36 protein-coding genes, 1 tRNA gene and 1 other RNA gene are annotated in these 50,697 nt (G+C 68.0%); 32 read left to right on the plus strand and 6 right to left on the minus strand.

What is annotated here, in order from left to right:
- On the minus strand, window positions 1–815 hold an 815-nt coding region (locus QN350_RS06580; RefSeq protein ID WP_323516012.1), incomplete at its 3' end, for a glycoside hydrolase family 43 protein.
- 164 nt (window positions 816–979) lie between these two features.
- On the opposite strand from QN350_RS06580, the gene QN350_RS06585 reads away from it, so the two are divergent.
- The 18 genes from QN350_RS06585 (at window position 980) to QN350_RS06670 (ending at window position 26,021) form a co-directional block, all read left to right on the plus strand.
- Window positions 980–2,014, plus strand: a complete 1,035-nt coding sequence (locus QN350_RS06585) for a LacI family DNA-binding transcriptional regulator (protein ID WP_322138072.1) — start codon at window positions 980–982, stop codon at window positions 2,012–2,014.
- A 347-nt stretch (window positions 2,015–2,361) separates the two neighbouring features.
- Window positions 2,362–3,690, plus strand: a complete 1,329-nt coding sequence (locus tag QN350_RS06590) for an extracellular solute-binding protein (RefSeq protein WP_322138071.1) — start codon at window positions 2,362–2,364, stop codon at window positions 3,688–3,690.
- Window positions 3,691–3,746: 56 nt separating this feature from the next.
- Window positions 3,747–4,610, plus strand: a complete 864-nt coding sequence (locus QN350_RS06595; RefSeq protein WP_323516014.1) for a sugar ABC transporter permease — start codon at window positions 3,747–3,749, stop codon at window positions 4,608–4,610.
- A gap of 2 nt (window positions 4,611–4,612) precedes the next feature.
- Window positions 4,613–5,521 carry a carbohydrate ABC transporter permease gene (locus tag QN350_RS06600; protein WP_322138069.1) on the plus strand — a complete coding sequence of 303 codons (909 nt, stop codon included), beginning with the start codon at window positions 4,613–4,615 and terminating at the stop codon, window positions 5,519–5,521.
- Window positions 5,521–7,875, plus strand: coding sequence for an alpha-xylosidase (gene yicI / locus QN350_RS06605; protein WP_323516016.1), 2,355 nt, complete (start codon window positions 5,521–5,523; stop codon window positions 7,873–7,875). Before QN350_RS06600 ends, yicI begins: the two co-directional genes overlap by 1 nt.
- Window positions 7,872–9,317 carry a GH1 family beta-glucosidase gene (locus tag QN350_RS06610; RefSeq protein WP_322138067.1) on the plus strand — a complete coding sequence of 482 codons (1,446 nt, stop codon included), beginning with the start codon at window positions 7,872–7,874 and terminating at the stop codon, window positions 9,315–9,317. Before yicI ends, QN350_RS06610 begins: the two co-directional genes overlap by 4 nt.
- Window positions 9,318–9,604: 287 nt before the next feature.
- Window positions 9,605–10,726, plus strand: a complete 1,122-nt coding sequence (chvE, locus tag QN350_RS06615) for a multiple monosaccharide ABC transporter substrate-binding protein (RefSeq protein ID WP_322138066.1) — start codon at window positions 9,605–9,607, stop codon at window positions 10,724–10,726.
- 117 nt (window positions 10,727–10,843) lie between these two features.
- Complete coding sequence (gene mmsA, locus QN350_RS06620) at window positions 10,844–12,373, plus strand: multiple monosaccharide ABC transporter ATP-binding protein (protein WP_322138065.1); 1,530 nt, start codon at window positions 10,844–10,846, stop codon at window positions 12,371–12,373.
- A 6-nt stretch (window positions 12,374–12,379) separates the two neighbouring features.
- A complete protein-coding gene (gene mmsB, locus QN350_RS06625; RefSeq protein WP_281535950.1) occupies window positions 12,380–13,567 on the plus strand; it encodes a multiple monosaccharide ABC transporter permease in 1,188 nt (395 codons plus the stop codon).
- 54 nt (window positions 13,568–13,621) lie between these two features.
- Window positions 13,622–14,800, plus strand: coding sequence for an ROK family transcriptional regulator (locus QN350_RS06630; protein ID WP_322138064.1), 1,179 nt, complete (start codon window positions 13,622–13,624; stop codon window positions 14,798–14,800).
- 190 nt (window positions 14,801–14,990) lie between these two features.
- A complete protein-coding gene (locus QN350_RS06635; protein ID WP_322138063.1) occupies window positions 14,991–16,250 on the plus strand; it encodes a multidrug effflux MFS transporter in 1,260 nt (419 codons plus the stop codon).
- A 200-nt stretch (window positions 16,251–16,450) separates the two neighbouring features.
- Window positions 16,451–17,869, plus strand: coding sequence for an NAD(P)/FAD-dependent oxidoreductase (locus tag QN350_RS06640; RefSeq protein WP_322138062.1), 1,419 nt, complete (start codon window positions 16,451–16,453; stop codon window positions 17,867–17,869).
- 269 nt (window positions 17,870–18,138) lie between these two features.
- Complete coding sequence (locus tag QN350_RS06645; RefSeq protein WP_322138061.1) at window positions 18,139–19,416, plus strand: multidrug effflux MFS transporter; 1,278 nt, start codon at window positions 18,139–18,141, stop codon at window positions 19,414–19,416.
- Window positions 19,417–19,553: 137 nt separating this feature from the next.
- Entirely contained in the window at window positions 19,554–20,300 is a 747-nt protein-coding gene (locus QN350_RS06650; RefSeq protein ID WP_322138060.1) for a phosphatase PAP2 family protein, read from the plus strand.
- 108 nt (window positions 20,301–20,408) lie between these two features.
- Entirely contained in the window at window positions 20,409–21,710 is a 1,302-nt protein-coding gene (locus tag QN350_RS06655) for a saccharopine dehydrogenase family protein (RefSeq protein ID WP_322138059.1), read from the plus strand.
- On the plus strand, window positions 21,707–23,113 hold the full coding sequence (locus tag QN350_RS06660) for an FAD-dependent oxidoreductase (protein WP_322138058.1): 1,407 nt from the start codon (window positions 21,707–21,709) through the stop codon (window positions 23,111–23,113). Before QN350_RS06655 ends, QN350_RS06660 begins: the two co-directional genes overlap by 4 nt.
- Window positions 23,114–23,163: 50 nt before the next feature.
- Window positions 23,164–24,009, plus strand: a complete 846-nt coding sequence (locus QN350_RS06665; RefSeq protein ID WP_322138057.1) for a hypothetical protein — start codon at window positions 23,164–23,166, stop codon at window positions 24,007–24,009.
- Between the two features lie 65 nt (window positions 24,010–24,074).
- Complete coding sequence (locus QN350_RS06670; RefSeq protein ID WP_323516018.1) at window positions 24,075–26,021, plus strand: helicase HerA-like domain-containing protein; 1,947 nt, start codon at window positions 24,075–24,077, stop codon at window positions 26,019–26,021.
- A 434-nt stretch (window positions 26,022–26,455) separates the two neighbouring features.
- On the opposite strand, the gene QN350_RS06675 is transcribed toward QN350_RS06670, so the two are convergent.
- Both QN350_RS06675 and QN350_RS06680 read right to left on the minus strand, forming a co-directional pair.
- A complete protein-coding gene (locus tag QN350_RS06675; protein ID WP_322138055.1) occupies window positions 26,456–26,956 on the minus strand; it encodes a hypothetical protein in 501 nt (166 codons plus the stop codon).
- Between the two features lie 251 nt (window positions 26,957–27,207).
- On the minus strand, window positions 27,208–27,837 hold the full coding sequence (locus tag QN350_RS06680) for a hypothetical protein (protein WP_322138054.1): 630 nt from the start codon (window positions 27,835–27,837) through the stop codon (window positions 27,208–27,210).
- Between the two features lie 104 nt (window positions 27,838–27,941).
- On the opposite strand from QN350_RS06680, the gene QN350_RS06685 reads away from it, so the two are divergent.
- From QN350_RS06685 to QN350_RS06695, 3 genes are read left to right on the plus strand one after another with little or no spacing between them, the layout of a single operon-like run.
- On the plus strand, window positions 27,942–29,309 hold the full coding sequence (locus QN350_RS06685; RefSeq protein WP_322138053.1) for a TrkH family potassium uptake protein: 1,368 nt from the start codon (window positions 27,942–27,944) through the stop codon (window positions 29,307–29,309).
- A gap of 34 nt (window positions 29,310–29,343) precedes the next feature.
- Entirely contained in the window at window positions 29,344–30,000 is a 657-nt protein-coding gene (locus QN350_RS06690) for a potassium channel family protein (protein ID WP_281535939.1), read from the plus strand.
- Window positions 30,001–30,036: 36 nt separating this feature from the next.
- Window positions 30,037–30,288 (plus strand): hypothetical protein, encoded by a 252-nt coding sequence (locus tag QN350_RS06695; protein WP_322138052.1) that lies wholly within the window; start codon window positions 30,037–30,039, stop codon window positions 30,286–30,288.
- Between the two features lie 283 nt (window positions 30,289–30,571).
- Here the strand turns inward: QN350_RS06695 and QN350_RS06700 are convergent.
- A tRNA-Ser gene (locus QN350_RS06700) sits at window positions 30,572–30,659 on the minus strand.
- Between the two features lie 120 nt (window positions 30,660–30,779).
- On the opposite strand from QN350_RS06700, the gene ffs reads away from it, so the two are divergent.
- The 4 genes from ffs to QN350_RS06720 all read left to right on the plus strand — a co-directional run bounded on the left by ffs (window position 30,780) and on the right by QN350_RS06720 (window position 36,956).
- An RNA gene (ffs, locus tag QN350_RS06705) (signal recognition particle sRNA small type) lies at window positions 30,780–30,876 on the plus strand.
- A 190-nt stretch (window positions 30,877–31,066) separates the two neighbouring features.
- A complete protein-coding gene (locus QN350_RS06710) occupies window positions 31,067–33,535 on the plus strand; it encodes a phosphoketolase family protein (RefSeq protein ID WP_322138051.1) in 2,469 nt (822 codons plus the stop codon).
- A 2-nt stretch (window positions 33,536–33,537) separates the two neighbouring features.
- A complete protein-coding gene (gene pta, locus QN350_RS06715; RefSeq protein ID WP_322138050.1) occupies window positions 33,538–35,763 on the plus strand; it encodes a phosphate acetyltransferase in 2,226 nt (741 codons plus the stop codon).
- Window positions 35,760–36,956: an acetate kinase gene (locus tag QN350_RS06720; RefSeq protein WP_323516020.1), complete on the plus strand. Its 1,197-nt coding sequence runs from the start codon at window positions 35,760–35,762 to the stop codon at window positions 36,954–36,956. Before pta ends, QN350_RS06720 begins: the two co-directional genes overlap by 4 nt.
- 224 nt (window positions 36,957–37,180) lie before the next feature.
- Here the strand turns inward: QN350_RS06720 and QN350_RS06725 are convergent, their stop codons facing one another.
- Entirely contained in the window at window positions 37,181–38,173 is a 993-nt protein-coding gene (locus QN350_RS06725) for a hypothetical protein (RefSeq protein WP_322138048.1), read from the minus strand.
- Window positions 38,174–38,607: 434 nt separating this feature from the next.
- Window positions 38,608–39,597 carry a LacI family DNA-binding transcriptional regulator gene (locus QN350_RS06730; protein ID WP_281536109.1) on the minus strand — a complete coding sequence of 330 codons (990 nt, stop codon included), beginning with the start codon at window positions 39,595–39,597 and terminating at the stop codon, window positions 38,608–38,610.
- Between the two features lie 262 nt (window positions 39,598–39,859).
- On the opposite strand from QN350_RS06730, the gene QN350_RS06735 reads away from it, so the two are divergent.
- The 7 genes from QN350_RS06735 to QN350_RS06765 form a co-directional block, all read left to right on the plus strand.
- Entirely contained in the window at window positions 39,860–40,789 is a 930-nt protein-coding gene (locus QN350_RS06735) for a sugar ABC transporter permease (RefSeq protein ID WP_322138046.1), read from the plus strand.
- Window positions 40,790–40,850: 61 nt separating this feature from the next.
- Window positions 40,851–41,735 (plus strand): carbohydrate ABC transporter permease, encoded by an 885-nt coding sequence (locus QN350_RS06740; protein ID WP_241975181.1) that lies wholly within the window; start codon window positions 40,851–40,853, stop codon window positions 41,733–41,735.
- Window positions 41,736–41,810: 75 nt separating this feature from the next.
- Window positions 41,811–43,175: a sugar ABC transporter substrate-binding protein gene (locus QN350_RS06745; protein WP_322138045.1), complete on the plus strand. Its 1,365-nt coding sequence runs from the start codon at window positions 41,811–41,813 to the stop codon at window positions 43,173–43,175.
- Between the two features lie 113 nt (window positions 43,176–43,288).
- Window positions 43,289–44,827 (plus strand): alpha-N-arabinofuranosidase, encoded by a 1,539-nt coding sequence (locus tag QN350_RS06750; protein ID WP_322138044.1) that lies wholly within the window; start codon window positions 43,289–43,291, stop codon window positions 44,825–44,827.
- A complete protein-coding gene (locus QN350_RS06755; protein WP_323502564.1) occupies window positions 44,824–46,962 on the plus strand; it encodes a beta-galactosidase in 2,139 nt (712 codons plus the stop codon). The genes QN350_RS06750 and QN350_RS06755 overlap by 4 nt, the downstream gene beginning before the upstream one ends.
- Window positions 46,963–46,964: 2 nt before the next feature.
- Window positions 46,965–48,842 carry a beta-galactosidase family protein gene (locus QN350_RS06760; protein ID WP_323502566.1) on the plus strand — a complete coding sequence of 626 codons (1,878 nt, stop codon included), beginning with the start codon at window positions 46,965–46,967 and terminating at the stop codon, window positions 48,840–48,842.
- A gap of 64 nt (window positions 48,843–48,906) precedes the next feature.
- On the plus strand, window positions 48,907–50,697 hold a 1,791-nt coding region (locus QN350_RS06765; protein WP_323516022.1), incomplete at its 3' end, for a DNA polymerase III subunit gamma and tau.

Consider the following 50,697-nt stretch of genomic DNA (forward strand, 5'->3'; position numbering starts at 1 on the left):
GCCCGGACCCGGACGCCGAGGGCGAGGGCCCACCAGGAGCCGTCCCCCGCCTCGACGAGGTCGGCGTGCCCGACGTTCTGCACCCTCGCGGTAGCCCCCAGCTGGCGGTGGCTGAGGACGGGGTTGCCCGGGTTCCCGACGTATGGGCCCGTGACGGACCGGGACCTGGCGACCGAGACGGCGTGGTTCCGTTCGGTGCCGCCCTCGGCGGCGAGGAGGTGGATCCACCCGTCGTGCGCGTAGAGGTGCGGTCCCTCCGCCCACACCGCACCCGCGACCGCGCCGTTCCAGAGGATGTGTTCCTGGCCGAAGAGTCGCCCGGCGACCGGGTCGAGCTCGCGGAGCCAGATTTCGGTCTGGCCGGGGTATGCGCCGGGTTCGACGAGGCGGCAGCCGGCCCACCAGGCCCTGCCTTCGTGGAAGAAGATCGTCGGATCGATGCCGCGCGCGCCCTCGAGGAACACCGGATCGGACCAGAGGCCGGCCGGGTCGGTCGCGGTCAGGAGGAACGACGCGTCCGCCCCGCCGCCGACGACCGTGCAGGCGAGGAAGAACACGCCGTCGTGATGGCGCAGGGTCGGGGCGTAGAGGCCGCCGGAGTCAGGGACTCCGGCGAGGTCGAGCAGGCGCGCCTGGCCGGGGCGGTCGACCGCGTGGCCGACGGGCGTCCAGGCGACGAGGTCGGTGCTCGAGTGCAGCGGGAGGCCGGGGAAGTACTCGAACGACGAGTTGGCGAGGTAGAAGGTGTCGCCGACCCGGCAGACCGAGGGATCCGGATACATTCCGGGCAGGACCGGATTCGCGAAGACCGTCATGCTTGACCACCCTAGTGACCGGACCGACGGCATCCGTGCCCCACGACCCGCTTAAGTCGATTCTCACAACAAATCGAGTGAGAGGGTGGTTCTGGTTCGCTGGTTCATGGTCCAGACTGTGCGACAAGGCATTTATCAGCGGGGTGGGAAGCGAGGTCGGCGCCATGGCGAGCATCCACGACGTCGCACGGGTGGCCGGCGTCTCGATCAGCACAGTGTCCTACGCTTTGTCCGGCAAGCGGTCGATCGCCGCATCCACTCGCCTTCGGGTACTCGATGCCGTCGAGCGTCTCGGCTATCGCCCGAACGCCGGGGCGAGGATGCTCGCGGGCACCCGCACCAACATCTTCGCCCTCACGGCGCCGTTCCACGCGGACACCTATGCGCCGGCACACATGGCCTTCGTGCTCGCTGTCGCGCAGGCCGCCCGCGAACACGACTACGACGTGCTGTTGCTCACCCAGGACGAGGCGACGAGCGGGCTGCGCCGGGTGGCGTCCAGCAGCCTCGTCGACGGCATCATCGTGCTCGACGTCGCGGGCGACGACGACAGGGTCGCGGTGATCCGCGAACTCGGCGTGCCGGCGACCTTCATCGGCATTCCCAAGGATGCCGCCGGTCTCGTCTGCGTCGACCTCGACTTCGAGGCCGCTGCGGCGCTCGCCGTCGAGAAGCTGGTGGCGGCCGGGCACCGGTCGATCGGACTGATCGGGCACTCTCCCGGGGTCTACGCACGCGGCTCGAACTTCCCGCCCCGGTTCCGCGACGGCTTCTTTGCGGCTGCGGCGGCCCACGGGATCGAGACGGCCTTCGTGATGCCCGAGCGGGACGGGCCGAGCGTACGGATCGCCCTCGACGCGCTCTTCGCTGAGCGCCCGGACATGACGGCGGTCGTCCTCCATGCCGAGGAGAGCATCCACACCGCGGTCCTGGACGTGCTGCGTGAACGCGGCCTGCGGGTGCCCCAGGATCTCTCCGTGCTTGCGGCCTGCGCGAGCTTCGAAACCGACCACTTCGAGCCTCCCCTCGACACGATCCCGCTCGTCGCCGCCGACTCCTGCTGGCGGGCGGTCACGCTCGCGGTCGAACAGGTGAGCGGCCCGATAGAGCCTCGGATCGAACTGGTCCCTCCGCGCTTCTACGAGCGCGGCTCGATCGCGCCGCCCCCGGACCGGCACCTGGCCTCTCCGCGATCCTGAGCCGCCCGCGACCCGGGGATCCGGGTCCCGCCGCCGTCGGTCGTTGACGACCCGCTGAGGTGTCGCATATCGATGTTCAACCCGCGTGTGAACCTCGATGTGCGACACCTCAGGGGGAGGATTCGGGGGATCGCGGTCGGGGTGGATCCTCGCTCGACGCGGATATGTTGCGAATATCAACAAACATCTTGTGCCAGCATCCGCGGGCCCCTATGCTCCAAAGCGACCCACTGTCGAAGCGTTTCGGCAGACGATAGGCACAGCAATTATCGAAGCGTTTCGATTCGCTCGCGCTGGGGTCGTCATCGGCGACAGGAATCGGAGTCGCCACTACAAGGAGGTAGAACGTGAGATTAGGAAAGCGCGCCCTCGCTGTCGTCGCACTGACGGCGGCAGCGGCACTCTTGACCGGCTGTGCGAGCGGTTCAAGCGGCGGGTCCACAACCGCAGCGAGCAGCGGGCCGGTTGACGGCACCGGAAAGACCCTGACACTCTGGGACTTCGAGTCCGACACCAGCGCGATGGGAATCGCCTGGAACGAGGCGATCAAGGTCTTCGAGAAGGAGACCGGCGCGAAGGTCAAGTTCGAGGCCAAGAGCTTCGAGCAGATCCGTTCGACCGCGAGCCAGGTCCTCAACTCCGACCAGGCCCCCGACATCCTCGAGTACAACAAAGGCAACGCCACCGCCGGCCTGCTCGCAAGCCAGGGCCTGCTCAGCAACCTCGACGGCTACGTCAGCCAGTACGGCTGGGACGCGAAGCTCGCCCCCTCCCTCCAGACCACCGCCAAGTACGACGAAAACGGCATCATGGGCTCCGGCTCCTGGTACGGCGTTCCGAACTACGGCGAATTCGTCGAGGCCTATTACAACAAGGACATGTTCGCGAAGTACAACGTCGCGATCCCGACGACGCAGGCCGAGTTCGAAGCCGCACTGAAGACCTTCAAGGACGCCGGGATCACCCCGCTGTCCGAGTCGGCGGCCGAGTACCCGCTCGGGCAGCTTTGGTACCAGCTCGCGCTGACCAAGGCAGACCGCAGCTTCGTCAACGATTACCAGCTCTACACCGGTGACGTCGACTGGCAGGGCAAGGAACTCACCTACGCGACCAACACCATCAAGGACTGGACCGACAAGGGCTACATCTCCAAGGACGCGACCGGGACCAAGGCAGAGGATGCCGGCACCGCATTCATCGCGGGAACGAACCCGATCTTCTTCTCCGGCAGCTGGTGGTACAACCGCTTCACGACGGAGATCAAGGGCTTCAACTTCGGCACCTTCCTCTACCCCGGCGCCACGATGTCTCCCGGATCCAGCGGAAACATGTGGGTCGTTCCGGAGAAGGCCAAGAACAAGGACCTCGCCGCCGCATTCATCGACATCACAATGCGCCCGGAGATCCAGGCCCTGATCGGTAACAACGGTGGCGTCCCCGTCGCCGCGAACGCCGCGGACATCACAGACCCGAAGAGCCAGGAACTGATTGCCAACTTCAACACGCTCACCGCGCGCGACGGCATCGGCTTCTACCCCGACTGGCCCACCCCGACCTTCTACGACCAGCTGAACGCCGGCCTGCAGGAGCTCATGAACGGCACCAAGTCGTCCAAGGACGTTTTGAGCGAACTCGGCACCGAATACAACGACGGCATCAAGGACATCAAGAAGTAGTCCGCCGCGGGTCGCGCCTCCCCGGCGCGGGCGGCAAGGGCTTCTGGCTCTACCTGGTGCCAGGCCTGCTCCTGCTCACCATCATCGTCCTGGTTCCGCTGGGCTGGAACTTCTTCCTGACCTTCACCAAGTACCGCGGCATCAAGCCCCCGGTCTGGATCGGCCTCGACAACTGGACCAAGCTCTTCGGCGACGACGTGTTCTGGACCTCATTCGGCAACTCGATCGCCATGATCGTGGCCATGGTCGTCGTCCCGACCCTGCTCGGCCTCGTGCTCGCGGCCATGCTCTTCGACCTCGTCGGCAAGAAATTCGGCGGCAAGATCGCCAGCTTCCTCCGCGCCACCTACTACCTCCCGCAGATCCTGCCGACCGTGATCGCGGCGATCGTGATCGGCTGGATCCTCCGCCCGGAGAACGGTGCCCTCAACCAGGTGCTCGGCGCCATCGGACTCAGCGGCCTCGAACACAACTGGCTCGGCAGCCCGGACACCGCGATGGCCTGCATCATGGTCATCATGATCTGGGTCCAGCTCGGCTACCCGATCGTGATCTTCATGGCCGCCCTGCAGCGCGTCGACCCGGAGCTCTACGAGGCCGCCGAGCTCGACGGCGCCAACTGGTTCCAGCGGTTCCGCGCCATCACCGTCGGCATCATCCGCCCGGAGATCTTCGTCGTGACCCTGACCTGCACGATCGCAGCCCTCAAGGTGTTCGGCCCGATCTACGCCCTGACCCGCGGCGGCCCGGGCACCTCGACCATGGTGCCGAGCTACTACTCCTACAGCGAGTTCTTCCAGAACCAGCAGGTCGGCTACGGCGCAACGATCGCCACCGCCCTGACCGTCGTGGTCGCCGTCGTCGCGATCATCTTCATCACTTTCCAGACCCGGCTCGAGCGCCAGGACGAGGAGCGCTAGCCATGACTACCCTGACCGACAAAATCCGTCCCCGCCGCGATTCCGGCGCCCCGGAACCCAAGCCGCTCAAACTGCCCAAGGTGCACACCCGCAAGACCACCGGCGACTGGGTCATCCTGTTCATCGCCATCATCATCGGTCTCTTCATCGCGATTCCGTTCGTGATGATCGTGATCAACTCCTTCAAGTCGCCGGCCGATTACAACAGCTCCGGCCCCCTTGCCCTGCCGAGCAACCTCTACTTCGACGGCATCATCAACTTCTGGACCAGGGTCAACTTCCCGGAGAAGCTCTGGAACAGCGTGGTCATCTCGAGCGTCGTCGCCGTGGCCGCCGTGCTCCTGTCGATGTTCAATGCGTACGCGATTGGAATCGGCCGCATCCGCGGCCGCACCTGGATCGTCGTGCTGATCCTGCTCGCCAACATGGTGCCGCAGGAGGCCCTGCTCTACCCGCTCTATTTCATGTTCAAGCAGGTCGGACTGTACGACAACATCTGGGCCGTCATCATCATCTTCACGGTCATCCAGAGCGCCTTCGGCACCTACCTGCTGTCGAGCGTCTACGGCACCTTCCCGAAGGAACTCCTCGAGGCGGCCTCACTCGACGGCGCAAGCCGCTGGCAGATCCTCTGGCGCGTGGTCTACCCGATCAGCCGGTCGACCCTCGCCGTGCTCCTGATCTTCTTCTTCATCTGGACCTGGAACGAATTCCTGATCCCGTTGACCTTCCTGGTCAGCAACGCGAACCAGACGGTCCCCGTCGCGATCAGCGTGCTGCAGGGCGACCGCCTGATGGACGTCACCACCACGAGCGCATCCGCTCTGCTCGGCCTGCTGCCGACGCTCATCTTCTTCCTCATCTTCCAGCGCACGCTGACGCGTGGCATTACCGCAGGAGCAGTCAAGTAATGAAGTTCACCGATGGATTCTGGCACGTGCGTCCCGGCGTCACGCCGCTCTATGCGCAGGAGGCGTACGACCTCGAGGTCGTGCCCGGCGCGACGGGGGACGGCGACGCACTGCGGATCGACGCCCCCACCAAGGTCATCGCCCACCGCGGCGACGTGCTCAACCGGGCCCTGCTCTCGGTGACGCTGTCCTCCCCGCTGCCCGGCGTGATCCGCGTGCGGGTGGCCAAGGACACCGGCGGGTCGACGGAGCCCGGCTTCGAGCTCGACGGCCCCGTCACCGGCAGCGGCGTCGTGTCCGTCGACGCGGACGGCGGGAGCGTCACGAGCGGCCCCCTGACCGCGCGCATCGACCGGGGGAGCCCCTGGAGCCTCCGCTTCGAGGCCGACGGCCACACCCTGACCGAGAGCGGACCGAAATCGATCGGCTACCTGCAGCTCGCCGAGGGTGCGCCGATCGCGGCGGAACCCACCGGGGTCTCCGGCGTCACGGAGACCGGGCTCGCCCCCGCATCCGTCTACGTGCACGCCCGGCTCGCGCTCGGCGTCGGCGAACTCGTCTACGGTCTCGGCGAACGCTTCGGACCTCTGGTGAAGAACGGCCAGACCATCGACATCTGGAACGCCGACGGCGGTACCTCGAGCGAGCAGTCCTACAAGAACATCCCGTTCTACCTCACCAACCGGGGCTACGGCGTGCTCGTCAACCACGCGGAGCACGTCTCCTTCGAGGTCGGCACCGAGTCGGTCGAACAGGTGCAGTTCTCCGTCGCGGGCGAATACCTCGAATACTTCGTGATCTACGGGCCAACGCCCAAGGAGATCCTCGGCCGGTACACCGAGCTGACCGGGCGTCCGGCCCAGGTGCCGGCCTGGTCGTACGGCCTCTGGCTGTCGACCTCGTTCACCACCCAGTACGACGAGGCGACGGTCAACTCCTTCATCGACGGCATGGCCGAACGCGACCTGCCGCTCTCGGTCTTCCACTTCGACTGCTTCTGGATGCGCGAATTCAACTGGACAGACTTCGAATGGGACCCCCGGGTGTTCCCGGACCCCGAGGGCATGCTCGCCCGCCTGCACGGCCGGAACCTGCACGTGAGCGCGTGGATCAACCCGTACATCGCCCAGCGCGCCCCGATCTTCGCCGAGGCCCAGGCGGCCGGCTATCTCGTGAAGCGGGCGGACGGCTCCGTCTGGCAGTGGGACTTCTGGCAGGCCGGCATGGGACTCGTCGACTTCACCAACCCGGATGCCGTCACCTGGTTCCAGGGCAAGCTGCGGCACCTGCTCGACCAGGGCGTCGACGCCATCAAGACCGACTTCGGCGAGCGGATCCCGCTCGACGTGGTCTGGCACGACGGCTCCAGCCCCGAGCGGATGCACAACTGGTACACCCAGCTCTACAACGCCGCCGTGTTCGAGGTGCTCCAGGAGCACCACGGCGTCGGTGACGCGGTGCTCTTCGCGCGCTCCGCGACCGTCGGCGGCCAGAAGCAGCCGGTGCACTGGGGCGGAGACAACTCGTCGAGCTACGAGTCGATGGCGGAGACCCTGCGCGGCGGGCTCTCGCTCGCCCTCTCCGGATTCGGATTCTGGAGCCACGACATCGGCGGCTTCGAAGGCATGCCCAACGCGGCCGTGCTCAAGCGCTGGCTCGCCTTCGGCCTGATGTCGAGCCACTCCCGGCTGCACGGTTCCACGAGCTACCGGGTGCCATGGCTCTTCGACGACGGAACAGAGGAACCGGGCCAGAGCGCCGTCGACGTCACCCGTCGCTTCACAAAGCTCAAGCTCTCACTGATGCCCTACCTGTACCAGGTCGGCCTCGAGGCGCACCGCACCGGCATCCCCTTCATGCGCTCGATGCAGCTCGAATTCGCCGACGACCCCGCCGTCGACTACCTCGACCGCCAGTACCTGCTCGGGCACGACCTGCTCGTCGCTCCCGTCTTCAGCGAGGCCGGCGACGTGTCCTACTACCTCCCCGCCGGGACCTGGACGAACTACCTGACCGGCGAGACCGCGGCCGGACCAACCTGGCGCCGGGAGACCCACGCGTTCGACAGCATCCCGCTGTGGGTGCGGGAGGGCGCCGTGATCGCGACGGGCGCGCGGGACGACCGGCCGGACTACGACTACACCCGGGACGCGCTGATCACGGTCTATCCCGGCGGCGACGCCACCAGGACCGTGCTGGTGTCGGATCCGCTTGGCGATTCCGTCGTGACCTTTACGATTGTGGAAGACGGCGACGGGGTCACGGTGCACAGTGACTCGGACGCCGCGTTCCGCGCCAGGCGCGCGGGAGGCGACACCTCAGCATCCGCGAATCGAAAGGCCACCCTCTCATGACCGATTCCCGCCAGGGCAACCCCGACTACCGCGACTCGGGACTGAATTTCCCCGACGGGTTCATCTTCGGTTCGGCGACGGCCGCGTACCAGATCGAGGGCGCCGCCAACGAGGACGGTCGGGGGCCGTCGATCTGGGACACCTTCAGCCACACGCCCGGCGCGGTCCTGGACGGCGACACCGGGGACAAGGCGAGCGACCACTATCACCACCTCGAGGAAGACCTCGACCTGATGCAGCGGCTCGGCCTGCACGCGTACCGGTTCTCGATCTCCTGGTCGCGGATCCAGCCCACCGGGCGCGGCCCGGTCAACGAGAAGGGCCTCGCGTTCTACGAGCGGCTCGTCGACGGGCTGCTCGAGCGCGGCATCCGACCGATCGCGACGCTCTACCACTGGGACCTGCCGCAGGCCCTGGAGGACGAGGGCGGCTGGACCAACCGCGAGACCGCGTACGCGTTCGCCGAGTACGCGCGGATCATGGGCGCGGCTCTCGGCGACCGGATCGACACCTGGACGACGCTCAACGAGCCGTGGTGCTCCGCGTACCTCGGCTACGGCTCCGGCGCGCATGCGCCAGGTCACACCGACGGCGCGGAGGCGTTGACCGCGGTCCACCACCTCAACCTCGCCCACGGGCTCGCTATCACGGAACTCAGGAAGGTCGTCACGAACGACCCGGACTTCTCGATCACCCTCAACCTGCACGTCGTCCGCGGAGAGGGCCCCGACGGGCACGAGGCCGTGCGGCAGATCGACGGCCTCGGCAACCGGGTCTTCCTCGGCCCACTGTTGAAGGGCGAGTACCCGGCGGATGTCCTCGCCGACACCGCCGCGATCACCGACTGGTCCTTCGTGCGGCCGGGCGACACCGAGATCATCCACCAGCCGATCGACGTGCTCGGCGTCAACTACTACTCGACCAATCTCGTGCGGCTCTGGGACGGCGAGACCCCGCGCCAGAACGCCGACGGCCACAAGGACGCCGCCGGCTCTCCCTGGCCCGGCGCCGACCGGGTCGAATTCGTGCAGCAGGCCGGCCCGTACACCGACATGGGCTGGAACATCGAGCCGGCGGGCCTCGAGGAACTGCTCGTGTCCCTCAGCGAGGAATTTCCGGACCAGCCGCTCATGATCACCGAGAACGGCGCCGCCTTCCCGGACACCCTCGTGCAGGAGGCGGACGGTCTCGCCGTGCACGACCCGCTGCGCACCGACTACCTGCAGCGGCACTTCACCGCCGCGCACCGGGCCCTCGCACGCGGCGTCGACCTGCGCGGGTACCAGGTCTGGTCGTTCATGGACAACTTCGAATGGGCATACGGCTACTTGAAGCGATTCGGCATCGTCTACGTGGACTACGACACCGAGGTGCGTACCCCCAAGGACAGTGCGCTCTGGTACGCGAAGCTCGTCGCCACGGGAATCATCCCCGCCGCCTGAGGCGCGCACGGGAATGCTCCTCTGGTGCGCCGGGAAAACCGTGCAGACGCACGGTTTTGCGGTTGTGGGCAACAAATTCCGTTCCGGCCCGGAATTATTACGTTTCAATTGGCAGATCTGCGCCCCTTGCTCGAAAGAGGGGGTGACTCGGGCCTGAATCCTGGTATATGTTGGATGCGTCAACATAAGCGCGTGTCGTGGAGTTGATGACAGCGTTACAAGGGGGTAATGGTGGTTTTCCTGCCGCCTCCTCGTGCGATCACAGCATTCAGAGCAGAAAGCAGATCATGACGAAAACCAAGAGGCTGTTCACGATTGTCGCTACGGGGGCCGTTGCGCTCTCGCTCGCGGCGTGTTCAACGGCCACCACATCAGGGACCGGAAGCACCACAGCAGCAATCGCGGACTGCAACGTCGGCATCTCGATGCCGACGAGAAGCCTCGAGCGCTGGATCAACGACGGCGAAGGCCTCAAGACCAAGCTCGAAGGGGCCGGCTGCACCGTCGACCTTCAGTACGCCGACAACAAGACCGACCAGCAGATCAGCCAGATCCAGAACCAGGTCGCCGGCGGGGCCAAGATCCTCGTCGTCGCCGCGATCGACGGCAAGGTTCTCGCACCGGCCCTCGCCGATGCGAAGAAGCAGGACGCCACGGTCATCGCCTATGACCGCCTGATCAACGGCACCGCAGACGTCGACTACTACGCGACGTTCGACAACTACAAGGTCGGTCAGCTCCAGGGCCAGTTCATCGAGAAGGAACTCGGCCTCAAGGACGGCAAGGGTCCGTTCAACCTCGAGCCCTTCGCCGGCAGCCCCGACGACAACAACGCGAAGTTCTTCTTCTCCGGCGCGTGGGACGTGCTTCTTCCCTATGTTGAGAGCGGCAAGCTGGTCGTCCCGAGCGGCAAGGCTCCGAAGACGAACGACGCGTGGACCACCATCGGCATCCAGGGCTGGGCGTCTGACAAGGCCCAGGCCGAGATGGACAACCGGCTCTCCTCGTTCTACGGCAACGGCGCCAAGGTCAACGTCGTTCTCTCCCCGAACGACAGCCTCGCGGTCGGCATCGAAGCATCCCTGAAGTCGGCCGGCTACGCCGCCGGCACCGACTACCCGATCATCACGGGCCAGGACGCGGACAAGGCGAACGTCAAGGCCATCCTCGCGGGCACGCAGTCGATGACGGTCTGGAAGGACACCCGTACCCTCGGCGCCCAGGTCTTCACGATGATCCAGTCGATCGCGGCCGGCACAACGGTCGAGGTCAACGACACCAAGACGTACGACAACGGCAAGAAGGTCGTCCCGTCCTACCTGCTGGCCCCTGAGGTCGTCACGAAGGACCTCGTGCAGACGAAGCTCATCGATTCCGGGTTCATCAAGGCTTCGGACGTCGGCCTCTAAGCCGTACCGAAGAAACCGAATTCCGTGCCGACTGCGGTGGTGGCGGGGCCCTGGGCTTCGCCGCCACCGCGGTCCGTACGCACCCGAACGACGAATTCGCTGACAGGAGCGACACACATGAACGGTCCGATTCTTCGGATGATCGACATCGGGAAAGATTTCAGCGGGGTCAAAGCCCTCGACTCGGTCACCCTCGAAGTCGAGCGCGGCAAGGTCCACGGAATCTGCGGCGAGAACGGCGCAGGCAAGTCGACGCTGATGAAGGTGCTGAGCGGCGTCTACCCGCACGGCAGCTACACCGGCACGATCGAATTCGAGGGGGAAGAGGCCCAGTTCAGATCGATCAACGACAGCGAAGCGGTCGGGATCGTCATCATCCACCAGGAACTCGCGCTCAGCCCCTACCTCTCGATCGCGGAGAACATCTTCCTCGGCAACGAGAACGCCACCCGCGGCGTCATCGACTGGAACAAGACCAACCTCGAAGCCGCGAGCCTGCTCGCCCGGGTCGGTCTCGACGAGAACCCGGCCACGAAGGTGCTCGAGCTGGGCGTCGGCAAGCAGCAGCTCGTGGAGATCGCGAAAGCGCTGTCGAAGCGGGTCAAGCTGCTCATCCTCGACGAACCGACCGCGGCACTCAACGACGAAGACTCCGACCACCTGCTCGACCTGATCGAGCACCTCCGTGGCCAGGGCATCACGAGCATCATCATCTCCCACAAACTCAAGGAGATCCGTCGGATCGCGGACACGGTCACCGTGATCCGGGACGGCAAGACGATCGAGACGATCGACATGCACGGTCCGGACGCGACCCAGGCCCGCATCATCCGCTCGATGGTCGGTCGAGACCTCAACAGCATGTTCCCGCCCCGGGACCCGAAGATCGGCGCAGAGATCCTCCGGGTCGAGGACTGGAACGCATACCACCCGGTCGACACGAGCAGGAAGGTCGTCGACAACGCCTCGTTCACCGTGCACGCGGGCGAGGTCGTCGGCTTCGCCGGGCTGATGGGCGCCGGCCGCACCGAACTCGCCATGAGCATCTTCGGACGCTCGTACGGCACGAACATCACCGGCCGGGTCTTCAAGAACGGCACGGAGATCTCGGTGCGCACGGTCGACGAGGCCATCCGCAACGGGATCGCGTACGCGACGGAAGACCGCAAGAAATACGGGCTCAACCTGATCGGCGATATCACGGTGAACGTCTCGGCCGCGGCGCTGGCGACCCTCGCCCGGTTCGGCGTGATCGACCGCCACCGCGAGTACAAGGTCGCGGACGACTACCGCAGGCGGATGAACATCAAGGCGCCGAGCGTTTCGTCGATCACCGGGCAGCTCTCCGGCGGTAACCAGCAGAAGGTCGTGCTGTCGAAGTGGGTCTTCACCGGCCCAGACGTGCTCTTCCTCGACGAACCGACCCGAGGCATCGACGTCGGCGCCAAGTACGAGATCTACGGCATCATCAACGAGCTCGCGGCGGCAGGCAAGGCCGTCGTCGTCATCTCCTCCGAACTACCGGAGCTTCTCGGCATCTCCGATCGCATCTACGCGATCTCCGAGGGTCGCATCACCGGCGAAGTCGCCGCAAAGGACGCCACCCAGGAAAGCCTCATGCACCTTATGACTGCGGGAAAGGACTAGACCGCAATGACCACCACCACCCCAGCCACGCGCAAGCCCCGGCTGGCCATCAACTTCCGCCAATACGGCATCCTCGCCGCGCTCGTCGTCATCATCGTTCTGTTCGAAGTGCTCACGAAGGGCCGCCTGTTGCTGCCCGGAAACGTGAACAACCTGATCCAGCAGAACGCCTACGTGTTGATCCTCGCGATCGGCATGGTCGTCGTGATCATCGCCGGCCACATCGACCTGTCGGTCGGTTCCGTCGTCGCCATGGTCGGAGCCGTCTCGGCCATCGCGACGAACCAATGGGGCTTCCCGTGGTGGGCGGCCGTGTTGCTCGCCCTCGTCGTGGGCGCGGTCGTCGGCGCCTGGCAGGGCTTCTGGATCGCCTTCGTCGGCATCCCCGCCTTCATCGTGACCCTCGCCGGCATGCTGATCTTCCGCGGTCTCACCCTCGTGCTGCTGACCGGAGGAACGATCAGCGGGCTGCCCGACTCGTTCACGGCGATCGGCGCCGGTTGGTTGCCGGGCGTCCTGGGTGAGCTCGGCGGACGGGACGTGCTGACTCTCGCCCTCGGCGCCATCACCTGCATCGCCCTCGTCGCGCAGCAGTTGCGCACCCGCGCGACCCTGCGGCGCCTCGAGCTCCCGATGGAGTCCATCGTGCAGATGGCCGTCAAGTCCGGTATCGCGGTCATCGCGATCATGTGGCTGGCCTGGCTTCTCTCCGGCTATCGCGGCACCCCGATCATCCTGATCATCCTCGCGGTCCTGATCCTCGGCTACACGTTCATGCTGAACCAGACCGTCTTCGGCCGTCACGTCTACGCGATCGGCGGCAACCTCTTCGCCGCCATGATGAGCGGCGTGAAGACCAGGTGGGTCAACTTCTACGTTTTCGTCAACATGGGAGTGCTCGCCGGATTGGCCGGCGTGGACAGCACCGCCCGGGCAGGTGGCGCCGTGGCATCGGCGGGGCAGAACTACGAACTGGACGCCATCGCCGCGGTCTTCATCGGCGGCGCAGCCGTGCAGGGCGGCGTGGGAACGGTCGTCGGAGCCATCGTCGGTGGCCTCGTGATGGGCGTCCTGAACATGGGGCTCTCGATCCTCTCGGTGGATGCCGCGTGGCAGATGGCCATCAAGGGTCTCGTCCTCCTGCTCGCGGTCGCGTTCGACATCTTCAACAAGCGGCGCAGCGGCGGACGCTGACCCCGGGGCGCGGGCGGTAGCCTTGTGCAACACGCGCGGCCGGAGGAGTACCAGGTGCAGGGAAACAACCACGACGACATCCGTCGGCACAACCTGTCGGTCATCCTGCGCCTCGTGCACCGCAACGGGCCCACCTCCCGCGCCCAGCTGACCCGCCTCACCGGACTGAACCGGTCGACCATCGCCGCCCTCGTCGGCGAGCTCGCCCAGCTCGGCCTTGCGGGGGAGCGGGACCCGGACTCGACGAACCAGGTCGGCCGGCCGAGCCCCATCGTGCACGTGGACGCCGCGGTCGTCGCCCTCGCCGTGAACCCCGAGATCGATGCGGTCACGATCGGGATCGTCGGCCTCGACGGCACCGTGCACCGCCGCATCCGCTACCCGACCGAACACACCCCGAGCCCGACGGAGGCCGTGAACATCGCCGCTGCCGTCATCGACGGGATGCGCGGTGAACTCGAGGCCCGGTTCCGCGTCGTCGGCATCGGCGTCGCCGTTCCGGGGCTCGTGCGCGCGCACGACGGGCTCGTGCGGCTCGCCCCGCATCTCGGCTGGGTCGACGAGCCGCTCACCGACATGCTCGAGCGCGCCACCGGATTCCCCGTCGTCGCTGCAAACGACGCGAGCCTCGGGGCGCTCGCCGAGCAGTACTTCGGCGCGGGCAAGGGCATCACCGACCTGATCTACCTGAACGGCGGCGCGAGCGGCATCGGCGGCGGCATGATCGTCGGTGGCCTGCCCGTCGGCGGCGTCGCGGGCTACGCGGGCGAGTTCGGCCACACCCGCGTGAGCGGCAGCGACCGCGTCGACTCCGCAGGGATCACCGGGACGCTCGAGGCCGAGGTGAGTCGGGCGGAACTGCTCGCGGTGCTCGGGCTCTCCGGCCCCGGTGCGGACGCCGACGAACTCGAGCAGGCGCTGCTCGCGACGGAGTCCGCCGAGGTCCAGGCCGAGGTGCACCGCCAGCTCGATTTCCTCGCGGTCGCGCTCGGCGGGGCGATCAACATCCTCAACCCGCAGCTCGTCGTGCTCGGCGGCTTCCTCGGCGCGCTCTTCAACGCGGATCCGGAACGCCTCCGCGCGGCCGTCGGCACCTGGTCGCTGCCGTCCTCCTTCGGGAGCGTGCGGATCAGCGCGGCGGAACTGGGTTCGAACCTGTTGATGATCGGCGCAGCGGAGCTCGCCTTCGAGGGAATCCTCGCCGACCCGAACGGATTCGGCGTCACCGACTGATCCGTCCGGTCCGTCCGGCGTGTCTCGGCCCGGCGGGAATAGCCGGCGGGGCAACCGCCTTGGCACCAGTGGGCGAGAGTGCTTTTCGTCGTGTGCACCCGGGCACGCGACAGGCGCGGTGACCGTCCAGCCTGCCCCAGCATCCGTCCCAGCGCCAGCCCCCAGCACCCACAGTGAGGACACGTCCGCCGTGAGCACCGCCACCGCCCCCATTTCCGTCGTCCGGCATCCGGGAGATGCCCTGACCCGGCCGCAGCGCCTGGTCTATGTGCTCGTGCTCGGAGCCCTCACTGCGCTCGGCCCGTTCACGATCGACCTCTACCTGCCCGCGTTCCCCACGCTCGAGAGCGAACTCGGCGTCTCCGCGGCGGCCATCCAGCTCACCCTGACCGGAACCATGATCGGTTTCGGCTTCGGCCAGCTCGTCGTCGGGCCGTGGAGCGACCGGGTCGGTCGCCGCCTGCCCCTGCTTCTCGCGACCGGGTTCCATATCCTGGCGAGCGTCGGTGCCGCGCTGTCCCAGGACATCGTGTGGCTCGGCGTCTTCCGGGTCTTGATGGGCTTCGGCGCGGCGGCGGGCGCGGTCGTCGCCCTCGCCATGGTGCGCGACCTGTTCGGCGGCAAACCGCTCGTGCGGATGCTGTCCCGGCTCGCCCTGGTCAGCGGGCTCGCCCCCGTGCTCGCCCCGGTGATCGGGTCCCAGCTCCTCCTCGTGATGAGCTGGCGCGGCATCTTCTGGGTGCTCGCCGGCTATGGCGTCGTCGTCGTCGTGGCGGTCGCGTTCCTGATCGTCGAGACCCTGCCCGTTCGGGAACGCCACGCCTCCGGGCACAACACGCTCGCCCAGCGCTACCGGGCCGTGCTCGGCGACCGCACCTTCGTCGGGGTGGCCATCATCGGAGCGATGACCTTCACCGGGCTGTTCTCCTATCTCTCGGCCTCGCCGTTCCTGTTCCAGCGGGTGTATTCCTTCAGCCCGCAACAGTACGGAGTGCTGTTCGCGGTGAACTCGCTCGGCATCGTCGCGGGCGTGCAGCTCTCCTCGGTGCTGATGCACCGCTTCAACGTCGCCCCGCAGTGGATCATCGCGGTCTCGACGATCGTGCTGTTCACGGCGGCGATGGCGATCCTGGTGCTCGACCGCGCCGGCGCCGGCCTCTGGGGCACCCTCGTGCCGCTCTGGGTGTTCATCGCCGCGTGCGGCTTCACCTTCCCATCGGCGCAGGTGATCGCACTGGATGCGCACGGTCACGAGGCCGGGACCGCTGCGTCGCTGCTCGGAGCGGCCAACTTCGGGGTCGCGGGGCTGATCTCCCCGATCGTGGGACTGCTCGGCGTGGGCACCGCCGTGCCGATGTCGGCGGTGATGGGCGTGACAGCCGTCGTCTCGATCGTCGTACTGTGGACCCTCGTCCGGCCGCGCTCGCTCGGAACCCTCGACGCGGCCTGAACCCCTGGCCGGCGCCGGGCATCCGTTTCACGACCTGACGTGGGTGCCTTCGCCGCGGAAACGCAGGATGAGCGGGTCCCTGAGGCTGTGACAGCTTCAGCGGCGGTGTGGTCCTGCGTTTCGGCGGCTATTCGGGCGGTTCTCAGATGGGTCGGCCACAGTGGGCGGACAGCCGAGCCCACACGTCCGAGGAGACCGCCGTGCCCGAATCCCACCCCGACCCGTCTGACCGCCCCGACCAATTCGACATTGTCGTCATCGGCGCCGGACCGGCAGGGACCGCCGCAGCGCTCCGCGCCGCTGAGCTGGGCGCACGGGTCGCGGTCGTGGAAGCGGACCGACTCGGCGGCACCTGTGTCAACACCGGATGCGTACCGACGCGGGTGCTCGCCAAGACGGCGCGCCTGATCCGCGAGGCCCGCACGCTCGGCGGCTACGGGATCGTTGTTTCCGAGCCGTGGATCGAGTGGCCCGCCGTGGTGCGTCACGTGCAGACCCAGGTCGACAAGGTGCGGTCGATCAAGAACGAGGCGGAGCGTTTCGCGGCCGCCGGGATCACGCTCGTGCTCGAGGGTCGTGCCCGATTCACCGATCCGCACACGGTCGTGCTCGACAGCGGCCGTTCCCTGACGGCCGACACCTTCCTGGTCTGCGTCGGAGGGCACTCGCGCCGGCTGCCGGTGCCCGGTGCGGAGCTCGCGACCGTCCCCGAGGCGGTCCTCGACCTTCCCGGGCTCCCGAACCGGATCGCGGTGATCGGGGCGGGCAACACGGGTGCCCAGCTGGTCACTGTCTTCAGCGCCTTCGGGTCCCGGGTGACCGTGCTCGATGTCGCGCCGCGCATCCTGATGGCCTCCGACGCCGAAATCGCCGTGACGGTGAGCGACGCCTTCCGGTCCAACGGCGTGGCGATCCACACCGGGATCGACACGATCACGAGCCTGGAGCGGGGCGGAGACGGAGCGATCACGCTCCGCTGGGTCGAGGACGGGCATCCGCTGGCCGCAGACTTCGACGCCGTGATCATGTCGACGGGCTGGCCGGCGGATGTCGAGGACCTCGGCCTTGGGGCGGCGGGTATCGCGACCGAGCGCTCTGCCATCCCCGTTGATCGCTACTTCCGATCGGTCGTTCCGCACATCTTCGCCGTCGGGGACGCCAACGGGCGCGACATGCTCGTGCAGGCGGCCCAATTCGAGGGCGAGGCGGCGGCCGAGAACGCCGTGCTCGATGCCAACCGTCGCACGCCGCACCACCTGTTGCCCGCCGGCGGGTTCACCGATCCCGACTACGCCGGGGTCGGGCTGACCGAAGCGGATGCGCGGGCGCGGGACCCGCACTGCGTCGTCGCGGTCGTGCACTACTCGGGCCTCGATCGTGCTGTGATCGACGATCGGGAACGCGGATTCCTCAAACTCATCTCCGACCGCCGGCGGGAACTGATCCTCGGGGCGCATGCGACGGGGGAGAACGCCGTGGAAGTGGTCCAGTCCGTGACCACGGCAATGGCCGCGGGCGTCGACGTCGCAACCCTCGCCCGGGTGCGGTTCGCCTACCCGACATACAGCGCGGTGATCGGCATCGCCGCCAGGCAACTCCTCGCCGAGCAACCGGACTGAAGCGGATGCCGCAGCCGGCGGAACGCAGGATGAGCGGGTCGCTGAGGCTGTGACAGCCTCACGGCGGCTCTCGTCCTGCATTTCGAGGCGGGGCGAGGGCTGTTCGAGTCTGCGTGCCGGCCTCACCCGGTGCGACACCGGGTGCCGCTGGCCGGCCGCGACGTAGGCTGGACGCAGGTGCGACCTGGCACCCTGGGGACTTTCGACGCAGCCGGACCCGGCCTGCGGCATCCGTCGTCCGCGGGAAAGCAACCAGAGGAGCACCCGCAGTGACCACCGAATCGCTGACCGTGATCACCGCTGCAGACCTGCGGGCGACCGGGAGACACCCGGGTGATGCGCTGTCCCGCGGGCAACGGCTCGTGTACGTGCTCATTCTCGGTGCGCTCACAGCGCTCGGCCCGTTCACGATCGACCTCTACCTGCCCGCGTTCCCCACACTCCAGAGTGAGCTCGGCGTCTCCGCGGCCGCCATCCAGCTGACCCTGACCGGCACCATGGTCGGGTTCGGGCTCGGCCAGCTCATCGTCGGGCCGTGGAGCGACAAGGTCGGCCGCCGCCTTCCGCTCATGCTCGCGGCCGGCTTCCACATCGCGAGCAGCGTCGGCGCCGCGCTCTCGCCCGACATCGTCTGGCTCGGTGTCTTCCGCGTGCTGATGGGCTTCGGCGCCGCGGCGGGCGTCGTCGTCGCCCTCGCCATGGTGCGCGACCTCTTCGGCGGCAAGCCGCTCGTGCGGATGCTGTCCCGACTGGCCCTGATCAGCGGGCTCGCGCCCGTTGTCGCGCCCGTTCTCGGCTCGCAACTCCTGCTCGTGATGAACTGGCGCGGCATCTTCATCGTTCTCGCCGGGTACGGCGCGGTCGTGATCTCCGCGGTCGCCATCTGGATCGTCGAGACCCGGCCGGTGAACGAGCGCCACCACGCCGGGCACAGCACCCTCGGCCAGCGGTACCGTGCGGTGCTCGGCGACCGCACCTTCGTCGGTGTCGCCGTCGTCGGCGCGATGACCTTCACGGGGCTGTTCTCCTACCTGTCTGCGTCGTCGTTCCTGTTCCAGCAGGTCTACGCGTTCACGCCGCAGCAATACGGGGTGCTGTTCGCGGCGAACTCCCTCGGCATCGTCGTCGGGGTGCAGACGAGCTCCCGGCTGATGCACCGCCACAACGTCGCCCCGCAGTGGATCCTGGCCTGCTCCACGGCCGCGCTCGCCGTGTTCGCGACCCTGATGCTCGTGCTCGGCCTTGCCGACGCCGGGCTCTGGGGCGTGATCGTGCCGCTCTGGTTCTTCATCGCGGCGTGCGGGTTCACCTTCCCCTCCGTGCAGGTGATCGCGCTCAACGCGCATCCGCACGAGGCCGGCACGGCGGCGTCGCTCCTCGGGGCAGGCAACTACGGGCTCGCGGGCCTCGTCTCACCGGTCGTCGGGATGCTGGGGGTCTCGACCGCGGTGCCGATGGCCGCTGTCATGCTCGGGACCGCGCTCGCCTCGGTGTGCTCGCTGTGGTTCGTGTTGCGCCCACGCACGGTGCCGCGCCTCGCCCACTGAGCACTCGCCGTTCCCCGCGCCCGCCGGTTGCCGAACCGGTGCCGACACCGACAAGGGTGGCCGGCGCACCGGTGACATGTGTCCGTGGTGGGAACAGGTGCGGCGAGAGCACAGGGTCATCGGCCTAACATGGCCTGATGGACGATGACAGCGCCCGCGCACCCGAGCCAGACCCTGCACCCGCCGTCGCCCCGGAAACCGCGGCGGCCCCGAGTGCCCGCCGCGTCGCCCGGCGCTGGCCTCTCCTCAGCGGTCTCGTGGCGGTACTCCTCGCCGCGGGCCTCGGCGCCCTGATCGTCTTTCGCGACAACGGGAATCCGCTCGTTATCGACACCGAGTGGATGGACGAGATCATCGAGCACCGGGCCCCGATCTGGGAGTACGCCTCCCTCGTGATGAACTTCCTCGGCGCGGGAATCGCCGGGGTAATCATCATCCCGATCCTGATCCTGGTCGGCCTGCTCCTGCTGAAACGTCCCTGGGCGGCGGGTTACTTCCTGGTGGCAACGATCGTCAGTTCCGGGCTCGTGCAACTGCTCAAAAACCTGTTCGGCCGCGCCCGCCCCCAGGACATGCTGGTCACCAGTGATTTCGGTTCATTCCCCTCCGGGCATGTAGCGAACGCGGCGACGATGGTCGTCTGCCTCGCCCTGATCTTCCCGAAGGTGTGGGTCTGGGCGACCGGCGCGATCTGGGTCGTCGCCATGATGGTCAGCCGCACCTACCTCGGCGCGCACTGGCTCACCGACACCATCGGCGGCCTCCTGCTCGGCATCGGAGTCGCCGTGCTGCTCTGGGCGCCCGTCGCCGCGAAACTGGACGGCGAGCGCCGGCTTGCCCGCCGGCATCCGCCCGCCACCGAACCGGTTCGACCGGCTTTGTGAGGTCCGAGGAGCTGGGACGGCTGTTTCGCACCGCTTGAGGCAATAATTCCGTCGAATTGGTCGGGATGCGGGGCAGACAACAGCGGATGAGCGCGGTAGCGTCATCGAATGAGAATCCTCCTAGTCGGGGCGGGCGGCGTCGGAGACGCGTTCGCCAAGATCATCGCCCGCCGGTCGTTCTTCGAGCGGGTGATCGTGAGCGACTACGATCTCGGCCGTGCGGAACGGACGATCGCGGCCGTCGCCGCGAAGTACGGTGACGAGAGTGCGGCCCGGTTCACGGCGGCCCAGATCGATGCGGGTGACCCGGATCGCGTCGCATCCGTCGCGCGGGAGCACGGCGCGACGCACGTGATGAACGCGGTCGAGCCGAAGTTCGTGCCGAGCGTGTTCGCCGGGGCGCTCGCCGCCGGGTGCAACTACCTCGACATGGCCATGAGCCTGTCCGAGCCGCACCCGACGGACGCGTACACCGAGACGGGTGTGAAGCTCGGCGACGACCAGTTCGCGCTCGCCGCCGACTGGGAGACCGCCGGACGTCTCGCCCTCGTCGGGATGGGCGTCGAGCCCGGGCTGTCGGACGTGTTCGCCCGGTACGCCGCCGACCACCTGTTCAGCGAGATCGACGAGCTCGGCACCCGCGACGGCGCCAATCTCGTCGTGCGCGACGAGTCCGGCGCGGAGATCTTCGCGCCCTCGTTCAGCATCTGGACCACGATCGAGGAATGTCTCAACCCGCCTGTCATCTTCGAGAAGGACCGCGGCTGGTTCACGACGCAGCCGTTCAGCGAACCGGAGATCTTCGACTTCCCCGAGGGGATCGGGCCGGTCGAGTGCGTGAACGTCGAACACGAAGAGGTGCTGCTGATGCCGCGCTGGCTCGACGCGAAGCGCGTGACCTTCAAGTACGGGCTCGGCGAGGAGTTCATCGGCGTGTTGCAGACCCTGCACCGCCTCGGCCTCGACAGCGTGATCCCGGTACGGGTGCGCAGCGAATCCGGGCCCGTCTGGGTCGCGCCCCGCGACGTCGTCGCGGCGAGCCTGCCCGACCCGGCCACGATCGGACCCCGGATGACCGGGAAGACCTGCGCCGGGGTCTGGGTCACGGGCACCGGGGTCGACGGGGCGCCGCGTGAGGTGTACCTGTACCACGTGAGCGACAACGAATGGACGATGCGCGAGTACGACGCCCAGTGCGTGGTCTGGCAGACCGCGCTCAACCCGGTGATCGCGCTCGAACTGCTCGCGACCGGCGCCTGGAGCGGCCTCGGTGTGCTCGGCCCCGAGGCGTTCGACGCGAAGCCGTTCCTCGACCTGATGAGCGCGAGCGAGGCATCCGGCGGGTACGGCGAGCCCTGGGGGATGGAAGACCGCCTGGTGCGGCCTGCTTCCGCGGCAGACCCGGCGTGATCAACGGCGAGGTCTCCTTCTGGTGGAACCAGCTCGGCCGGCCGGCGCAGCGCGAGCCGCTGCCCGGTTCGCTGCGGGCCGACGTCTGTATCGTGGGGGCCGGGTACACCGGACTCTGGACCGCGTACTACCTGAAGAAGGCGGCGCCCGGCCTGCGCATCGTGATCCTCGAGCAGCGCTTCGCCGGCTACGGGGCCTCGGGGCGGAACGGCGGCTGGCTGACCAACTCCATCACCGGCGGCCGCGAGCAATACGTCGCCACGCACGGGCGGGATGCCGCCGCCCGGTTCCAGGCCGCCATGAACGACACTGTCGACGAGGTGATCCGGGTTGCCGCCGCGGAGGGCATCGACGCCGACATCGTCAAGGGCGGCGAGTTCACGGTGGCGTGCGACGTTCCGCAGCAGCGTCGGCTCCAGGCGAGCGCCCGGGCCGAACAGGAGTGGGCGGAAACGGATGTCGAACTCCTGACGGCCGCGGAGGCATCCGCCCGCTTGAACGTCGCCGGAGCCACAGGAGCGATGTGGCACCCGCACTGCGCGCGCATTCACCCGGCGAAACTCGCCGCGGGAATCGGCCGGGTCGTCGAGGCGCTCGGCGTCGAGATCTACGAGAACACCACCGTCACCGAGATCACCCCGCACCGCGCCGTCACGGCACGCGGAGTCGTCGCCGCGGACGTCGTCGTGCGGGCGACCGAAGGCTTCACCGCGGGGCTGCGCGGCCTGCACCGGGCCTGGCTGCCGATGAACTCGTCGCTGATCGCGACGGCGCCGCTCGCGCCGGCGGTCTGGGAGAGCATCGGCTGGGAGGGGCGCGAGACCCTCGGCGACATGGCGCACGCCTACATGTACGCGCAGCGCACCGCCGACGACCGCATCGCGATCGGCGGCCGCGGCGTGCCGTACCGCTTCGGGTCGAGGACCGACTCGGACGGGCATACCCCGGCCGGAACGGTCGACGCACTGCGCGGCATCCTGAACCGGTTCTTCCCCGCGACGACCGGGGTCACGATCGACCATGCCTGGTCGGGCGTGCTCGGGGTTCCGCGGGACTGGGCGGCAACGGTGGGCCTCGACCCGGCGACCGGGCTCGCCTGGGCCGGCGGGTATGTCGGCACCGGGGTCGCGACCACGAACCTGGCCGGCCGTACCCTGACCGAGCTGATCCTCGCGCGGGTGGCGGGAGCCGCGGGTGCGGCAGGTGCCCCTGGTGGGCTCAGCGAGCTGCCCTGGGTCAACCACCGGGTGCGGAACTGGGAGCCCGAGCCGCTGCGCTGGCTTGCGGTGACCGGGTTGTACCGCGCGTACGGGATCGCCGACCGCGCCGAGCACGGCGGCCGCCGCACGACGACGTCGCCGCTCGCGACGATCGCCGATCGGGTCTCTGGCCGAGGCCACTGAACCGATTCGACGGAGGGCCGGGCCTGCCGCGGATGTGGTCTACTCGAGGCATGAACGTTCTGCCCCCGTCACATGGCGTTGAGAGTGCTGCCGAGACCCTCGTGGCCGCGTACCGGGTCGCGCTGGCGGCTGCGGACGCGGCCGCGGTCAGCGTGCGCGCGGCCAACCCCGATGGCCTTCCCGCCGTCGTCGCGCTCTTTGAGAGCACCTGGGGCGCGGGACGCAGCCCGGACACCTCCCTCCTGCGCGCCCTCGACCACGCCGGAAACACGGTGCTCGTCGCCACGAGCGACTCCGGAGCGGAACCCGCGTCCGTCGGGGCCGCGCTCGGCTTCCTCGGCTGGGCCGGCGGCATCCACCTGCACTCGCACATGGCGGCCGTCGCCCCTGGCCTGCGAGGCGGCGGCGTCGGCTACGCGCTCAAACTCTTCCAGCGCGCGGTCTGCCTCGAGCACGGCGTCGGCGAGATGCGCTGGACCTTCGACCCGCTGATCCGCCGCAACGCGCACTTCAACCTCGCGAAACTCGGGGCGGAGGTGACCGCCTTCCACCCGGACTTCTACGGGCGGCTCGACGACGCGATCAACGGCAGCGACCGCAGCGACCGCTTCGAGGTGCGCTGGCGCCTCGACTCACCGCGCACTCTGGCGGCGCTCGCCGGGTCCCCCCTTCCGCAGTGGGGTGCCGCAGAACCGACCCGTGACGGCTTGCCCGCCCCCAGGCCCCTGCTGCTCGACCCCGACTTCGAACGGCTCCGCGCCGAGGCGCCGGATGCCGCAGCCCGGCAGCGCGCCGACTCCCACGTCGTGTTCGCCGAGGCATTCGCCCGCGGCCTCCGGCCCGAACTCGCCGGCGACTCCTGGGTCTTCACCTCCCGCCCCGCAGACCCCGCCTGACCCGCCTCGCCGGACAACGTCGAGGGCACCCCACGGGAGGGGGAATCTGGGGTTAGGATCGCGCCATGAATCCGAGCGACGCCGCCGATCACCTGTCCGAGCTCCAGGCCGCAGCCGAGGCCGCGGTCGCCGCGGCCCGTCAGGCGCAGGCCGACGCCGAAGCCGCCCTCGCGAGGGTACAGGCTGCGGCAGTTCAGACGCAGTCGGATGCCGCCAAGGAGACCGCGCACACCGGGACCGACCCGGTGGCGCCGGCGCCGACAACACCCGCGACACCCGAGGCACCCGCAGCAGCCGGAACATCCGGAACAGCCGGAACATCCGGAACATCCGCGGCACCCGCGGCACCGCTCAGCGAGGCCCAGGTCGGCGTGATCCGGGCCGGGTACGCCTTCGGCGGGCCGGCACTCGAGATGGGCGCCCTCGTCAACGGCGACCCGCTCGCCGACGTGCCGATCCGGATCCCGCTCGCGATGACCAACCGGCACGGCCTCGTCGCCGGCGCCACGGGAACCGGCAAGACCCGCACCCTGCAGGTGCTCGCCGAACAGCTTTCCGCGCACGGGGTTTCCGTGTTCGCCGCCGACATCAAGGGCGACCTGTCCGGGGTCGCGACCGCGGGCATCCCGAACGACAAGCTGCTCGCCCGCACCCGCGGCATCGGGCAGGACTGGAGTGGCCAGGCCGCCCCGACCGAGTACTTCTCCCTCGGCGGCACCGGCCGTGGCGTGCCGGTGCGCGCGACCGTCGCCGGGTTCGGCCCGCTGCTCCTCAGCAAGGTCCTCGGCCTCAACGACACCCAGGAGTCCAGCCTCGGCCTCGTCTTCCACTACGCCGATCAGGCCGGCCTGCCGTTGCTCGACCTCACCGACCTGCGCGCGGTGCTGAGCTTCCTGACCAGCCCGGCGGGCAAGTCCGAGCTAGCCGGGCTCGGCGGCCTGTCTCCGGCGACGGTCGGCGTGATCCTGCGCGAGCTGATCACCTTCGCCGACCAGGGTGCCGACGTGTTCTTCGGCGAGCCCGAGATCGACACCCGCGAATTCCTGCGCACTGCGCCCGACGGCCGCGGCGTGATCAGCCTGCTCGAGGTGCCCGGGGTGCAGAACCAGCCGGCGCTCTTCTCCACGTTCCTGATGTGGCTGCTCGCCGACCTCTACAACGACCTGCCCGAAGTCGGCGACCTGGACAAGCCCAAGCTCGTGTTCTTCTTCGACGAGGCTCACCTCCTCTTCGCGAACGCCTCTAAGGACTTCCTCACCTCGATCACCCAGACCGTCCGGCTCATCCGCTCGAAGGGCGTCGGCATCTTCTTCGTCACGCAGACCCCCAAGGACGTGCCCGGCGACGTGCTCGCGCAGCTCGGCTCCCGCGTGCAGCACCAGTTGCGGGCCTTCACCCCGGATGACGCAAAGGCGTTGCGCGCGACCGTCTCGACGTTCCCGAACTCCGGTTACGACCTCGAAGAGGTGCTGACCGGGCTCGGAACCGGCGAGGCGATCGTGACGGTGATGAACGAGAAGGGCGCCCCGAGCCCCGTCGCGTGGACGCGGCTGCGCGCTCCGCAGGGCTCGATGTCTCCGACGCCGGATGCCGCGATCGAGTCGGCCGTCGCGGCCTCGCCCCTCCTGGCCACGTACGGTGCCTCGATCGACCGGGAGTCTGCGCGGGAGATCCTCGCGACCAAGCTCGAGGCGGCCAACCGGGCCGCTGCCGAGCAGCAAGCCGCCCAGCAGGCGGCGCTCGACGCGGCGAAGGCGGCCGCGGAGCGCGAGAAGGCCGAGAAGGCCGCCGCCGCGCAGCAGGCGAAGGACGCGCGGGCAGGAGAGCAGGCCGACCGGAAGGCACAGGCCGAATACGACCGGCTGATGCGGCAGACCGCGGGGCCGGCGCGCACCCGCACGAGCGCGAAGCCGCAGAAGAGCGTGCTCGAGGAGGTGCTTGGGTCGTCCGTGACGAAGTCGATCCTGACGGGAGTCGTGGCCGGCATCTTCGGAACCCGCCGCCGGCGCTGAGCCGTCGCCGGCATCCGCTCGCCCGCGCCGCCGCATGGCCGCGCCGGTTTTAGCGGGCCGCGCCGGGTTTTGCTGGCGACAGCGCCGGTTTTGGCTGGCCGCGCCTGCCGTTTCGGGTGCGGCCTGCGCAAGGGGGCGCGGCGGCGGATAGCGCGGCGCTCGAGGGGATGGCCGCGCCGGTTTTGGCGGGGCGCGCCTGCCGTTTCGGGTGCGGCCTGCGTAAGGGGGCGCGGCGACGGATGCTGCGGCGTTCGCGGGGATGGCCGCGCCGGTTTCGGCATGCCGCGCCGGGTTGTGCTGGCGGCCGCGCCGGTTTTGGCGGGCCGCGCCCGCCGTTTCGGGTGCGGCCTGCGCAAGGGGGCGCGGCGACGGATGCTGCGGCCTTCGCGGGCGCCGATCCGCGGCGTCCCGGGGCCGTGCGCCGCGGCATCCGCTCAGTCGATGTGCGTTGTGAAGCGGCGCTCGAACCAGTAGAGCAGTTCGGGTCTGGACCGGTTGAGGTCCTGCAGCGTCATCGGTTCGGCGACGCGCACGATCGGAGCGTCGAGCTGCTCGACGATCGTTTCCATCGCCCCGCGCGAATAGAACTGGCCGCGCATCCGCACCAGCAGGCGCCCGTCGACTCCGGTGATGAACAGCTGCGGATGCGTGTCGAGCGCGCCGCTCTCGTAGAGGTCGAGCAGCACGATGGATCCGATCATGGACTTGTCGTAGCTCGTGACCCTGCCGAGGAAGCCGCGTTCGGAGACGCCGTCCCTGTCGACCCAGATCACGGTGCGGAAGAACGCGATCGAGGCGAGCAGGCAGATGGCGAAGAGGATGACCTGGCCGGCGAAGACAGGTCCCCAGGAGTCGGTCGGGATCGTGAGCCAGTAGAGAACGGCGGAAACCGGGGCGACGAGGGCCAGCACGGACAGGCCGGATTGTCGCAGCAACCGGCCGTGCGGCCTCAGGGCATGCGCCCGGACAAGCGGCCCCCCAGTGACTTTCACCTTAAGTGTTCCCCCTCGCCGGTGTATCCAGATTATCGCTAATAGTGGGGCGGGTCGGTAGCCACCTTAATGGGGACAGCACGCAGCCCTCCCGTGCCGGCTGCGCGGTCGGACGCCGAAACCGGACGGCACGAGGGGATCGTGCCGCCCGGTTCAGGGTGGCGGCTGCTGGGCAGCCGGTCGCTCTGGCCGGGTCAGCGGCCGAGGATGCCGCCGAGGTCGATTCCGGTGCCGGTGCCGTTCGTGGCGCCGGTGCTGCCTGAGCCGTTGAGGGCGCCGTCGACGATGTCGCTGACGCTCGCACCGATGTCATCGACCGACGCCGAGGTGCCGTTGCCCGCAGCAGCCGTGACCGGAGCCGTGACGGGCGCGGTCGTGTCGGTGGTGAGCGGAGCGGTCACGGGAGCCGTGACCGGAGCGGTGACGGCCGTGTCATTGCCGGAGGCGACCGGGACGTCGTTGCCCGACGCGACCGGGACGGAGGTGCCGTTGCCGATCGAGGCGCCGTTGCCGACGGAGTTGCCCGAGACGACCGGACCGGAGACCAGCGGGGCGTTCAGCACGCCGCCGCCGAGGGCATCCGTGCTGGTGCCGTTCGCGCCGGACCCGTTCAGGCCGGACCCGTTCGCGTCGATGCCGCGCAGCGCGTCGTTCAGCAGGCCGAAGTCGACCGTGTTGGCCAGGCTGCTGCTGTCGCTGCCCGACGGGGAGACGGTGCCGGTTTCCGCTGCCTGGGCCGGGGCGACGAAGCCGCAGACGATCAGGGCGGATGCCGCGACGCCGGTGATTCCAAAGGCGGTGAGACGCTTCGTGATGGTGTTCATAAGAGCTCCAATTCGTAGTTGCGTTCCGGCCTCGGGTATTCCCCGGGCCGCACAAGTAGTCCGGAGCCCTCGTCGGAGTGGATTGGAATCCGTAGAGTGGGCTCGTGCCAGACTCTCCCAGCGCGCTTCGTCGCGCGCAGCCACCGAGATTCCGGGCCCACCCGGCCCAGGTCGGCGTCGCGGCCTTCGCCCTGACGATCGCGATCGGCACGGCACTGCTGATGCTGCCGGTCGCCCGAACCGGCCCGGGCGGGTCGACCCTGCTCGAGGCCCTCTTCACGGCGACGAGCGCGGTCTGCGTCACCGGGCTCGTCGTGGTCGACACGGCCACGCACTGGACGCCCTTCGGCCAGGTCGTGATCATGCTGCTGATCCAGGTCGGCGGGCTCGGCATCATGACGTTCGCGTCCGTCGTCGGCCTCTCGGTGCTGCGGAAGATGAGCCTCCGGTCCCGGATCACCGCGGCTGCCGAGAGCGGCAGCGTCGGACTCGAGAACGTGCGGGGTCTCCTGCTCGGCATCGTGACGACATCCGTGGTCATCGAGCTGTGCGTCGCCGCGCTGCTCGGCGCGAGGTTCCTCTTCGGGTACGGGGAGCCCCCGGGGCGTGCCGTCTGGCTCGGCCTCTTCCACGCGGTCTCCGCCTTCAACAACGCGGGCTTCGCCCTGTTCAGTGACAGCCTGATGTCCTACGCGACCGACCCGTGGATCTCCCTGCCGATCGCTGCGGCGGTCATCCTCGGCAGCCTCGGCTTCCCGGTGCTCGTGCAGCTGCGGCGCTACCCTCGCCTGCCGCGCAAGTGGGTGATGAACACCCGGATCGTGCTCGCTGCGACCGTCGTCCTTCTCGTGGCCGGCACCGTCTACCTCAGTGCCGTCGAATGGTCGAACCCCGCCACGCTCGGCCAATTCGCCGGGCCGGACAAGGTGCTCGCCGGCTTCTTCCAATCCGTGCAGGCCAGGTCGGGTGGCTTCAACACCATCGACTGGGGCCAGATGGATTCGGCGAGCCTGCTGGGCACTGACGTGCTGATGCTGATCGGTGGGGGACCCGCGGGCACCGCGGGCGGCATCAAGGTGACGACATTCGCCGTGCTCTTCTTCGTCCTCGTCGCCGAGATCAGGGGAGAAGGCGCGGTCAACGTCTTCGGCAAGCAACTCGCCAGGGCCGTGCAACGTCAGGCCGTCACGATCGTGCTGATCGCCGTGGCCCTCATCGCCGCATCGACGGTCGTCCTCATGCTCCTGACCGACTTCAGCCTCGACGTGTTGCTCTTCGAGGTCATCTCCGCGTTCGCCACGGTCGGCCTGTCGACGGGGATCACGTCGAGCCTGCCCGTCGGTGGCCAGGTGCTGCTGATGCTCCTGATGTTCATCGGCCGGCTCGGCCCCATCACCTTCGCCTCGGCACTCGCGCTCCGGCAGCGACCTGCGGCCTTTGAACTACCGATAGAAAGGCCGATCATTGGCTAATTTCTCCCTTTTCGGGCGTCGCTCGAGCTCCCGTATGACCCGGGAGGACGCCGTCGTCGTGATCGGCCTGGGCCGCTTCGGCAGCTCGCTCGCCCTCGAACTGATGAAGAGCGGCACGGAGGTACTTGGGATCGACGGCGACGCGGACATCGTGCAGGCGCACAACGGCCTGCTCACCCACGTCGTGCGCGCAGACTCGACGAAGGAGGAGACCCTGCGCCAGCTCGGCGTCGCCGACTTCAGCAGCGCCGTCGTCGCGATCGGCGGGGATATCCAGGCGAACATTCTCACGGCATCACTGCTGATCAAGCTCGGCATCGGGAACATCTGGGCCAAGGCGGTGAGCGAACCGCACGGCGCGATCCTCGACCAGCTCGGCGTGACCCACGTCATCTACCCGGAGAAGGACATGGGCAAACGCGTCGCGCACCTCGTGCGCGGGGTGATGCAGGATTACCTCGAGATCGGCGAGAACTTCGCGATGGTGAAGATGGCGCCGCCGCAGGAGACCGTCGGCATTCCGCTGGGGAAGAGCCGGGTGCGACCGGTGCACGGGGTGACCGTGACCGCGTACCTCCGCGACGGCGCCGGCTGGAACTACACGACCCTCGAGACGGTCCTCGAGGCGGACGACGTGATCCTCGTGGCCGGCGAGACCGAGCGGGTCGAGGCGTTCAGCCGGTTGCGCTGACGCGGGTGTTGAGCCCGCGCCGCGTAGGCTCGGCCTATGAGTAGTGCAGCAGCGGCCGCCGCCCGTTTCGTGAGTGGGGCCGCGATCGGGACCCGCGTCGTCGTTCGCCGCACCATCGAGGGCGGGGTGACGGATGCCGTCGGCTACCTCCGCGCGTGCGGTCCGGTCGACTGCGTGGTCGAGACGAAACGCGGTCTCGTCACTATCGTGCTCGCCGAGATCGTGGCCGCGAAAGAGGTGCCGCCGCCGCCGGCGCCGCGTGCGCCGCGGCATCCGTTCGCCGACTGACGAATCTCTACTGGCGGAGAATGGGGGATTCGAACCCCGGCTGTGGGCGCTGTGCGCTCACCCGTGATCTTGTACTACGTGGCGGAGAATGGGGGATTCGAACCCCGGCTGTGGGCGCTGTGCGCTCACCCGCTGACGAATCTTTACTGGCGGAGAATGGGGGATTCGAACCCCGGCTGTGGGCGCTGTGCGCTCACCGACTGACGAATCTTTACTGGCGGAGAATGGGGGATTCGAACCCCGGCTGTGGGCGCTGTGCGCTCACTCGTGATCTTGTACTACGTGGCGGAGAATGGGGGATTCGAACCCCCGAGGGCTCTCACCCAACACGCTTTCCAAGCGTGCGCCATAGGCCACTAGGCGAATTCTCCTGGCCGGTCATTTCCCGAAGGTAACAACCTCGAAGAATCTTACCTGTTTCTGGAGGCACTTGAGAACGCGGTGTGCGGGGACCTGCTTTTGGCTCGGTGCGGCTTTGCGCATAAACTGGGAGAGGCTCCTCGCGTGGCGCTATCTCAGCCAACTCCCCCAGGACGGAAACGTAGCAAGGGTAACTGGGCTCTGGTGGGTGCGCGAGGAGTTTTTTCATGCCCGCGCGGCCTCGAAAAGCGGTTTCCTCAGGGCACTCTGACGCCCTCTCACCCATCGGTCCGGGCATACCGCGCAGTAGTGAGTCCGCGCGCGTCGCATACTGTGCAGAATTCCGTGATAACGATTCCATATCTACTCATAGACTGGGCTATGCGCGGATCGCGCCCCGACAGTGCCGGAGGCACCCATGGTCAACACGTCCGATAAAACCTTCTTGTGGCCCACCCAGCAGCCACGTCCGCTCAGTGATGAAGCGCTCGCGAGCGTAGACGCCTGGTGGCGAGCCGCGAATTATCTTTCGGTGGGGCAGATCTACCTGCTCGACAATCCGTTATTGCGGGAACCGTTGACCCGCGACCACATTAAGCCCCGCCTGCTCGGCCACTGGGGAACGACCCCCGGACTTAACTTCATTTACGCCCACCTGAACCGCGCGATCCAGGAACGCAAGATCAGCACCCTTTATGTCACCGGCCCCGGCCACGGCGGGCCCGGCATGGTCGCCAACGCCTACCTCGACGGCACATACACCGAGATCTACTCCGGAGTCGAACAGAGCGAACGCGGCGTCAAGGCCCTGTTCCGCCAGTTCTCCTTCCCGGGCGGAATCCCGAGCCACGCGTCACCGGAGACGCCCGGTTCGATCCACGAGGGCGGCGAGCTCGGCTACGCGCTCAGCCACGCCTACGGCGCCGCGTTCGACAACCCCGACCTGCTCGTCGCGGCCGTCGTCGGAGACGGCGAGGCCGAGACCGGCCCGCTCGCCACGAGCTGGCACTCCAACAAGTTCGTCGACCCGCTCGTCGACGGCGTCGTGCTTCCGATCCTGCACCTCAACGGGTACAAGATCGCCAACCCGACCATCCTCGCCCGCATCCCGGAAGAGGAACTCCTCGACCTGATGCGCGGTTACGGCCACAAGCCCTACATCGTCTCCGGAGGCTTCAACGAGGAAGACCCGCTCCTCGTGCACCAGCGCATGGCCGAGACCCTCGACGAGGTCCTCAACGAGATCGCCGACATCAAGGCCCGCGCCCTCGCCGGCGACACCGAGCGCCCGCGCTGGCCCATGATCATCCTGCGCACTCCCAAGGGCTGGACCTGCCCGACCATGATCGACGGCCTCAAGGTCGTCGACTCCTGGCGTTCGCACCAGGTGCCGCTCAGCGACGCCCGCGACACCGAGGCGCACACCCGCCTCCTCGAGGGCTGGCTCGCCTCGTACCACCCGGAAGAGCTGTTCGACGAGTCCGGTGCGCCGGTCGCGAAGATCGCCGCGCTCGCCCCGGAGGGAAACCTGCGGATGAGCGCGAACCCCGTCTCCAACGGCGGGCTGCTCCGCAAGGAGCTGCGCCTCCCCGACTTCCACGACTACGCCGTCGACGTTCCCTCCCCGGGCGCCACGACGGATGAGGCCACCAAGGTCCTCGGAACCTGGCTCGCGGATGTCATTCGCGACAACCCCGACAACTTCCGGATCTTCGGGCCGGATGAAACGGCATCCAACCGTCTCGCCCCCGCCGTGTTCGCGGCGACGGGCAAGACCTGGGACGCCGAATACCACGAGGGCGACACCAACCTCGAACGCGCCGGCCGCATCATGGAGATGCTCAGCGAGCACCAGTGCCAGGGCTGGCTCGAGGGCTACCTGCTCACCGGTCGCCACGGCCTGTTCAACTGCTACGAGGCCTTCATCCACATCGTCGACTCGATGTTCAACCAGCACGCGAAGTGGCTCAAGGTCACCCGCGAGATCCCGTGGCGCCGCTCCATCTCGAGCCTCAACTACCTGCTCTCCTCGCACGTCTGGCGCCAGGACCACAACGGCTTCTCCCACCAGGACCCGGGCTTCATCGACCACGTCGTGAACAAGAGCGCGGATGTCGTGCGCGTCTACCTGCCCTTCGACGCGAACACGCTCCTCTCGATCTACGACCACTGCCTGCGCAGCGTCGACTACGTGAACGTCGTCGTCGCCGGCAAGCAGCCCGCGCCGAACTGGCTCACCATGGACCAGGCCGTCGCGCACTGCGACCGCGGCCTCGGCATCTTCGACTGGGCAGGCACCGAGATCGCCGGCACCGAACCGGATGTCGTCCTCGCCGCAGCCGGAGAGGTCCCGACCCTCGAGATCCTCGCCGCCGCCGCGATCCTGCGCGAAGCGATGCCCGACCTCAAGGTCCGCGTCGTCAACGTCGTCGACCTGATGCGCCTGCAGTCGGAGGCGGACCACCCGCACGGACTCAGCGACGCCGAGTTCGACGCCTACTTCACCGCGAACAAGCCGATCGTTTTCGCGTACCACGGGTACCCGTGGCTGATCCACCGCCTGACCTACAAGCGCCATGGACACGCCAACCTGCACGCCCGCGGGTATAAGGAGAACGGCACGACGACGACCCCGTTCGACATGGTCATGCTCAACGACCTCGACCGGTATCACCTGGTGATGGACGTCATCGACCGCGTCCCCGGACTCGGCGCCCGCGCCGGTGTTCTCCGCCAGGAAATGCAGGATGCCCGCCTCCGCGCCCGTGACTACACGCGCGCATTCGGTGAAGACATTCCCGAGGTCACCGAGTGGGTGTGGGATGCAAACGGCATCGGCGCCACACCGGTGGATGTGGGACTTTCGACCGGTGGGGATAACGTTTAATCGTGGCTGACAGCATCTACATCACCTCCGCCGAGGGTTATACAGGCAAATCTACGATCGCGCTGGGCGTTTTGGACACCCTGCTTCGTTCGGTCGAACGGGTCGGCGTTTTCCGTCCCGTCGCCCGAACGTCCAACCATCCCGACTATGTGCTCGAGCTCCTGCTCGAACACCTCTCTGCGGGCAAAGCCGCGAGTGCGACCGCCGCAACGAGCACCCCGCTCACGTATGACGAATGCGTGGGCGTACATTATGACGAGGTCCACCTCGACCCCGATGCGGCACTCGGCCGCATCGTGCAGCGTTACAAGGCCGTCGAGGCCCAGTGTGACGCGGTCGTCGTCATCGGAAGCGATTACACCGACGTCGGCAGCCCGACCGAGCTCGCCTTCAACCTCCGCATCGCCGCCAACCTCGGCGTCCCGGTGCTGCTGGTTCTCGGCGGTCGCGTCGGCTCCGGCCAGGGCGAGACGCTCAACCAGGACGACCGGCTCGGCCAGAGCGACCCGCGCACCCCGGACGACATCCGCCAGCTGACGGATGTCACCATTGCCGAACTGCGCAACGAGCACGTCTCCCTGCTCGGAGTCATCGTCAACCGCGCCGATCCGACGCGCCTCGACGACGTGATCGGCGCCGTCCGCGACGTCGTCGACGCCCCCGGAAGCGAACTCACGAACGTGCCGGTCTGGGCGATTCCCGAAGACCCGTACATCGTCGCACCGAGCATGAAGAGCATTCTCAAGGCCGTGAAGGGAACCCTCGTCAAGGGGGACCCGGCGCTCCTGTCCCGTGAAGCCCTCGGAGTCGTCGTCGCGGCGATGTCGATGGTCAACGTGCTGCCGCGCCTCTTCGACGGCGCGGTGGTGCTCATCCCGAGCGACCGCCCCGATGTGCTCCTCGCCGTGCTGATGGCGAACTCCTCAGCGACGTTCCCCTCTATTGCGGGCATCATCCTCGTCGGCGGTTTCGACCTCCCGACGGAGATCGAACAGCTCGTCGAGGGACTCGCTTCGTCTGTGCCGATCATCCGCACCGAACTCGCGTCTTACGAGGCCGCGGTGCGCATCACGCACACCCCCGGCCGGATGGCCGCGGATTCGCAGCGCAAGCTCGACACCGCGCTCGCCCTCTTCGAAGGCCACGTCGAGGCATCCGTTCTGCTCGACCGCCTCAAGGTCAGCCGCGCCGACGTCGTGACGCCGCTCATGTTCGAGTACACGCTGCTCGAACGTGCCCGGAAGAACCGCAAGCGCATCGTGATGCCCGAGGGGGAGGACGACCGCGTGCTGCGCGCAGCCGCGACCCTGCTGGCCCGCGATGTGGCCGACATCATCATTCTCGGCGAAGAGGTCGATGTTCGCTCCCGCGCGATCGGGCTCGGCATCGACATCGGCAAGGCCCAGGTGATCAGCCCCTTCGACGAGGAGCTCCGCACCAAGTTCGCCACGGAGTACGCCCGCCTGCGCGCCCACAAGGGCGTCACCATCGACCAGGCCAGGGACGTCGTCACCGACGTGTCCTACTTCGGCACGATGATGGTGCAGATGGGCCTTGCAGACGGCATGGTCTCCGGTGCCACGCACACCACCGCGCACACCATCCGCCCGAGCTTCGAGATCATCAAGACCCGCCCGAACACGTCCGTCGTGTCGAGCGTGTTCCTGATGGCCCTCGCGGACAAGGTCCTCGTGTACGGCGACTGCGCCGTGAACCCCGACCCGACCGCCGAGCAGCTCGCCGACATCGCCATCTCCGCTTCGGAGACGGCCGTCGAGTTCGGCATCGAGCCGCGCATCGCGATGCTCTCCTACTCGACCGGCGAGTCGGGCAAGGGAGCGGACGTCGACAAGGTCCGCGCCGCGACCGCACTCGTGCGTGAGCGTCGCCCCGACCTGCTCATCGAAGGCCCGATCCAGTACGACGCGGCAGCGGATGCTGCGGTCGCCGCTGTGAAGATGCCGGCTTCGGCCGTGGCCGGCAAGGCCACCGTCTTCATCTTCCCGGACCTCAACACCGGTAACAACACCTATAAGGCCGTCCAGCGCAGCGCTGGCGCCCTCGCGCTCGGCCCCGTCCTGCAGGGCCTGCGCAAACCGATCAACGACCTTTCCCGAGGAGCACTAGTGCAGGACATCGTCAACACCGTCGCCATCACCGCAATCCAGGCGGCGTCGCTCGACTCCGCCGCCGCTGCTGCCGCCGCGACTGCGACGGTGTCCGCATGAGCGCCGTCTTGGTCATCAACTCCGGTTCCTCATCTTTCAAGTACCAGCTGATCGATATGGCTACGGAGACCGAGCTCGCGAGCGGACTCGTCGAGCGCATCGGCGAGGCGAGCGGGCACGCCCGTCACAACGCCGCTGGCGCCGACCGCGTCGAGCAGACGCTGCCGATCCCGGACCACACCGCCGGTTTCGCCGTGATGCTCGCCACGTTCGCCGCGAGCGGCCCGCAGCTCAGCACGGCGAACCTCGTGGCCGTCGGCCACCGGGTCGTGCAGGGTGGCAGCATCTTCCAGGGCCCGACCGTGATCGACGACGAGGTGCTCGCCCAGATCAGCGCGCTCTCCGACCTCGCGCCCCTGCACAACCCGGCACACGTGCAGGGCATCAACGCGGCCCGCGCCCAGTTCCCGGACGTGCCCCACGTCGCCGTGTTCGACACCTCGTTCCACCAGACGATGCCGGCACCGGCGTACACCTACGCGATCAACACCGCTCTGGCGGCCGAGTACAGCATCCGTCGGTATGGAGCACACGGCAGCTCGCACAAGTTCGTGTCCGAGGCCGTCGCGGAGTTCCTGGGCCGCCCGCTCGCCGAGCTTAAGACGATCGTGCTGCACCTCGGCAACGGTGCGTCTGCGTGCGCGGTCGACGGCGGCGTCTCGATCGACACCTCGATGGGCCTCACCCCGCTGCAGGGACTCGTCATGGGTACCCGCTCCGGCGACATCGACCCCGCGGTACTGTTCCACCTGCACCGCAAGGCCGGCATGTCGATCGAAGAGCTCGACACCCTGCTGAACAAGCAGAGTGGCATGCTCGGACTGACCGGAAACGGCGACATGCGCGACGTCGAAGACGCCGCCGTAGCCGGGGACGCGGTCGCCCAGGCCGCCCTCGACGTCTACTACCACCGCATCCGCGGCTACGTGGGCAACTACATCGCCCAGCTCGGCGGACTCGACGTGATCGTCTTCACCGCCGGCATCGGCGAGAACTCGGGAATCGTCCGGGCCGGCGCCCTCGCCGGACTCGAATTCCTCGGCATCGAGATCGACCCGGCGAAGAACGACCCGTTCTCCCGGGTCGCCCGCGTCATCTCGACCGATGACTCGAAGGTCACCGTGCTCGTCATCCCGACGAACGAGGAGCTCGAGATCGCTCGCCAGACCCTCGAGACGATCAAGGCCGCGTAACCAGCAACCCGCACAACGCCTGACGGCCGTCCCCTCGGGGGCGGCCGTTCCGCCGTTGAAGTGACGCCGAGGCCGCCCTCTGGGTGTGGACGGGGTCCGGGTCGGCGAACGTGATGTCGGAGATTTTCGCGACACACGGCATCCGCTGCCCGGTCGCGCGGCGTGTCGCGAAAATCTCCGACCTTACGTTGCGGCATCGCGGCATTCGGCAGCGAGAATCTGTTCTACAACGGGTCATGCTTCGCAAAGAGCACGGGCCCGACGTGGTGTGCCCGCACGAAGACGGCGTCGTCGACCACGCGCTTGATCGCCAGGAACGTCGTCTCCCACTCGAACAGGATCTGGTCGTGCGTGAGCCGAATCGAACGCCGCCCGAGGGCCTCGGTCTTGAGGTCGCGAATGCGGTCCGGGTGGAACCGATCGGCTCCGTGCCAGCGAGCACCGTCGATCTCGAGCGCGACGCAGTCCTCGACGAGCAGGTCTTCGTCGCCGATATCGGGCACCCGCACCTGCGCGACGACTGTGTACCAGGCGTGCCGGAGACGCCGGCGCACGATCGTCTCGAGCCCTGAGTCCGCCGTGAACTCGAGATCGCGGATGCCCGGCTGCAGCCGCGCCGGAGCCGCACGACACAGCACGCCCACCTCTGCCCGCGTCAGCACCCCTTCGTGCACCGCGGACTCGAGGCATGCGATCGCATGCTCCTCGTCGAGGCAGCGCATCGCCTGCCACACCGCCTCCATCGGCCCGACAAGCCAGGATCTCGCCCGGTCCGGGTAGCGCGGCGTGGCCCAGTGGTACACGATGACCCGCCCGTCGCTCGTTCGCGACGGGCGCTTCCCGCGCCCGTTCGGCGGCACTTGCAGGTGCAGGGCGTCGTGCGGCAGGCCGGTCCATACTCGCGCCGGCTCCAGGGCGCTCAGGCAGGTAACTTGTGCGTGCACTGCTGCGGCGTCGCGTTGGTCACGGCCGGCGTGTGGGCATACATACGATCCGCGGGCGACGCGTTCGATCGTGCCGTCGGCGATGGCGGCACGGACCCGCGCCACCGTCACCCCGAACCGGCGCAGTTCGGCGGCCGTACTCGCGTGCCCGAAGCCGCAGAGAAACGTCGCAGGGGTGGTGGTCGCCGGAGCCGGGGCAGTTGTGGGGCGCGTGTCGTCGCTCGCGCCCGGAGGTGGGGGCGCAGGGGCGTACCGGTTCCGATTCTCGTCCACGGGGCGAGGATGCCGCGCACCGGCGCCCGGAGGCGGGCGGCGGGCGTGCTTGGGGAGAACTGCGCAGACCCCGAGCCTGTGGGGGAGCCGTGCGGCGCTGGTGCGGGCCGGCCCCACGGCCTCACAGACGCAACCTCGGAGATTTTCGCGACGCGCCGCATCCGCTGCCCGGATTCACGGCGTGTCGCGAAGATCTCCGACAATGCGCAATCGAGGCGCGTGTCAGCGGATGCCCGGCGCGAGGGAGTTCCGCAGGGCGTGCACGTGGTCGCTCCGACGAAACGTCGGAGAAGCTCGCGACGCGCCGCATCCGCTGCCCGGATTCACGGCGTGTCGCGAAGATCTCCGACGTTGCGAATCCTCGGGGCGTCATCGTGCTCCGTGCCCCTGCCGGAGTCATCTCCTCACGACACGAGGTGCGTGCGAACGGCGCCTCAGGAGGTTCTGCGCGCCGTGCTCCCGCGCACCACGAGGTGGGTCGGCACGATCGTGGTGCCCGGAACGGATGCACCGGGGGAGTCGATCTGCCGCAAAAGCTTCTCGATGCAGAGCCGGCCCACCTGGGCGAAGTCCTGGTGCACCGTCGTCAGCGGGGGCCAGAAATCGTCCGACTCGCGCATGTCGTCGAAGCCGACGACGCTCACGTCGGCGGGCAAGGCCCGGCCGGCTTCGTGCATGGCGCGCATGACCCCGAGGGCCATCTGGTCGTTGGAGGCGAAGATCGCCGTCACGAGCGGGTCGGCGGCCAGGGTGACGCCGTGGACATAGCCGCTCTGCGCGCTCCAGTCGCCCTCGAGCACGGGCGGTACCGGGGCGCCGGCCGCCTTCAGGGTGTTACGCCAGGATGCGGTACGGCGACCGGCCGAGAAGGAAGACTCCGGGCCGGCGATGTGCCAGACCGTGCGGTGCCCGAGGTCGAGCAAGTGCTGCGTGGCCAAGCGGGCACCCTCGGTCTGGTCGGTGTCGACGACGGTGTACCGGGCGCCGGCGTCGGAGTCGACGATCACGACGGGAAGCCCGGTCGGCACGCTCACGTCGATCCGGTCGAGCATGTGGGCTTCCATGATGATCACGATGCCGTCAACGGCCTGCTCGGCCAGCCGGGTCACGGCGCCGGTGACCGCCCCCTGGGTGGGCCTCGTCACCGGGATGAGAGTGATCGAGTACCCAGCCTTCGCCGCCGCCATCGCGACGGCGTCGAGGGTACGCATGTTTCCGAAGCTCGACAGGGTGAACATGATCACGCCGATCGTGCTGAACCGGCCGGACTTGAGGGCTCGGGCGGCGCTGTTGGGCCGGTAGCCGATCTCGTCCATGGCCGCGAGCACGCGGTCCCGCGTATCGGAGTCGACATTGCTGCGGGCGTTCACCACCCGGGACACGGTCTGGGAGGAGACGCCGGCCAGGGCTGCGACATCCGCCATCGACGGCAGGCGCTGCACTCCGCGGGTCGACGGGGTCACGGGTGTCGAGGGAGCCAATGGTGTCGGGGGAGTCGCGGGCGCGGAACGGCCAGCGCCGTCGGCGGGGCTGATCTTTGCCACGTGCCCTCCCGGGTCCCGGAAAATACTTCCGTATGTTTACGTAAACATGCTAGCGTGCTTACACGTCATGTTTACGCAAACATGACCAGGAACCTCGAATCCTTCCCCCGCCGCACCACACTACCGAGTCAGAGAAACAGGAATGACGACGCTGTCAACGCTCACCCCCAGTGGCCAGGCGCTTTCGGGCCCCCGGAAGCCACACGTGCAGAAGCGCGACTGGACCGGCTGGAAGTTCATTGCCCCGTTCATGGTCGTCTTCGCCCTTGTCCTGATCGCCCCGGTGCTGTATTCGATCTACCTGAGCTTCTTCAAGGAGCAGCTCGTCGGAGGGAACTCCTTCGTCGGCTTCGCGAACTACGGCCAGGCGCTCACGGATCCCAAGTTCTGGGAGTCGATGGGGCGGGTGACCCTGTTCTTCGTCGTCCAGGTTCCGGTCATGCTCGGAATCGCGCTCTTCGCGGCCCTGGCCATCGACAGTGCCCGCCTGCACCTGTCCAGCTTCTTCCGCATCGCGATCTTCCTGCCGTACGCCGTTCCCGCGGTGGTCGCCACCCTCATGTGGGGCTTCATGTACGGCACCAAGTTCGGCCTGGTCGGCAACCTCAACGACTTCTTCCACCTCGCCATTCCTGACCCGCTCGGGAGCAGCTGGGTGCTCGCGAGCATCGGCAACATCGTCACCTGGGAATTCATCGGCTACAACATGATCCTGTTCTACGCGGCTCTCCGAGTGATCCCCACCGACCTCTACGAGGCGGCCTCTCTCGACGGGGCCAGTGCATTCCGCATCATCCGCAGCATCAAGATGCCGGCGCTGCGTCCCGCGATCGTGATCGGCGGCATCTTCTCGGTCATCGGCAGCTTCCAGCTCTTCAACGAGCCGAGCATCCTGCAGTCCCTGGCGCCCAACACCATCTCGACCTATTTCTCTCCGAACATGTACGCCTACAACCTGTCCTTCGCGGGCCAGCAGTACAACTATTCGGCCACCATCGCGATCATCGTCGGCCTCTTCACGGCCGTCATCGCCTACATCGTGCAGAACTCCGGTTCGCGGAAGGAGGTCTGAGATGTCCACCACCGACCAGGCCAGAGTGAACGTGTCCGCAAGCCACGCCAAGGCCCCACGGATGTCCCGCTACACCCGCACGAACAAGTCCAACCAGGGCCTGCACACCAAGAAGTCGATCCTGCTCACGATCATCATGGGCGCGCTGGTCCTCTACAGCCTTCTGCCCCTGTTCTGGCTCTTCGTGAACTCGACCAAGACCCAGGCCGAGCTGCTCAACTCGTTCGGCCTCTGGTTCAGTGGCCCGAACGCGCTCTGGGACAACATCGTCGCGACCGTCACCTACAACGACGGAGTCTTCGTCCGCTGGTTCGGGAACACCCTGATGTACGTCGTCGTCGGGGCAGGAGGGGCCACCTTCCTCGCGGCCCTCGGCGGCTACGGACTGGCCAAATTCAATTTCCCCGGCAAGAAGGCCGTCTTCGCGGTCGTCCTCGGTGCCGTCGCGATCCCCGGCACGGCCCTCGCGGTCCCGACCTTCCTCATGTTCAGCCAGATGGGCCTCACGAATACGCCGTGGGCAGTCATCCTGCCCTCGTTGATCAGCCCGTTCGGCCTGTACCTGATCTGGACCTACGCCCTCGACGCCGTGCCGACCGAGGTGCTCGAAGCCGCACGCATGGACGGAGCGGGCGAATTCCGCACCTTCTTCACCATCTCGCTCAAGCTCCTCGCCCCCGGCCTCGTGACCGTGCTGCTGTTCACCCTCGTGGCCACCTGGAACAACTACTTCCTGCCCCTGATCATGCTGAGCGAACCGACCTGGTACCCGCTCACCGTAGGACTCAAGCAGTGGAGCAACCAGGCGCAGACCGTCGGCGGCGACGTGATCTACAACCTCGTGATCACCGGCTCGATGCTCACGATCATCCCGATCGTGGTCGCGTTCCTGTTCCTGCAGCGCTACTGGCAGTCCGGCCTCGCCGCCGGCAGCGTCAAGGCGTGACCCTCCAACCCTCTCGACCGCACAACCTGTCCCGCACCGAAGTTCATCCATTTACAAGGAAGTGAAAGGCATTTCATGAAAGCACCACACAGCACCAGGAAGGCACTGCGTCGCACCGCGGTCGTCGTCGCCACCGGACTCGCGCTCAGCATGTCCCTCGCCGCATGTTCCGGATCCGGAACCGGATCGACCGCAGCATCGACCGCAAGCGCAGCGGACATCACCGCGGCCCTGAACGAGAAGTCGACCATCACCGTCTGGGCCTGGGCCCCGGCCGTGGAGAAGATCGCCGCGGCGTTCGAGAAGGAACACCCGAACGTGACCGTCAAGGTCGTCAACGCGGGAACCGGCAATGACCAGTACATCAAGCTGCAGAACGCGATCAAGGCCGGGTCCGGCGCGCCGGACATCGCCCAGATCGAGTACTACGCGCTTCCGCAGTTCGCACTGTCCAAGTCGCTCGCCGACCTCAGCGCCTACGGCTTCGACTCTTTCGCGTCCGAATACACCGACAGCACCTGGGGATCGGTCAAGCTCGGCGACGGCATCTACGCCCTCCCGCAGGACTCGGGCCCCATGGCCATGTTCTACAACAAGGCCGTCTTCGACAAGTACGGCCTCACCGTTCCCACCACCTGGGACGAGTACGTCGCAACGGCCAAGAAGCTGCACGCGGCCAACCCGAAGGCGTACATCACCAACGACACCGGCGACGCCGGCTTCACCACGAGCATGATCTGGCAGGCCGGCGGAAAGCCGTACACCACGACGGACTCCACCAAGGTCAGCATCAACCTCCAGGACGAGGGCTCGAAGAAGTTCGCGGACAACTGGAACACGCTGCTCAGCAACGACCTCCTTGCCGCAACGCCCAGCTGGAGCGACGAATGGTACAAGGGCCTCGGCGACGGCACCATCGCCACCCTCAATATCGGTGCCTGGATGCCCGGAAACCTGGAAACCGGCGTCAAGGAGGCCTCCGGTAACTGGCGAGTCGCACCGATGCCGACGTACAAGGCCGGCGACACGGCAAGCGCCGAGAACGGCGGCGGCGGAGACGCCATCCTCGAGCAGAGCACGAACAAGCTCGTGGCTGCCGGATTCCTCCAGTACATGAACGAAGGCGCCGGCACCCAGATCTCGATCGACGCCGGCGGATTCCCGTCGACCGTCGCCGACCTGAACTCCGACAAGTTCCTGAACGCCACGAGCGACTACTTCGGAGGCCAGAAGATCAATGAGGTCCTCGTTCAGTCCGCGAAGGATGTCGTTCCCGGTTGGAGCTACCTGCCGTTCCAGGTCTACTCGAACAGCATCTTCAAAGACACGGTCGGCCAGGCGTATGCCGCCAAGTCCGACATCAACGCCGGCCTGACCGCGTGGCAGAAGGCCTCCGCCGACTACGGCAACCAGCAGGGCTTCACCGTCACCAGCAAGTAACAGCCTGCGCCACCGCCGGAAAAGGGTGGGCCTGGTCCGGGCCCACCCTTTTCCGTCGCCTTCGAAAACTCACACCGAACACCCGTCGCACCGAACAAAGAGGATCTTCTCCCGTGTTGCACGCCCGGCTCAGCATCACCCGCGACGACGTTGTGGCGCCCGTCTCGCCCCGGATCTTCGGCTCCTTCGTCGAGCACATGGGCCGCGCCGTATACACGGGAATCTACGAACCCGGTCATCCCACCGCGAATGCGGAGGGATTCCGCGAGGACGTGCTCGCCCTGGTGCGGGAACTGAACCCGAGCCTCATCCGCTATCCCGGCGGCAACTTCGTCTCCGGCTTCCGCTGGGAAGACAGTGTCGGCCCCCGCGACGCGCGCCCCGTGCGCCTCGACGTGGCCTGGCACAGCATCGAGACCAACGAGGTCGGCCTGCACGAATTCGCCGCCTGGGCAGAGACCGCCGGCGTCGAGATGATGCAGGCCGTGAATCTGGGCACCCGGGGGGTAGCGGAAGCCGCGGCCCTGCTCGAATACGCCAACCACCCGGGAGGCACTACTCTCTCCGACGAGCGCCGGACCAACGGTCGCAGCGAACCGTTCGGCATCCGCGTCTGGTGCCTCGGCAACGAGATGGACGGCCCCTGGCAGATCGGTCACAAGACCGCCGAGGAATACGGGCGCCTCGCCGCCGAGACCGCCCGGGTGATGAAGTGGGTCGACCCCACCATCGAACTCGTCGTCGCCGGCAGCTCCAACGCCGAGATGCCCACCTTCGGCAGCTGGGAACGCACGGTGCTCGGGCACACCATCGACCTCGTCGACCACATCTCCCTGCACGCCTACTACGAGGAGAAGCCCGGCGACCTCGGCAGCTTCCTGGCCTCCGGCGTCGGCCTGGACCGCTTCATCGGGGACGTCGCGGCGATCATCGACGAGGTAGCGGCCGAGCGAGGCGTCGACCGCTTCATCGGCGTCAGCGTCGACGAGTGGAACGTCTGGTACCAGACCCGCTTCAACGAGGTCGACAAGGAGGACCTGCTCACCGGCGACTGGAACGCCCACCCCCGCCTGATCGAAGACGAGTACAACGTCAGCGACGCCGTCGTGGTCGGCTCCCTGCTGATTTCCCTGCTGCGCAACAGCGACCGGGTCTCAATGGCCAATCTCGCCCAACTCGTGAACGTGATCGCCCCCATCCGGTCCGAACCCGGCGGACCGGCCTGGCGACAGACCACCTTCTTCCCCTTCGCGCTGACCGCAGGCGCCGCCCGCGGCGACGTGCTCGCCACCACGATCCACTCCGACACTTACAGCACTGTCGCCTACGGCACGGTCAACCTGGCGGATGCCGCTGCGACAGCCACCGACGAGGAGATCGTGCTGTATCTGGTCAACCGGTCCGAGACGGCCCCGCTGACCCTGGCTGTCGACCTCGCCGGTGCCCGTGCCCGCGCCGTGCTGTCCGCGCAGAGCGTGCACGCCCCGGACGGAGGCGACCGGTTCAGCACGAACAACGCCGACCACCCGGAGGCCGTTGTGCCGGCGAAGCTGGACGAGGTGACGCTGTCTGAAGACGGCGACGCGGTGACCGTCGTACTTCCGGCCCTGTCCTGGTCGATCGTGCGTCTGGCCGCCCGGAGCGACGCATGAGCCCCGTGAGCACGACCACAGCCGCCCGGTGGGTGCGCTGGCCCGAAGCGCACACCCTCGCCGACGGCACCGAGAGCCTGCCCTCCGCAACCGGCCGCCTCGCCTACGGCGCCGATTACAACCCCGAGCAGTGGCCGGAAGAGGTCTGGGCCGAGGACATGCGGCTGATGCGCGAGGCCGGCGTGAACATCGTCAGCCTCGGCATCTTCTCCTGGGCGCTGCTGCAGCCCACGATCGACAGCTGGGATTTCGGCTGGCTCGACCGTGCCATCGACCTGCTGCACGACAACGGCATCGCCGTCGACCTCGCCACGGCCACCGCGAGCCCGCCACCCTGGCTGACCGAGGCGCACCCCGAGGTGCTGCCCGTGAACCGGCTCGGCGAGACCATCTGGCCCGGCGGCCGCCAACAGTGGCGTCCGACCTCCCCGGTCTTCCGCCGCTACGCACTGGCCCTCGTCGAGGAGATGGCCATGCGCTACGCCGACCATCCCGCCCTCGCCATGTGGCACATCAGCAATGAACTCGGCTGCCACAACGTCTACGACTACTCCGACGACGCCGCTGCGGCCTTCCGCGGCTGGCTCGCAGGCCGTTACGGCTCGCTCGTCGAACTCAACCGGGCCTGGGGCACCGCGTTCTGGTCCCAGAACTATTCGAGCTGGAGCCAGATCCTGCCGCCGCGCCTCGCCGCCACCCACCCGAACCCCACCCAGCAACTCGACTTCGCCCGGTTCTCGAGCGACGCACTCAAGGACTACCTGGTCGCCGAGCGCGAGATCCTGCGGCAGGCGACGCCCGAGGTGCCGATCACCACCAACTTCATGGTGATGGGGGAGACCCGCGGCATGGACTACGCGGACTGGGCCGACGAGGTCGACATCGTCTCCAACGATCACTACCTGCTCGTCGCAGACCCGGAGGCCTTCGAGGAACTGTCGTTCTCGGCCAACCTAACCGGCCAGATCGCGCATCGTGCGCCCTGGTTCCTGATGGAGCATTCCACGAGCGCCGTGAACTGGCAGCCGGTCAACCAGGCGAAGTCGCCCGGCCAGCTGCGCCGCGACAGCCTCACGCACGTCGCGCATGGCGCGGACGCGGTCTGCTTCTTCCAGTGGCGCCAGTCGCTGGCCGGCGCCGAGAAGTTCCACTCCGCGATGCTCCCGCACGCGGGCGAAGACAGTTCGGTCTTCCGCAGGGTCGCCCGCTTCGGCGGCGACCTTGCCGGCCTCGCCGCGATCGCCGGCAGCCGCACCCGGCAGGCCCGCATCGGCATCCTCTTCGACTGGGACTCGTGGTGGGCCTCCGAGCTCGACTCGCACCCCACCGAGCTGTTGCGCTACAAGGCCGAGGCCATGACCTGGTACACGGCTGCGCTCGCCAACGGGCTCCAGGCCGACATCGTGCCCGCCCGGTCGGTGCTGCACGGAGCCGGCCTCGACGGCTACGACCTGGTGATCGCCCCGATGCTCTATGTGGTCACGGCCGATCTCGCGGAAGCTCTCACCGGATATGTGACCGGTGGCGGCCACCTCGCGGTCGGCGTCTTCTCCGGCATCGCCGACGCCGACGACCATATCCACCCGGGCGGCTACCCCGGCGCCTTCCGTGAGCTGCTCGGCGTGCGCGCCGAGGAATTCGGCGGCCTGCTCGCCGGGCAGTCCGTCGGGTTGTCGGGCGACCTGCCCGCCGGCTCGACCGGGACGCTGCTCACCCACGACGTCACCGTGCAGAACGACGTCGACGTGCTCGCCCGCTTCGACGACGGCCCGTTCCCCGGCGTGCCGGCCGTCACCGGCCGTGCGGTCGGTGCCGGCCGGGCCAGCTTCGTCGCGACGGTACTCGATAGGGTCGCCCTCGTCGCCCTCGTCGGTCGCTTCGCCGCGGATGCCGGAATCGCCTCACCGCTGCCCGCCGATGTGCACGGCGTGGTCCAGCTCGCCGTGCGCGAAACGGACACCCTCGAGTACCTCTTCTACATCAACCATTCCGCGCGGGCGGTGACCGTGGCGCTCACCCTCCTCGACGGATGCCTCACGGCCGTCGATCTCGGAGACAGCACCCTGGCCGCCGACTCGCTCACGCTCCCGGCGACCGGGGTCGCGGTGCTGAGCCGGCCGAGGGCGGAGCAGTGAGCGTGGGCGACTTCGCGATCGGCGACACCGACTTCCTCCTGAACGGCGCCCCGTTCCGGGTGCTCGCCGGCGCCATCCACTATTTCCGGGTGCATCCAGACCACTGGGCCGATCGCATCCACAAGGCCCGGCTGATGGGGCTCAACACCATCGAGACCTATGTGGCCTGGAACGCCCACTCGCCGGTCCGCGGCCAGTTCCGGACCGATGCCGGGCTCGACCTGGCCCGGTTCCTTGACCTCATCGCCGCAGAGGGAATGTACGCCATCGTGCGACCCGGCCCGTTCATCTGCGCCGAATGGGACAACGGCGGCCTGCCCGGCTGGCTGTTCCGCGACCCGGCCGTCGGCGTGCGCCGCAACGAGCCGCGCTACCTCGCGGCGGTCGCCGAGTACTTCGAGCAGCTGCTGCCGATCGTGGCCTCCCGGCAGATCGACAGGGGCGGCCCCGTCATCCTCGTGCAGATCGAGAACGAATACGGCGCATACGGCAACGACAAGGACTACCTTCGCGCACTCGTCGACCTCAACCGAGCCGGCGGCATCACCGTGCCGCTCACCACGATCGACCAGCCTACCGACCAGATGCTCGCAGACGGCAGTCTGCCTGGCCTGCACAAGACCGGCTCGTTCGGCTCCCGTGCCACCGAACGACTCGCGACCCTGCGTCGCCACCAGCCGACCGGGCCCTTGATGTGCGCGGAATTCTGGAACGGCTGGTTCGACCACTGGGGCGCCCACCACCACACCACCTCGGCCGAGGACTCTGCCCGCGAGCTTGACGACCTGCTCGCCACCGGCGCGTCCGTGTCGCTGTACATGTTCACCGGCGGCACCAATTTCGGCTTCACGAACGGGGCGAACGACAAGGGCGTGTTCCAGCCCACGGCCACCTCCTACGACTACGACGCGCCGCTCTCCGAGAGCGGCGAGGTGACGAAGAAGTACCTCGCCTTCCGCGAGGTGCTCGCGCGGTACGCGCCTGTGCCCGCCGAACTGCCCGAAGCCGTGCCGGCCGCGCCCACGTTCGAGGTCGAGCTCGATGAGTCGGTGACACTCTGGGACGCCCTGGGCGAGCTGGCGGATACGGACAGCGACGCCCTTCCCGAGCTGCCGAGCATGGATGCCCTCGGCCAGTACACCGGGTTCGCGTTGTACCGCAGCAGGCTGGCACCGGGCGCGCACCTGCTCTCCTTCGGGGCGGTCCGCGATCGCGCCCAGGTGTTCGTGGACGGCAACCCCGTCGGCGTGCTGCAGCGCGACCACCACGAGCGGTCGATCAGCCTGCCGAGGGGCGTCCTGCTCGACCTCCTCGTGGAGGACCAGGGCCGGGTCAACTACGGCCCGAGAATCGGGGAAGACAAGGGCCTGATCGGACCGGCGACGGTCGACGGAATTCAGCTCGGGCCCTGGCAGGTGCTGGCCCTGGACCTGGACGGATTCGCCGCGGCCGGAAGCCGGCTCTTCGCCCCGCATCCGCGCTGCCACGACAGGGTCGGTGAGCGCGATCTCGATCCCGACCTCGACGTCGACCTGACCTTCGCCTACGACTCGCTTCGGGCTGCCGAGCCCGCCACCCTCACGGTGGTTCTGCCGGCCCCGGTCGGTTCGCTCAGCGGACCCGCATTCGCGCGCGGCTCGTTCCACGCCGAACCGGGACGCGACCTCTTCCTGAACACGGCCGGCTGGGGCAAGGGCCAGGCCTGGATCAACGGGTTCAACCTCGGGCGGTTCTGGGATCGCGGACCGCAGACCACCCTGTACGTGCCGGGTCCGGTGCTGTCGGCGAGCAATGAGCTCGTCGTGCTGTTCCTGCACGGAACCGGAAGTACCCGGGCCCGCTTCGTGCCCCGGGCCGACCTCGGCCACACCGATTTCTAGCCGTCCCCGCACGGCACCCCGATCCCCGGGAGGGACTGTCAGCGGTCCCGGCTACGATTGACCCGTGGTTACCGCCCTGTATCGCCGCTACCGGCCAGAGACCTTTGCCGAGATGATCGGCCAGTCCCAGGTGACCGAACCCCTGATGACGGCCCTGCGCACGAATCGGGTGAACCACGCGTACCTGTTCAGCGGCCCTCGCGGCTGCGGCAAGACGACGAGTGCGCGCATCCTCGCCCGCTGCCTCAACTGCGCGGAGGGCCCGACCGACACCCCCTGCGGTGTCTGCCCGAGCTGCGTCGAGCTCTCCCGCGACGGCGGCGGCTCCCTCGACGTCGTCGAGATCGATGCCGCGAGCCACAACGGCGTCGACGACGCCCGCGATATCCGTGAGCGCGCCATCTTCGCGCCCGCCCGCGACCGCTACAAGATCTTCATCCTCGACGAGGCGCACATGGTCACGCCGCAGGGCTTCAACGCCCTCCTCAAGATCGTCGAAGAGCCACCGGAACACGTGAAGTTCATCTTTGCGACGACCGAGCCGGAGAAGGTCATCGGCACGATCCGCTCGCGCACCCACCACTATCCGTTCCGGCTCGTTCCCCCGGGCCCGATGCTCGAATACGTCCAGACGCTCTGCGAGAGCGAGAAGGTCGCCGTTGCGCCCGGCGTGCTGCCGCTCGTCGTCCGCGCCGGCGGCGGTTCGCCCCGCGACACCCTGTCTCTCCTCGACCAGCTCATGGCAGGTTCCGACGATCACTCTGTGGAATACGACCGTGCGGTCGCCCTTCTCGGCTACACGAGCGCATCCCTGCTCGACGAGTCGATCGACGCGATCGCCGCCCGGGAGCCCGCAGCGGCCTTCGACGCGGTCGACCGCGTCATCCAGACCGGCCAGGACCCGCGCCGCTTCGTCGAAGACCTCCTTGAGCGCATGCGCGATCTCATCGTCGTCGCGGCGACGTCCGCAGCGGGCGCGTCCGCCGTGCTCCGCGGGGTCCCGCAAGACGAAATCGAACGGATGGCCGTCCAGGCCGCCAAGTTCGGCCCCGCCGAGCTCTCCCGCACCGCCGATATCCTCAACACCGCCCTCACCGAGATGACCGGCGCGACGTCTCCCCGGCTGCACCTCGAACTCATGATCGCCCGCGTGCTGATTCCCGCGAGCGACGACTCCACCCGGGGGGCGCTCGCACGCGTCGAACGGCTCGAGCGCCGCATCGGAGTTGGTACAAGCGGTGTCGATGCGAGCTCGGCCGCAACCGTGGCCCCCAGCTCCGCGACGCCCGCCGTTTCGTCGACGGATGCTTCGCACGCCCCCGCTTCACGCCCTGCGCCTGCCGCCGATCGCGGTACGACGGCGCCCGAAGCCCCCACGATCCCCGCGGCCTCTACTGCGTCCGCGAGTGCTCCGGCAGGTCAGGCATCCGTCGTGCCGGCTGCCGCGGCCGCTGCCGTGGCACGTCCGATCGGGCCGGTCACCTTCCAGCAGGTCAAGGACGCTTGGCCGGAGGTCCTCGAGGCCGTCCAGACCGCCAAGACGAGCGCGTGGCTCGTGCTCTACACGGCGAACGTGCTCGAATTCCGCGACGGGGACCTCCTCGTACTGTCGTTCCCGAGCCAGAAGGACGTCGCCAGCCTCAAGCCGACCGCCGCGCCAGGGGAGGGTGTCGGCGACTACCTCAAGCGGGCGGTCAATTCGGTCCTCGGCTTCACGCCGCGCCTCATGGCCAAGGTCAACGAGCCCGGGGCGTCAACCCCTGTCGCCGGTCCTTCAGCTGTGCCCAGTGCGTCGCCCGTGCCTGAGCCACAGCCGTCGAGCCCTGCCGCCGTCGGGTCGCAGGCTGCACCGGCG

The organism is Cryobacterium sp. 10I5 (assembly GCF_035019865.1).
Taxonomy (GTDB): domain Bacteria; phylum Actinomycetota; class Actinomycetes; order Actinomycetales; family Microbacteriaceae; genus Cryobacterium; species Cryobacterium breve_A.

Excerpts from the sequence above, each read along its gene's own strand:
- QN350_RS06695 (WP_322138052.1), top strand. The coding sequence starts at position 30,037 with ATGAGTAGTGCAGCAGCGGCCGCCGCCCGTTTCGTGAGTGGGGCCGCG.
- mmsA (WP_322138065.1), top strand. The coding sequence starts at position 10,844 with ATGAACGGTCCGATTCTTCGGATGATCGACATCGGGAAAGATTTCAGC.
- QN350_RS06710 (WP_322138051.1), top strand. The coding sequence starts at position 31,067 with ATGGTCAACACGTCCGATAAAACCTTCTTGTGGCCCACCCAGCAGCCA.
- QN350_RS06690 (WP_281535939.1), top strand. The coding sequence starts at position 29,344 with ATGACCCGGGAGGACGCCGTCGTCGTGATCGGCCTGGGCCGCTTCGGC.
- QN350_RS06600 (WP_322138069.1), top strand. The coding sequence starts at position 4,613 with ATGACTACCCTGACCGACAAAATCCGTCCCCGCCGCGATTCCGGCGCC.
- QN350_RS06585 (WP_322138072.1), top strand. The coding sequence starts at position 980 with ATGGCGAGCATCCACGACGTCGCACGGGTGGCCGGCGTCTCGATCAGC.
- QN350_RS06680 (WP_322138054.1), bottom strand. The coding sequence starts at position 27,837 with ATGAACACCATCACGAAGCGTCTCACCGCCTTTGGAATCACCGGCGTC.
- QN350_RS06665 (WP_322138057.1), top strand. The coding sequence starts at position 23,164 with ATGAACGTTCTGCCCCCGTCACATGGCGTTGAGAGTGCTGCCGAGACC.
- QN350_RS06730 (WP_281536109.1), bottom strand. The coding sequence starts at position 39,597 with ATGGCGGATGTCGCAGCCCTGGCCGGCGTCTCCTCCCAGACCGTGTCC.
- QN350_RS06755 (WP_323502564.1), top strand. The coding sequence starts at position 44,824 with ATGAGCCCCGTGAGCACGACCACAGCCGCCCGGTGGGTGCGCTGGCCC.
- QN350_RS06720 (WP_323516020.1), top strand. The coding sequence starts at position 35,760 with ATGAGCGCCGTCTTGGTCATCAACTCCGGTTCCTCATCTTTCAAGTAC.
- mmsB (WP_281535950.1), top strand. The coding sequence starts at position 12,380 with ATGACCACCACCACCCCAGCCACGCGCAAGCCCCGGCTGGCCATCAAC.
- chvE (WP_322138066.1), top strand. The coding sequence starts at position 9,605 with ATGACGAAAACCAAGAGGCTGTTCACGATTGTCGCTACGGGGGCCGTT.
- QN350_RS06740 (WP_241975181.1), top strand. The coding sequence starts at position 40,851 with ATGTCCCGCTACACCCGCACGAACAAGTCCAACCAGGGCCTGCACACC.
- QN350_RS06655 (WP_322138059.1), top strand. The coding sequence starts at position 20,409 with ATGAGAATCCTCCTAGTCGGGGCGGGCGGCGTCGGAGACGCGTTCGCC.
- QN350_RS06650 (WP_322138060.1), top strand. The coding sequence starts at position 19,554 with ATGGACGATGACAGCGCCCGCGCACCCGAGCCAGACCCTGCACCCGCC.
- QN350_RS06745 (WP_322138045.1), top strand. The coding sequence starts at position 41,811 with ATGAAAGCACCACACAGCACCAGGAAGGCACTGCGTCGCACCGCGGTC.
- QN350_RS06735 (WP_322138046.1), top strand. The coding sequence starts at position 39,860 with ATGACGACGCTGTCAACGCTCACCCCCAGTGGCCAGGCGCTTTCGGGC.
- QN350_RS06670 (WP_323516018.1), top strand. The coding sequence starts at position 24,075 with ATGAATCCGAGCGACGCCGCCGATCACCTGTCCGAGCTCCAGGCCGCA.
- yicI (WP_323516016.1), top strand. The coding sequence starts at position 5,521 with ATGAAGTTCACCGATGGATTCTGGCACGTGCGTCCCGGCGTCACGCCG.
- QN350_RS06610 (WP_322138067.1), top strand. The coding sequence starts at position 7,872 with ATGACCGATTCCCGCCAGGGCAACCCCGACTACCGCGACTCGGGACTG.